General features: G+C 69.4%; 56 protein-coding genes and 2 pseudogenes (1 of these 58 running past the window's edge). 44 read left to right on the top strand and 14 right to left on the bottom strand.

The window, feature by feature from the left end:
• The 11 genes from ACF1BE_RS29555 to ACF1BE_RS29505 form a co-directional block, all read left to right on the top strand.
• Positions 1–700, top strand: partial view of an ATP/GTP-binding protein gene (locus ACF1BE_RS29555; RefSeq protein ID WP_392202058.1) — the 3' end only. The gene continues 1,328 nt to the left of window position 1, outside the view; 700 of the gene's 2,028 nt are visible here — the last part of the coding sequence; its start codon lies off the left edge, out of view; the stop codon is at positions 698–700.
• Between the two features lie 15 nt (positions 701–715).
• Entirely contained in the window at positions 716–1,132 is a 417-nt protein-coding gene (locus tag ACF1BE_RS29550; RefSeq protein WP_392202057.1) for a conjugal transfer protein TraB, read from the top strand.
• 81 nt (positions 1,133–1,213) lie between these two features.
• Positions 1,214–3,331 carry a chromosome segregation protein ParM gene (locus ACF1BE_RS29545; RefSeq protein ID WP_392202056.1) on the top strand — a complete coding sequence of 706 codons (2,118 nt, stop codon included), beginning with the start codon at positions 1,214–1,216 and terminating at the stop codon, positions 3,329–3,331.
• A 79-nt stretch (positions 3,332–3,410) separates the two neighbouring features.
• A complete protein-coding gene (locus tag ACF1BE_RS29540) occupies positions 3,411–3,599 on the top strand; it encodes a hypothetical protein (protein ID WP_392202055.1) in 189 nt (62 codons plus the stop codon).
• A 70-nt stretch (positions 3,600–3,669) separates the two neighbouring features.
• Positions 3,670–4,215, top strand: coding sequence for a hypothetical protein (locus tag ACF1BE_RS29535; protein ID WP_392202054.1), 546 nt, complete (start codon positions 3,670–3,672; stop codon positions 4,213–4,215).
• A gap of 120 nt (positions 4,216–4,335) precedes the next feature.
• Positions 4,336–5,133 carry a hypothetical protein gene (locus ACF1BE_RS29530; protein ID WP_392202053.1) on the top strand — a complete coding sequence of 266 codons (798 nt, stop codon included), beginning with the start codon at positions 4,336–4,338 and terminating at the stop codon, positions 5,131–5,133.
• Between the two features lie 74 nt (positions 5,134–5,207).
• Positions 5,208–5,459 carry a hypothetical protein gene (locus tag ACF1BE_RS29525; RefSeq protein ID WP_319246173.1) on the top strand — a complete coding sequence of 84 codons (252 nt, stop codon included), beginning with the start codon at positions 5,208–5,210 and terminating at the stop codon, positions 5,457–5,459.
• Positions 5,460–5,716: 257 nt separating this feature from the next.
• Positions 5,717–6,142, top strand: a complete 426-nt coding sequence (locus ACF1BE_RS29520) for an RRQRL motif-containing zinc-binding protein (RefSeq protein WP_319246175.1) — start codon at positions 5,717–5,719, stop codon at positions 6,140–6,142.
• Positions 6,143–6,161: 19 nt separating this feature from the next.
• Entirely contained in the window at positions 6,162–6,587 is a 426-nt protein-coding gene (locus tag ACF1BE_RS29515; RefSeq protein ID WP_392202052.1) for an NUDIX domain-containing protein, read from the top strand.
• Position 6,588: 1 nt separating this feature from the next.
• Positions 6,589–6,879, top strand: a complete 291-nt coding sequence (locus tag ACF1BE_RS29510; protein WP_392202051.1) for a hypothetical protein — start codon at positions 6,589–6,591, stop codon at positions 6,877–6,879.
• 122 nt (positions 6,880–7,001) lie between these two features.
• Positions 7,002–7,625 (top strand): hypothetical protein, encoded by a 624-nt coding sequence (locus tag ACF1BE_RS29505; protein WP_392202050.1) that lies wholly within the window; start codon positions 7,002–7,004, stop codon positions 7,623–7,625.
• 1,043 nt (positions 7,626–8,668) lie between these two features.
• On the opposite strand, the gene ACF1BE_RS29500 is transcribed toward ACF1BE_RS29505, so the two are convergent.
• Together ACF1BE_RS29500 and ACF1BE_RS29495 are read right to left on the bottom strand one after the other, a co-directional pair.
• Positions 8,669–11,110, bottom strand: a complete 2,442-nt coding sequence (locus ACF1BE_RS29500; RefSeq protein ID WP_392202049.1) for a tyrosine-type recombinase/integrase — start codon at positions 11,108–11,110, stop codon at positions 8,669–8,671.
• 25 nt (positions 11,111–11,135) lie between these two features.
• Positions 11,136–12,338: a tyrosine-type recombinase/integrase gene (locus ACF1BE_RS29495; RefSeq protein WP_392202048.1), complete on the bottom strand. Its 1,203-nt coding sequence runs from the start codon at positions 12,336–12,338 to the stop codon at positions 11,136–11,138.
• Between the two features lie 3 nt (positions 12,339–12,341).
• On the opposite strand from ACF1BE_RS29495, the gene ACF1BE_RS29490 reads away from it, so the two are divergent.
• The 15 genes from ACF1BE_RS29490 (at position 12,342) to ACF1BE_RS29420 (ending at position 19,914) form a co-directional block, all read left to right on the top strand.
• The gene (locus ACF1BE_RS29490; RefSeq protein WP_392202047.1) at positions 12,342–12,503 is read left to right on the top strand and encodes a hypothetical protein; all 162 of its coding nucleotides are present in this window, start codon (positions 12,342–12,344) and stop codon (positions 12,501–12,503) included.
• Positions 12,500–12,757: a hypothetical protein gene (locus ACF1BE_RS29485; RefSeq protein ID WP_392202046.1), complete on the top strand. Its 258-nt coding sequence runs from the start codon at positions 12,500–12,502 to the stop codon at positions 12,755–12,757. Before ACF1BE_RS29490 ends, ACF1BE_RS29485 begins: the two co-directional genes overlap by 4 nt.
• Complete coding sequence (locus ACF1BE_RS29480; RefSeq protein WP_319246185.1) at positions 12,754–12,885, top strand: hypothetical protein; 132 nt, start codon at positions 12,754–12,756, stop codon at positions 12,883–12,885. The genes ACF1BE_RS29485 and ACF1BE_RS29480 overlap by 4 nt, the downstream gene beginning before the upstream one ends.
• Positions 12,886–13,033: 148 nt before the next feature.
• The gene (locus ACF1BE_RS29475) at positions 13,034–13,414 is read left to right on the top strand and encodes a hypothetical protein (RefSeq protein WP_392202045.1); all 381 of its coding nucleotides are present in this window, start codon (positions 13,034–13,036) and stop codon (positions 13,412–13,414) included.
• A 45-nt stretch (positions 13,415–13,459) separates the two neighbouring features.
• Positions 13,460–13,756 carry a hypothetical protein gene (locus ACF1BE_RS29470; protein ID WP_392202044.1) on the top strand — a complete coding sequence of 99 codons (297 nt, stop codon included), beginning with the start codon at positions 13,460–13,462 and terminating at the stop codon, positions 13,754–13,756.
• A gap of 88 nt (positions 13,757–13,844) precedes the next feature.
• On the top strand, positions 13,845–14,525 hold the full coding sequence (locus ACF1BE_RS29465; protein ID WP_392202043.1) for a GGDEF domain-containing protein: 681 nt from the start codon (positions 13,845–13,847) through the stop codon (positions 14,523–14,525).
• Positions 14,522–14,977: a hypothetical protein gene (locus ACF1BE_RS29460; RefSeq protein WP_319245890.1), complete on the top strand. Its 456-nt coding sequence runs from the start codon at positions 14,522–14,524 to the stop codon at positions 14,975–14,977. The genes ACF1BE_RS29465 and ACF1BE_RS29460 overlap by 4 nt, the downstream gene beginning before the upstream one ends.
• Complete coding sequence (locus tag ACF1BE_RS29455) at positions 14,974–15,522, top strand: WhiB family transcriptional regulator (protein WP_392202042.1); 549 nt, start codon at positions 14,974–14,976, stop codon at positions 15,520–15,522. Before ACF1BE_RS29460 ends, ACF1BE_RS29455 begins: the two co-directional genes overlap by 4 nt.
• Positions 15,522–16,352 carry a histone-like nucleoid-structuring protein Lsr2 gene (locus ACF1BE_RS29450; RefSeq protein WP_392202041.1) on the top strand — a complete coding sequence of 277 codons (831 nt, stop codon included), beginning with the start codon at positions 15,522–15,524 and terminating at the stop codon, positions 16,350–16,352. The genes ACF1BE_RS29455 and ACF1BE_RS29450 overlap by 1 nt, the downstream gene beginning before the upstream one ends.
• Before the next feature lie 2 nt (positions 16,353–16,354).
• Entirely contained in the window at positions 16,355–16,846 is a 492-nt protein-coding gene (locus ACF1BE_RS29445; RefSeq protein ID WP_392202040.1) for a hypothetical protein, read from the top strand.
• A gap of 10 nt (positions 16,847–16,856) precedes the next feature.
• Positions 16,857–17,318, top strand: coding sequence for a hypothetical protein (locus ACF1BE_RS29440; protein ID WP_392202039.1), 462 nt, complete (start codon positions 16,857–16,859; stop codon positions 17,316–17,318).
• Positions 17,318–17,494: a hypothetical protein gene (locus ACF1BE_RS29435; protein ID WP_392202038.1), complete on the top strand. Its 177-nt coding sequence runs from the start codon at positions 17,318–17,320 to the stop codon at positions 17,492–17,494. The genes ACF1BE_RS29440 and ACF1BE_RS29435 overlap by 1 nt, the downstream gene beginning before the upstream one ends.
• Before the next feature lie 109 nt (positions 17,495–17,603).
• Entirely contained in the window at positions 17,604–17,864 is a 261-nt protein-coding gene (locus tag ACF1BE_RS29430; protein ID WP_392202037.1) for a hypothetical protein, read from the top strand.
• 212 nt (positions 17,865–18,076) lie between these two features.
• Entirely contained in the window at positions 18,077–18,838 is a 762-nt protein-coding gene (locus ACF1BE_RS29425; RefSeq protein ID WP_229900739.1) for a ParA family protein, read from the top strand.
• On the top strand, positions 18,838–19,914 hold the full coding sequence (locus tag ACF1BE_RS29420) for a ParB/RepB/Spo0J family partition protein (protein WP_392202036.1): 1,077 nt from the start codon (positions 18,838–18,840) through the stop codon (positions 19,912–19,914). Before ACF1BE_RS29425 ends, ACF1BE_RS29420 begins: the two co-directional genes overlap by 1 nt.
• Positions 19,915–20,029: 115 nt before the next feature.
• Here ACF1BE_RS29420 and ACF1BE_RS29415 read toward each other — a convergent pair whose 3' ends face one another.
• On the bottom strand, positions 20,030–20,251 hold the full coding sequence (locus tag ACF1BE_RS29415) for a hypothetical protein (protein ID WP_392202035.1): 222 nt from the start codon (positions 20,249–20,251) through the stop codon (positions 20,030–20,032).
• Between the two features lie 325 nt (positions 20,252–20,576).
• On the bottom strand, positions 20,577–20,711 hold the full coding sequence (locus ACF1BE_RS29410; RefSeq protein ID WP_392202034.1) for a hypothetical protein: 135 nt from the start codon (positions 20,709–20,711) through the stop codon (positions 20,577–20,579).
• Between the two features lie 276 nt (positions 20,712–20,987).
• Here ACF1BE_RS29410 and ACF1BE_RS29405 point away from each other — a divergent pair, with 276 nt between their 5' ends.
• The gene (locus tag ACF1BE_RS29405) at positions 20,988–21,149 is read left to right on the top strand and encodes a hypothetical protein (RefSeq protein WP_392202033.1); all 162 of its coding nucleotides are present in this window, start codon (positions 20,988–20,990) and stop codon (positions 21,147–21,149) included.
• Positions 21,150–21,358: 209 nt separating this feature from the next.
• On the opposite strand, the gene ACF1BE_RS29400 is transcribed toward ACF1BE_RS29405, so the two are convergent.
• Together ACF1BE_RS29400 and ACF1BE_RS29395 are read right to left on the bottom strand one after the other, a co-directional pair.
• Positions 21,359–23,044, bottom strand: a complete 1,686-nt coding sequence (locus ACF1BE_RS29400; protein ID WP_392202032.1) for an MFS transporter — start codon at positions 23,042–23,044, stop codon at positions 21,359–21,361.
• Positions 23,007–23,291: a twin-arginine translocase TatA/TatE family subunit gene (locus tag ACF1BE_RS29395; protein WP_392202104.1), complete on the bottom strand. Its 285-nt coding sequence runs from the start codon at positions 23,289–23,291 to the stop codon at positions 23,007–23,009. Before ACF1BE_RS29395 ends, ACF1BE_RS29400 begins: the two co-directional genes overlap by 38 nt.
• Positions 23,292–23,553: 262 nt before the next feature.
• Between ACF1BE_RS29395 and ACF1BE_RS29390 the strand changes: the two genes are divergently transcribed.
• The 7 genes and pseudogenes from ACF1BE_RS29390 to ACF1BE_RS29360 all read left to right on the top strand — a co-directional run bounded on the left by ACF1BE_RS29390 (position 23,554) and on the right by ACF1BE_RS29360 (position 35,434).
• Positions 23,554–24,636: a DUF1702 family protein gene (locus tag ACF1BE_RS29390; protein WP_392202031.1), complete on the top strand. Its 1,083-nt coding sequence runs from the start codon at positions 23,554–23,556 to the stop codon at positions 24,634–24,636.
• A gap of 92 nt (positions 24,637–24,728) precedes the next feature.
• Positions 24,729–26,567 carry an FG-GAP repeat domain-containing protein gene (locus ACF1BE_RS29385; protein WP_392202030.1) on the top strand — a complete coding sequence of 613 codons (1,839 nt, stop codon included), beginning with the start codon at positions 24,729–24,731 and terminating at the stop codon, positions 26,565–26,567.
• On the top strand, positions 26,564–27,589 hold the full coding sequence (locus ACF1BE_RS29380; protein ID WP_392202029.1) for an enediyne biosynthesis protein UnbU: 1,026 nt from the start codon (positions 26,564–26,566) through the stop codon (positions 27,587–27,589). The genes ACF1BE_RS29385 and ACF1BE_RS29380 overlap by 4 nt, the downstream gene beginning before the upstream one ends.
• A 48-nt stretch (positions 27,590–27,637) precedes the next feature.
• A complete protein-coding gene (locus tag ACF1BE_RS29375; RefSeq protein ID WP_392202028.1) occupies positions 27,638–33,529 on the top strand; it encodes an SDR family NAD(P)-dependent oxidoreductase in 5,892 nt (1,963 codons plus the stop codon).
• Positions 33,459–33,914 (top strand): acyl-CoA thioesterase, encoded by a 456-nt coding sequence (locus tag ACF1BE_RS29370; protein WP_392202027.1) that lies wholly within the window; start codon positions 33,459–33,461, stop codon positions 33,912–33,914. Before ACF1BE_RS29375 ends, ACF1BE_RS29370 begins: the two co-directional genes overlap by 71 nt.
• A gap of 61 nt (positions 33,915–33,975) precedes the next feature.
• A pseudogene (locus ACF1BE_RS29365) lies at positions 33,976–34,697 on the top strand (IS5 family transposase); the annotation flags it as partial.
• Positions 34,698–35,293: 596 nt separating this feature from the next.
• The gene (locus ACF1BE_RS29360) at positions 35,294–35,434 is read left to right on the top strand and encodes a hypothetical protein (RefSeq protein WP_392202106.1); all 141 of its coding nucleotides are present in this window, start codon (positions 35,294–35,296) and stop codon (positions 35,432–35,434) included.
• 409 nt (positions 35,435–35,843) lie between these two features.
• Here ACF1BE_RS29360 and ACF1BE_RS29355 read toward each other — a convergent pair whose 3' ends face one another.
• Positions 35,844–36,923, bottom strand: a complete 1,080-nt coding sequence (locus tag ACF1BE_RS29355; RefSeq protein ID WP_392202026.1) for a cobalamin-independent methionine synthase II family protein — start codon at positions 36,921–36,923, stop codon at positions 35,844–35,846.
• Between the two features lie 922 nt (positions 36,924–37,845).
• Between ACF1BE_RS29355 and ACF1BE_RS29350 the strand changes: the two genes are divergently transcribed.
• Both ACF1BE_RS29350 and ACF1BE_RS29345 read left to right on the top strand, forming a co-directional pair.
• On the top strand, positions 37,846–39,159 hold the full coding sequence (locus ACF1BE_RS29350; RefSeq protein ID WP_392202025.1) for an ABC1 kinase family protein: 1,314 nt from the start codon (positions 37,846–37,848) through the stop codon (positions 39,157–39,159).
• A gap of 48 nt (positions 39,160–39,207) precedes the next feature.
• Entirely contained in the window at positions 39,208–39,645 is a 438-nt protein-coding gene (locus ACF1BE_RS29345) for a DUF2750 domain-containing protein (protein WP_392202024.1), read from the top strand.
• Here ACF1BE_RS29345 and ACF1BE_RS29340 read toward each other — a convergent pair.
• The 4 genes and pseudogenes from ACF1BE_RS29340 to ACF1BE_RS29325 all read right to left on the bottom strand — a co-directional run bounded on the left by ACF1BE_RS29340 (position 39,611) and on the right by ACF1BE_RS29325 (position 42,549).
• A pseudogene (locus ACF1BE_RS29340) lies at positions 39,611–40,032 on the bottom strand (IS5 family transposase). The gene ACF1BE_RS29345 and the pseudogene ACF1BE_RS29340 sit on opposite strands and share 35 nt — an antisense overlap.
• Positions 40,032–40,418, bottom strand: a complete 387-nt coding sequence (locus ACF1BE_RS29335) for an IS5 family transposase (protein ID WP_392202023.1) — start codon at positions 40,416–40,418, stop codon at positions 40,032–40,034. Before ACF1BE_RS29335 ends, ACF1BE_RS29340 begins: the two are co-directional and overlap by 1 nt.
• A 390-nt stretch (positions 40,419–40,808) precedes the next feature.
• Positions 40,809–41,504: a hypothetical protein gene (locus tag ACF1BE_RS29330; RefSeq protein ID WP_392202022.1), complete on the bottom strand. Its 696-nt coding sequence runs from the start codon at positions 41,502–41,504 to the stop codon at positions 40,809–40,811.
• 340 nt (positions 41,505–41,844) lie between these two features.
• On the bottom strand, positions 41,845–42,549 hold the full coding sequence (locus ACF1BE_RS29325) for a hypothetical protein (RefSeq protein ID WP_392202021.1): 705 nt from the start codon (positions 42,547–42,549) through the stop codon (positions 41,845–41,847).
• 350 nt (positions 42,550–42,899) lie between these two features.
• On the opposite strand from ACF1BE_RS29325, the gene mobF reads away from it, so the two are divergent.
• Entirely contained in the window at positions 42,900–44,849 is a 1,950-nt protein-coding gene (mobF, locus tag ACF1BE_RS29320) for a MobF family relaxase (RefSeq protein WP_392202020.1), read from the top strand.
• A gap of 368 nt (positions 44,850–45,217) precedes the next feature.
• Here mobF and ACF1BE_RS29315 read toward each other — a convergent pair whose 3' ends face one another.
• Complete coding sequence (locus ACF1BE_RS29315) at positions 45,218–45,649, bottom strand: hypothetical protein (RefSeq protein WP_392202019.1); 432 nt, start codon at positions 45,647–45,649, stop codon at positions 45,218–45,220.
• A 485-nt stretch (positions 45,650–46,134) separates the two neighbouring features.
• Between ACF1BE_RS29315 and ACF1BE_RS29310 the strand changes: the two genes are divergently transcribed.
• From ACF1BE_RS29310 to ACF1BE_RS29290, 5 genes are all read left to right on the top strand, one after another.
• On the top strand, positions 46,135–46,983 hold the full coding sequence (locus tag ACF1BE_RS29310; RefSeq protein ID WP_392202018.1) for a replication-relaxation family protein: 849 nt from the start codon (positions 46,135–46,137) through the stop codon (positions 46,981–46,983).
• Between the two features lie 287 nt (positions 46,984–47,270).
• Positions 47,271–47,504 (top strand): hypothetical protein, encoded by a 234-nt coding sequence (locus tag ACF1BE_RS29305; protein WP_392202017.1) that lies wholly within the window; start codon positions 47,271–47,273, stop codon positions 47,502–47,504.
• A gap of 284 nt (positions 47,505–47,788) precedes the next feature.
• A complete protein-coding gene (locus ACF1BE_RS29300; RefSeq protein WP_392202016.1) occupies positions 47,789–49,003 on the top strand; it encodes an ABC-three component system protein in 1,215 nt (404 codons plus the stop codon).
• Positions 49,003–49,488 (top strand): three component ABC system middle component, encoded by a 486-nt coding sequence (locus ACF1BE_RS29295; RefSeq protein ID WP_392202015.1) that lies wholly within the window; start codon positions 49,003–49,005, stop codon positions 49,486–49,488. Before ACF1BE_RS29300 ends, ACF1BE_RS29295 begins: the two co-directional genes overlap by 1 nt.
• A complete protein-coding gene (locus tag ACF1BE_RS29290; protein ID WP_392202014.1) occupies positions 49,485–51,437 on the top strand; it encodes a DUF3732 domain-containing protein in 1,953 nt (650 codons plus the stop codon). The genes ACF1BE_RS29295 and ACF1BE_RS29290 overlap by 4 nt, the downstream gene beginning before the upstream one ends.
• A 32-nt stretch (positions 51,438–51,469) precedes the next feature.
• On the opposite strand, the gene ACF1BE_RS29285 is transcribed toward ACF1BE_RS29290, so the two are convergent.
• A complete protein-coding gene (locus tag ACF1BE_RS29285) occupies positions 51,470–52,441 on the bottom strand; it encodes an ATP-dependent DNA ligase (protein ID WP_392202013.1) in 972 nt (323 codons plus the stop codon).
• Positions 52,442–52,623: 182 nt separating this feature from the next.
• Here ACF1BE_RS29285 and ACF1BE_RS29280 point away from each other — a divergent pair, with 182 nt between their 5' ends.
• Positions 52,624–52,923: a hypothetical protein gene (locus tag ACF1BE_RS29280; protein WP_392202012.1), complete on the top strand. Its 300-nt coding sequence runs from the start codon at positions 52,624–52,626 to the stop codon at positions 52,921–52,923.
• A 284-nt stretch (positions 52,924–53,207) separates the two neighbouring features.
• Positions 53,208–53,654 (top strand): hypothetical protein, encoded by a 447-nt coding sequence (locus tag ACF1BE_RS29275; protein WP_392202011.1) that lies wholly within the window; start codon positions 53,208–53,210, stop codon positions 53,652–53,654.
• Between the two features lie 108 nt (positions 53,655–53,762).
• Here ACF1BE_RS29275 and ACF1BE_RS29270 read toward each other — a convergent pair whose 3' ends face one another.
• Entirely contained in the window at positions 53,763–56,285 is a 2,523-nt protein-coding gene (locus ACF1BE_RS29270; protein ID WP_392202010.1) for a Helicase associated domain protein, read from the bottom strand.
• Positions 56,286–56,981 lie beyond the last annotated feature (696 nt).

Raw genomic sequence — 56,981 nt, 5'->3', positions numbered from 1 at the left:
CAAGCCCGAAGAGGGCACCACGCCGCCCGAGGCGGAGGAGCCGTCAAGGCTTCGGCCTGAAGACCTGAAGGTCACGGTGGACCGTCCTGGCGGCCCGACCCGCTCCCCGAAGTCCGAAGAGGCTGAGGAGATCATCCCGGACGCGGTCATCGTCGAAGACGCGGCCGACCCCTTCGGGGCCACCGTCTCAAGCACGGCGAGCCTCCCCCGGGCCCCGGAGCCCCACACCCAGCGCCCTGGAACCAGCCGACCCACTGCACAGGAGGACCCCGTGGCATCGGAGGTCAGCAAGCCCACCTCGGGCAAGACCGGCATGGCGGCCAAACACCGGACCGACATCACCTTCGGCGAGTACCTGATGGAGATCGTGAACATCGCGATCGCCGCCGCACTCGACAAGGACCGCGCCCAGGACCTGGCCATCGCGCTCGGCAAGGTCGCCGACGCCCTGCGGGACATGGCGACAGACCTGATCGGCGACCACAACATCGCCACCGAGGTCGTCGACCAGATCACGGACCTGGCCGACGCCGCGGACCGTATGAAGCAGCTGGCCGAACGGTGCGCCACCGAGTGCGAGATCGCCTCGGAGGCCGCCCGGATCGCCGCCATGTCGGTCGGCCGCGTCTACGGCGAGGACATCCAGGCCATGGACGACGCGGGCCTGGCCCACGCCTCCGCCGCCGCCCACCACGACTAGGAAGGAGGTCTGCTGATGAGCGACCTCGCGCCCACCACCGGCGGCGGTGCCGCCGCCCGGACTGATGGCGACAACCGGTACAAGGCCGTGCAGCAGAAGCTCAAGACGTTGGGCCAGGCCATGGACCTGGCCAGCAACGAGCTCGAGGCGTTGCTGCGCGGCATGCGGTTGAACGCCCAGCGCTCCGAGGGCCTGGCCGTCGACATCGCCAACGCGGAGCTGGACCGCAAGTTCATCGAGATGACGAACCAGGTGTCTGTCGCCCTGGGCGGCGCCGCCGTCGAAGTGAAGAAGCTCCACGAGACGGCCCAGGAGGTGTCCGGCCTCGCCCACGACGCGCGCCGCAAGCACGCGCGGCTGTACGAGGGCCTGGACACCGTCCGCTCCGGCCGCAAGGAGCGCACCCCCAAGCCGGGCTTCTTCGCCCACTGACCCTGAACCACTGAAACCCCCTGATGGGCGGCCCGCCACCGACGGCGGGTCGCCCATCGCCATCTCGCGAAGGAGAACCTCGTGTCCGTGCCGCGCAGCGTCGCCCTGGAGCGCACCCTCTACACCCTGGCCGCCCCGGTCCTCGCCGCGGCCCCGAACCTCTACCCCGACAGCCCCGTCAACACGGTCGTGCAGCTGGCGGGCGCGGCCGGCGTCGGCGGCTGGGTCCTGGCCTACAAGAGCGATGAGTCCGGTGCGGGACGAAAGGCCCTGCGCTGGTCGCCGCTGGTGTTCGCGGCCGCCGTCGACATCGCCGCCCGGAACACGATCGGCTGGGGCCCGTGGTGCGTGGACGGTCTGCTCGCCGCCGGGTGGGCGGCGGCCGGCCTGCTGGTGATGCCGTTCTCCCGGCACACCCGCCGGGGTCACCGTCCTGCCCTCGCTGCCCCGGCCCCCGCACCGCAGCTCCAGCCCAGCCCCGAGCCCTCGCCGGTGCAGCTGGACGACGGGGCCGACCACTTCACCCGCCAGGTCCGCCAACTGTGGGAGAACCGCGGACTGCCCGGCCGCACCATCGTCATCAAGGCCACCCCGCACCCCGGCACGCGACACGACCTGTCGCTGCTGCTGCGCGCCTCCGAGGCTGGACGACCCATCACCGGCCTTAGGGAGGAGGACATCGCCGCCGCGTTCGAAGTCGACGTCACCGATGTGCGCATCGAGGACGTGGCACGGCAGCACGGCCGCGGAGGCGGGCCCGGCTGGAAGGAAGTCCACGTCACCCCCGATGCCGCAGAGCGGCGCCGCAAGGCCCCCACCGCTCACGAGTGGTGGGCCGACCGGATCGCGAGCGGCCCGGTGCCCGGCTCGGAGTTCGTCAGGGAAGTCCGCGACCACGCTCGCCGGGTCACCCACTACATCGCCCGGGTCCCCGACGAGATGGGCGAGCCGCGCGTCAACCAGCACGCCCTGGCGGCCGCGCTGAAGACCAAGTACGACGAAGGCCGGCTGTTCGTCACCGTTGACGGCAACCAGATCCTGGTCTCCCTGTGGGACAGCTCGCCGCTCGCGCAGGTCTTCCCCGCCACCCGGGAGCTGCTCACCCCGGACAAGGACGGACGGTGGGTGACCGGCTACCTCGGCAACGGCCAGCCCGCCCGAAACCGCGTCTACACCGACCGGGGCGCAGCCCACGGCCTGTTCGTCGCCCCGTCAGGCGGCGGCAAGACCCAGCTGATGGGTCTGCACGTCGCGGCCGACGCGCTGTTCGGTGCGGTGGTGTGGCTGGCGGCGGAGGCCCCGGACGAGAAGGCGGCCACGCTGGGCGGGTACACCGACCGCTACGGCGTCGGCGCGCTCTACATGATCCGGCTCCTGCGCGCCCTGGACGCCCTGATGGAGATCCGCGGCGAGATGCCGTGGGAGGACGGCAAGGTCTACGACTGGGACCCCAACCTGCCGGGCTGCCCCTACCGGATGCTGTCCGCCTACCTCGATGAGTTCCTCTCCGCCGCCCGCCACGGCGACTACGGAGCGGAGATCATGGACCTCGCGGAGAAGGTGTCCGTCAAGGGCCGCAAGTACGGCATCGGCATCAAGGTGGCCGGCCAGTCCATCTACGTACAGGACGGGTTCACGCAGCTGCTGTGCGAGAACCTCCGGGAGAACTGCATCCCGGTCGTGCTGAAGGTGGCGCCCAAGAAGGTCGGCGACATGTTCAAAGCCCTTGGCATCCCGCCCGAGCAGACGCCTGATCCCCTTCCCCGGTCCTTCTCTCCTGCTGAGGCGGGCCGGATCGAGCGGGTGATGCGCGGCGAGCCCGAGCCGCCCGCCAACTCCAACACCGGCGGCGCCGGATGGATCATCGAGAGCAAGCAGCCGGACGTCCTGCGCACGCTGTTCATGGACTTCAAGGCAGGCCTCGACGACTACTTCCCCGACACCATCGCCACTCTCACCGACTACGAGATCCGCGAGCTCGAAGCGCGGGACCTGTGGTTCGACTGGACGGAGCCGCCCCGGCCCGGCGAGTTCGGTGACGAGCCGGGCGACGGCGAGGACGGCGAAGACGACGGTGCGCCCAAGAAGGGCGGCGGCGGTGGCCCGCGCCGTGGCGGCGGGAAGTCCGCCACGCGCCGCGACGCGGTCACCTCGCCCCGCCAGGCACTGGAGGCCATCAAGAACCTCTCCGGCGTCTGACCACCTCCACACACCAACCCCGCAGGGCCCGGCCGTATCCCGGCCGGGCCCTGCTTGTACCTGGAAGGACACATCGCCCATGGCCGTATCGATCTCCGCCGTTGTCCTGCTCGGCATCGTCGTCTTCGTCCTCATCCGGGGCGGCTACGTACGCCTCGGGCCCGCCCTGGCCTGCGGCCTGTTCGGCTTCTTCCTCGCCTCCACCGGCGCCGCGCCCTTCATCACCGACGCGATCGGCACCGTTACCGGCTGGATCTCCAGCATCTGACAACCGCCCCGGCCGTCGGCGTCGAAGGCGCCACCCCGCCCCGTGCCTTCGACGCCTCCAGGGAGTCCCGATGCCTCAGACCCACCCCGCCATAGACCAGACCGCCCCGACCACCGCACCGCCCACGCCGCCGACGGCACTGTCCCTCGAGGAACGCATGGCGTTCATCAACGCGGCGATGAGCGTGCGGCTGGACGAAGCGAAGGTCGCCTACGAGGTCAACACGGCGCACATCGACACCGAGCCCGTGGACCTGGCCGACGTCGTCACCGTCCCGCTGACCCCGACGCTCCAGCCGCCGCCGCAGTCCTACCCGACCCCGGTCGCGGCCCTTCTGCAGCGCGCTCACCACCGGCTGCTCACCGGCGGCTGGTGCAAGGACGTCCTGGTCGACGAGGACGGAGCTCGCTGCATGCTCGGGGCCATCCGGATCGAGGCCCGCGGCGACAGCAGCCTGGAGGCCAGCGCGGCCTCCGTGCTCCTGGACGCGGTCCGCCGCAAGTTCGGCGACGACGTCGACTCCGTGCCGTCCTTCAACGACGCGCACGGCTCCGGCCGCGTCCCGATGCGAATGCTCGACCAGGCCGCCGGCCTCGCCGACGCCCGCGGCCTCTGACCCCCAGCTCTCCGGACCACCTGCCTCGCACCCGAACCCCTCGCGGTCGGGTGCGGGCCAGGCCGTCCGGCCTGCGCACCACCACCCACCACAGCCGCCCGAGCGAGGGAGACACCCCGCATGCAGTCCGACGACAAGCCCGTCAACGGCCACCCCAGCCCGAACAGCCCGAGCTTCTTCGACCTGTTCGGCCAGACGCCCGAGCCGCCGGTCACCGACCTGGACCCCGGCACCAAGCGCTTCGCCCGGCTGCGCGAGGCGTGGGACGCCTCCTGGGAGCAGGGCGGCTTCCTGTACGAGCGGTGGGAAGACGTCCGGCACGCGCAGTTCGCGGGCTGGCACGGGATGGCCAACTGGATCAAGGTGGCGCTCAGCCTGGCCAGCGTGTGCGCGTTCATCATCATGCTGGACACCGCCGGCGACATCCTCTCCGCCGTGGCCCACCAGATCGCGGTCGCGACCCCCGAGACCCAGCTGGCGTCCGAGACCTCCAACAGCTTCTGGGCAGTGATCGACACCCCGATCCGCACGTACATCGCCCAGCACACCGGCCACCTCGCCGTCAGCGGATCCGCCGTCTACGCCTTCTGGCAGGCGGTCGGCCTGTTCGGCCTGATCGGCGGCTTCTTCCACAGCACCGGCGCTCGCATCACCTACAGCCTCTGGGGAGCGGCAAGCGTCGGCATGGTGTGGTCCGCCTCCCCCGCCGACGGCCGCACCGTCGCCACCGGCATCGCCGTCCTCGCCTGGACCATCGCCTCCGTCGTCGCCCTGCGCGGCCTGAGCCTGCGCCCGGTCATCCACACCGCCTTCCAGCCCCACATCGACATCCGCCCCCAGGTCCACATCCCGCCGCAGCCCGCCCCCGTCCACGACGACCTGGACGAGCCGGACAACGTCCATCCGCTCCAGCGCTGACCCAGGCACCACTCCCGCCCGGCTGGGGTGCCGCACCGACCAGGGCGCGGCGCCCGGATCTGAACGGACATCTCATGCAGAACACGAACACGCTCTGGGTCGGCACCTACCACGGCCGCCACGACGGCCGCCCCGTCACGGTCACCGCCACCCGCGACGACACCCGCCCCGAGCCCTTCGCCTGGACGTGCACCTGCGGAGCCTCCCAGACCTTCCCCACCGAGGACGGCGTGGACCGCACCGCCTGGCGGCACACCCACCCGACCCTCTTCGACCAGCTGCGACAGAAGGCCGCCCGACTGCTCCGCACCCGCAGCACCCGCTGACCTGACGCCCTGCCTGGCCCTCGCCCGCCCCGCCCCCGGGGCCGGGCGAGGACCGGACAGGCCGCCCGGCCACCAACTCCCGCGCCCCGCCGACGCACCGACGTCAGCGGGGCGCGGTGAGACCCACCCAACCGCTGGAGGAGAACACTCGTGCTCATCCCCCGCCCGCGCCGCCGGATCGGCCGGCCCCGCCCGCAGCGTCCCGGCCCCCGCTACCCGGTCCCCCAGCATCGACTTCCCGGCTCCTGGAGCAGGTGATGGCCGACCAGGACGAGGACCTGGTCGACGTCGACCCGCACGACCCCGGTGACGGCTCCTTACCGGTCTTCCGGTGGAAGCAGGCCGGGCGCGAGAACCTCGCGACCCGCCGCCAGCTGCGGGAGATGGGACTGCGCCCCGGAGGCCAAGAGCCCGTCGCCCGGATCGAATGCCGCGGCGGGAAGCGGTGGGCGTGGCTGTACCGGATCGACCTGGCGAAGCCGAAGCTGCCGATGACGCTCGCGAAGGAAGCCGCGCTCGACAAGGCGATGGCTGCTCGCCAGACATGCGGCACCTGCCGCCGGCGCTACTTCCACTGCATCCCGCTCAAGACCTTGGGCTCGTGCTTGGAGTGCTTCGACGGCACGCCCGCCGACCCCGCCTCCTACATCGCTCCCCCGGCCAAGCACCTGCTGGCCGCCTGATCCGAGAGGACACCAGCTCATGACGACCGACACCACCGACACCACCGACGAGGCGATTCGCTACACCGCCGACGTCGTCCTGTTCGCCGCCGGCCACGTGCTGCTGATCGAGCGGGGCTGGGAGCCGTACGAGGGCTACTGGGCGCTGCCCGGCGGTCATGTGGACGTTGGAGAGACGAGCGTTGTCGCCGCTGCGCGCGAACTCGAGGAGGAGGCCGGTATCGCTGTTCCGGTCGCGGACCTTCGGCAGGTAGGTGCCTTCGACGACCCCGGCCGCGACCCGCGCGGTCGGTACGTCAGCGTCGCCTACACGGCCACCCTGCCCGCGCCCGTGCCGCCGACGGCCGGAGACGACGCCACGGCCGCCCGCTGGTGGCCCCTGGACGCGCTCCCCCACCTCGCGTTCGACCACGCCGACGTCCTCACGGCCGCAGCGGTCCGCTGAAGTGACCGCCCGCCACCTGCGCGCCGCCCTGTTGCTCGCCGCCGCCGTTCCGCTCGCCGCGGCGACGGCCGCCGTCGTGCTCAGGGCCAGCAACCTCAAGCTCTACGCCGACCGGCACCGCATCGAGATCACCGCCCGGCCCCGGCCGGACTGCCCTCGCTGCCACGGCGAGGGCGGCTGGTGGACCGGCGCCACCTTCCCCGAGATGGAGGCGTGCGGCTGCTGGTCCGACCGGCGAGAGCTGCGCATTCGGCTCCTGCCCATCCCGGCCTGGAACGAGCCGCCGTTCTGAACACCACCGCCCCCGGCCGGAGACCGGCCGGGGGCGAAGGCACCACGGGGCGTCCGCAGCATCGGCAAGAGGCCGGACCCCCCGCACCCCACCCCGAATCCGAGATGAGGAGCACACCCAGCATGACCGATCGCCTCCGCGCCATCGAGGGCCTCGCCCTGGTCGCCGCCCTGACCGCCGTCTTCGACGGAGTCCACGCACTGGGCGACCAGTTCGTGCAGAACTCGCACGACGCGACGACCAAAGGAATGCACGGCTGCCACCTGGTCTACAAGAACGACGGCTCCCCGGTGGAAGAGAACCCCTGGCGGCACGGCAAGGACGGCCGCACCTGCACCGCAAGCGCCTACGGCCGCCGCTCGGTGAGCCGACACGTCGCCAGCTACAGCGCCGTGCAGCTCGCTTCCACCCTCGCCGTCACCCGAACCCTCGGCTACCGCGTCCCCGCCAGCGCCCTGCTCACCGGCGCCGCGATCAACGCGATCACCCACGGAATCCTGGACCGGCGCGAACCGCTGCTCTGGCTCGCGGAGAAGGCCGGCAAGTCCGGCTACATCAAGCACGCCACCGTCGTCCGCAAGGCCGGCGGCGAGGGCACCGAGTACCCCCAGGCCGTCCAGGACGTCTCCGGTCCCGGGACCGCGCTGATGGAGCTGGACCTTCTCTGCACCATCAAGGCCAGGGAGACTCCATCACGCTTCTACGTTGATCCGCCACACTCGGAAGATTCCCGATCTGTTCCTTAGTGTTTATCATGGCTGAACGCCAGGCTGGTATGAGCCACCGCTCAATAGTCTGCTGCAATTCATCTTCATTGCGATCTTGGATACTCCATGTTTCGGAACTAGGTGTCCTACTCCACGTCGCTTGACTGTCTCCGGGAATCCATGCCTTTGCGCGGACTGCGATAGAGACAACTGTCGCTTCTTCCTCGTTGCCCATCGGGAGGTCGGCAAAGGGGCGCAATTCTACCCTGGTCTCCCAATACACCTCTTCGCCGTCGACCTTGTCGGTGCAGAAGAGTATCCAGTTATGCCCCTCGTCCCAAAGGTGGGCAGGCGGAGAGGCTTCACCAAACTCTTTTGCCGTCAGTTCAGCGCTGTGCTCAATGGCGCGCACCGCACTTGCAAACAACGAGACCGCCACCGCTTGCTCCTCCCTTGGCGAGCCTGCCGCTGACCGTGTCCCCGCACGTCTCCAGAGGGACCACGTGCAGGATGCTGCTGACAGGCACTCCCGCCGCCCCTATTTGAAACTCTATGCCACCGCCAGCCCAAACAGCCGGAAATACTCCGGGTGGGGCGACGGAAGGGCCCCATAGTTCGGGAATTTGAATCGTGTCGATGACTACCGCGAGATCCTTGGGATCATAGAGTCCCAGGCTGTAAGGAGCTGCGCAGGCCGAATATGTTGTCGGGGAAACCCATGTGTCAGGCCGAAGCCCATCACGCCTAATTCGAGCAAGTGCATCGATTCCCGTGTAGTGGCACATCATGGGATACCTGTCAGCCCAATCTTGGCCTGTGTTTGACGGGTTCCCCCAGGCTCTCAGTGTGGAAGCAGGGACGCCGTAGACTTGCACGTTCTCGCGATCGCGCAATTCAGAAAAGGAGTCGATTCGTGCCACGACTAAGCCCCCTTGAGTCGACTCGGTAGCATGCAGTAGCGGATGAACCAGGAGCTTCCCGTACCAGCCTCTCGCCGATGAGTGAGGGGTGCAATCCGGGGTGGGATCGTGTTCGCGGTTTGAGTGCTCGGTTGCGCCCCGACGACGCAGATTGGCTGCTGGTCATTCGGCTGTGGATCGGCTGTGAGGGACAGAGGGGATGCCCAGGTTCACCGGGGGCAACTGCTGCGACCGGTGAACTTGGGCCCGCTTGGAACGCAGGAATGTCAGGGTCAGCTCGATGCCTTCGACCTCGCCCTTCCAACCTTGGGCGATCGCGTGCTGGTGGCGGGCGACCAGGTCGTCCTCCAGCTCGTCCAGCCGGGGCAACATCGTCGGGTTGACCGAGAGCATCGGGCATCTGATGCAGGCGTGCTCATGCGCGCACGGCGTTCCGTAGGGACGTCCGCAGGAGCCCAGCTCGACCTTCCGCTTGTCGAAGTGCTCCTGGAACTCCGACCACTCCTCCGATGTGGGATCCCGGTACTCCTCCTCCGGCCGCAGCTGCCGGCGCTGGTCAAGAAACTGCTGGTAGTGCCGCACGATGTCGTCGTTGAAGACCGCGACGTAGCCACGAGTGGTCTGGATATTCAGGTGGCCGAGCAACGCGGCACCGATGTGGATGGGCAGCCCGGAGTTGACCAGGTCGGTGGCGAAGATCCTGCGGAAGTCGTGGGCGGAGAACGACGTCCCGACGAACTCGGGGTGGGTCTTGGCCAGCTCGGTGCAGCACTTGCGCAGGCGGCGCCAGATCGTGCTGGTGCTCATCGCCTGTCGCTCCAGGCCGGTCTGGGTCTGGAACAGGTAGGGCAGGGGCGGGCACCACACCTTCTCGTGGACGTCGTACCGGCTCGCGATCGGCACCGTGCCGTAGGTGCCGCGGTGCCGGCGGATGACCTGAGCGATGACGTGGAACAGCTCGGCGGACATCGGGATCACCCGCTCGCGGTCCGTCTTGGAGGGAGTGACGACCAAGAGCGCGACGACCTCGCCGTTGGGGCGCTGGTAGTTGCGGACGCTCAGGTGGGTCAGCTCTGTCAGCTCCTCGATTCGCAGGCCGGCGTGCCGGAGCGTTTCGACGACGGCCCAGTCCCAGAAGGCCGCGGTCTCGTCCCGGGTGACGGCGACCAGTTCGCCGGTGTCCCGGTTGACCGCCCGGACAGGGAAGGACTTCTCCGTCTTTGCCCGCTTGAGGTCGTACTCGCTGGCGGTGCGCTGCCACTGTGCGCCGACGGCAGTGAACCGCTCACCGGGTTCAACAGCCTGGGCGGCGGTGAGGATCTCGCGCAGCCGCATCCACCGGTTGGTGACGTGGTCGACCAGCAGAGGCAGCAGGGGCTGGCGGACGCGGGTGCGTTCGGCCATCCGTGCGTTGATCTCGCGGCGGCGGACGTTGAACCAGCGCAGTTCGGCATCCCGGACGGGGCAGGGCACCGACCACGCCGCCCAGCGCTCGGGTTCGGCGACCGCCCAGCTCTGCAAGTCCAGGTAGAAGGTGCGGACCTTGAGCAGCACGCCGTCCATGTCGAGCCGGGGTCGGCCGCCAGGCAGGACGGAGATGGTCTCCTTCCACTGCTGGTAGGTCTCCTCGCTCAGCCGCAGGTCGGCCTGGTCGGGGTTGACCTTCTCGACGTTGCTCCAGAACGTGCCGGGCAGGACCCGGGCCAGCTGCCGCAGCGAGGAGTGGTCCAGGTCGGCGGCGCGGCGGCGAAGGTAGTCCACCAGCAGGTTGCGAACGTTGGTGTTGCACAGATGCTGCCGGTCGACGAGTTCCTCGACGCTCTTCTGCCCGCCGACGAGTGCGGCCCGCAGCACGTGCGGAGCCGACGGCGGGAAGTGCCCCGACTCGTAGAGGATGTGCCAGGCCGCGATCGCCGCGTAGTTGTACTCCTGGCCGCGCTTGGTGGCCCCGCGGGTGAGCTGCTTGCGCCGCGACTCCAGCGAGTAGTGCAGCAGCACCTCCGGCGTCAGGTCGGCCAGGGAGATCCCGAACACGGTCAGGGCGCAGGCGACGTCGAACAGCGCGGTGCGCTGGGCCGCCGGGGTCGCATCGGAGGCTTCGACCGCGGCGTGGAACTTGTCCAGCAACGGGTCCTTGGCCACCAGGCGGAAGTCGAGGGCGTAGTTCGGGTAGGTGTGGCCGCGGAAGGCGTCCAGGCTCGGGCGGATCACTCGCAGGCAGAACAACTGGCGGGTGCCCGAGATAAACAGCTTGCGCAGCTTCTTGTCCTCGCCGCCCAGGTCGCCGGGATTTGTGCCGTACTCGTCCAGTCCGGCCGCCACCCATCGCTGCTGCCAGGTCGTGCCGGGGAACCGTTGGAGGTGTTCGAGGATCGTCACCGTGCTGAGGCGGCGCAGCCGGCGCCGCTCAGAGCCCTCGTCGTCCCAGGCTGCCACGACCGCGTCGGCCACCTTGGTCAGCGAGGCCCGGGAGAGGTCACCGGCCGGCCAGGGTGGGTTCTCCGGCTCGGGCGGCGGCGCGGGCTGGATGACCTTGGTGTTCACCCGGTCCGCCGGCGCCTCCCGCAGGGGGTTGCGCTGGATGCGTCCGGTCGTCGGGCCCATGGCCCGTGCGTTGTAGCCAGCGGTACTACCGGGCACCGAACACCGCCTCGATGTCGGCCGCGTCGTAGGTCTGCGACCAGCGGACTTCCTGTCGGGGGCGCTGGTAGTGCTCGGCGAGCTTGTCCATCAGGTCCTCCAGGCCGACTGCGGTGTAGCGGGCGGTGGTGCTGAGATGGGCGTGCCGCAGGATCGTCTGCACCTCCACCAGCGTCAGCGAGGGGTCCCGCGCCATTCTGGTGGCCGCCGTGTGCCGGGTGTCGTGCAGGGTGTAGTTCGTGCCGAGCACGGCGTTCGCCCGTTGGATCACGCGGCGCATCGCCCAGTAGGTCAGCTGCCTGGACTCGCCCCGGCGGGTCCGCCAGAGCGGTCCGCCCGGCTCGGGCAGCCCGGCCTGGTCCAGGTAGGCCGCCGTGTAGGCGAACGCCTGCGGGGACGCGGGCACCGGGTCCCGCTGGCCTGTGCCCTTGGTGATCACCCACAAGCGCCCGGCCGACCAGTCGACGTCTTCCAGGCGCACCCCGAGCAGTTCGCTGGCGCGGGCGCCGGAGCTGACGTAGCAGGCCAGCAGGGCGCGGTCCCGGTCGCATCCCATCTGCGCGAAGAGCTCGTCCCACAGCCGGTCCGGAATCGCCCGGGGCTGGCGGTCGCGCACCTTCGGCCGCAGGCGAGCCCGCCTGGTGAGCGACGGCGCCTCCAGCGGGGAGCGGTGAGCAAGCCGGGCTCTGCGGTCCCGGCTCTCCGGCACCGGATTGACCACCGGCCCCCGGCTGTAGTGCTGGTGGAAGGCGTAGAAGCCGTGCACCACGGTCAACGCGTGGGCGATCGTCCGCGGAGCGTATCCGTCCCGCAACGTGGCTTTGCCGGTCTTCGGATTGACCACGCCTGCGGGCATCGAGTCCGGCCGCGATCGGCTCCGCTGAGGGTTCGGAGCTGTCCGGAGCCAGCCGACCATCGCGGTCGTCTCCGCCTCGGTCGCCTGCTCCCAGCCGACATCTACCGCCCACAGCACCCGGAACCAGCGCAGCAGGTCGTACCCGTAGCTGCGGCCGGTTAGAGCGCTCGCGTCGCCGAGCGCCAGATCGCGCAGGTACCGGCTCACCGGCTCGATCTCCCGGCCGGCCGCATCGACCACGACATACGGCAGCGAGGGTCTCGACCCCTTCAGTACCGCACCGACCGACGGCAACCGGCCGCGGCCATCCATCAGGTCCCGATGTACGGAGGACATTCCATGAAACGAGGACATGCCGAGATCCTCGACACCCACCAGCTGGAACACCAGCGGATCACCAACTTGGTGCAGTCAACAGACCAGGCGGCGCACCGCGCGATCGGCGTGGCCGCCGCCCTGGTCACCACCTGGATCACCTTGCGCAAGGGCGACCGCCGGTGACTCCCGCGTGCGGCTGGGACCAGGCCGTTTTCCGGTGCGGACGGTGCGGCACCGAGCACACCGCCACCACCGAGGACGACTACCTCAAGGCCGTCGGTGCTCACAGTGACGCCCACGCCGTGTGGGACCGGCTCGACCCCATCGAACGCGACGGCTTCGCCTCGATCCTGCGCACCATCCTGTCCGCGCCGGACCTCGCCGTGGAGTTCTTGGCCCTCGCCGACCGGCAGGCGACGGGAGGCGACAGCCGGTGAGCACCCCCGACATCTTCTTCGTCACCTACGCCAGCCTCGCCGGCGCGCTCGCCACCCCGTTCGTGATCGCCGCCGCCCGCCGGACCATCGCCCGCATCCACGCCCAGGCCGACCAGAAGGAGCAGTAATCCCATGGCACTCACCCTCCGTCCCAAGCGCTGACCGGACGCTCTCCGTACGGCCCCGCCGCACCGCTCCCGAGGGGGCGACGGCGGGGCCGTGCGGTGTCCGTCCGGTCAGCCGAGACCGGACGCCCGGCCCTCCCCGGAGGTCACCGTGCCCCTCGCCCGTCGCTCCCTCATGGAAGCCGCCGCCGCCCGTTTCGGTTGGCGCCGCGCCTACGGCGACACCACACAGGTCGACGCACTGCTCACCGAGCAGACCGAGACCGCCTACACCGAAGCCGCCGACCACGCGCAGATGGCGACGGCCAAGAACGTCGACGTCCTCACCGTGCAGCCCTGCGTCCTGGATGTCCGCGGCCGCGTCCTGGCCGACGTCCTCTACCTGGAGGGTGTCCTGACCGGCGCCCGCAACCGCGGCCTGCCCCTGGAGCTCATCGAGCGCCTGGAGGACGCCGTGGACCACGGCCACGAGCTGACCGTGCTGCTTGCGGACACCGTCCGCATCACCGCCGACCACGCGGCCGGCCACTGACGCCGGGTGTCCCGCCACGACAGCGATGGAAGGAGATGGGTCGTCATGCCGCTTCGCTACTTCGAGGTTGACGTCCCGACCAAGCACAACGATCAGCCGGGGCAGCGCATCCACATCTTCGTCGGCCTGGCCGACGATCCTCTCGCTGCCCGCACCGCCGCGCACGACGCATACGACAAGGCGCGGCTGCTGCACGAGGCCGGGCAGGAGATCCCGCACGAGTTCGTCAGCGGTTGGGGTGCCCGGGGGCTGCGGCCCGACTGGGACCTCGACTGGAACAAGGCGACGGCCGCTCCCTGGGTGAACCCCCACGGCCTGTTCGGCACGCGCCGCACGTTCTGAATCCGCCCCGGGACGGCCGCCAAGGCCGGAAAACCAGTCGGCCGCCCCGGGCCACCCATCCCGTACATGACGAGAGGGAGAGACCAGTATGGCCTCCACCGTGCGCGTACAGGCCCCGATCGGGCAACGCGCCCTGTTCATCACCACGCTCGCCGTGCCGCTGACCGGCTGGACCGTGCACGCGGTCAGCCTGCACCGGAAGCTGTCCGCCGCCCGGCGCGACCCGCTCACGGGTCTGCTCGGACGCGACGGCTTCACCGCCAAGGCCCGGCAGATCACCGACCGGTACAGCGACCACGCCCTGGTGGGGATCGTGGACCTGGACCACTTCAAGCAGATCAATGACGGACCTGGCGGGCACGCCGCCGGCGACCGCGTCCTGGCCGCCACCGCCACCCGCCTCACCGCCTGGGCGGGCAGCCGCGGGGCGGTCGGCCGGCTCGGAGGGGACGAGTTCGCCTTCGCCGTGCGGATCGGCCCGGCCCGCCGCGAGCTCCGTCTCACCCAGCTCGCCGCGCTGCTCGCACAGCCGGTGGAGGTCGACGACGGCGCCCTGGTCGACGTCGCCGCGTCGATCGGCGCCGCCTGCCCCGACGTCCTCGGCACCCGCGACCTGTCGCTGCTTCAGAGGGCCGCCGACGCCGCGATGTACGCGGGCAAGCACACCGGCCGCGCCGTCCTCGCCGGACCTCAGCACGCCACGGTGCCCTCCATCAATGGCCGCCGCGCAGGACGGCCGGGCACCGACACCCTCGGGGCCGCCGCGTGAAGAAACCGACGCTCTACGCCCCGGACCACATCCGCGGCATCACCATCAAGCAGCCCTGGGCGGCCTGCATCCTCCACGGCGACAAGCGCGTGGAGAACCGGCCCCGGGCCTGGGCGCCGGGCTGGCGCCTGCTGCACGCCGGAGCCGAGATCGACCGGACCGCGCTGCGCAATCCGCTCGTGGCCCGCACGATCCACGGGCACGAGCTGCCCACCCGCGCGGTCCTCGGCATCGTCCGCATCACCGGCTCCCACACCGACCCCGGCGCGGTGTGCGGCCCCTGGGCGCAGCCCGACCGCTTCCACCTGGACCTGGACGACGTCCACCCGCTGGCCTTGCCGGTGCCCTGCGACGGCCAGCTCGGACCGTGGCGCGTCCCGCTCGCCGTCTTCGAGCAGGTCCTCGTCCAGCTACCCCACCTCGCCCCACAGCTCACGGAGGTCCCGTCATGACCGGTGCACGTACCGGCATCCCGAACGCCCCGGCCGTGGTGGCCGACGACCGGATCCCCTCCCCCCACACCGACACCCCGACCCGCTGCCAGAACGACCCGAAGCTGTTCGCTATCGAGGACATCGCCGACCGCATGGAGCGGGAGAGGGCCCTCGCCAAGGCCAAGCTCGCCTGCTCCGGCTGCCCGATCGTCACCGGCTGTCTCAAGTGGGCCCTGGCCAACAGGCAGCTGACACCGACCGGCGTGTGGGCGGCGACCACCCCCCGGCAGCGGGCCACGCTCCGCAAGGGCCTCAAACGGCGTCTCGGGGACGACTGGATCGGCGTTGTCGCCGAACAGGACCGTCAGCGGCGGGAGAAGCAGCAGGCGGCCCGCCTCGCCCCGCCGCTCGTCCGCGACCAGGTGATGGCCCGCCTGGAGCTGGAGCTCATCCCCACCCGGCCCGCCCCGTACGAGCCGTGGAAGGAGCCGATGACCCCGGCCCGGCAGGCGCAGAACATGGCGATCCTCAAGGCCGCCCTGACCACCAAGGCGGCCGCCTGATGTTCGGCGACTGGCAGGAGGCCCTCCAAGCCGAGGGCCTGCCCCTCAACCCCACCAGCACCGAGCAGGAAGCCGCCGCGGCCCGGGTCACCGCCCGCCACGCCGACAGCAAGGAGGACCTGGTCCTCCTCCTGGACGCCATCGGCCTGCCCGGCGGCGACGACACCCTCACCGCCCTGCTCCCCCTCGTGAACAGCTCCGAAGGAGACCCCGACATGCCCGAGCAGACCCCCCAGACCTCCAACGCGTTCGAGGCGATGGCGCTGTCCATGTTCTACGCCGACCACTCCATGGAGGAGATCACCGAGGCGACCGGCCTGTCCGAGGACGAGATCACCGCCCTCGTGGCCGCCCAGCAGCGCAAGGCCGACGCGGGCGAGACCGACGACACCATCACGGCGGACCCGTCCGTCGACGACTCGGTGGAGCAGCTGCTCGCGTGGGCCGAGGCCCACCCCACTGCCGGCATCCGCAACAAGGCCGCCCGGGTCCGCGGCGACCTGTCCGAGCTGACCGCCCGCCGCGCCGCCGACGACGCGCAGCGCGAGGCCGAAGAGCGCGTTGCCAAGCTCACGGCCGAGCTGGAGAAGGCGAAGGAGGACCTGCGCGCCGCGAAGGCCGGCACCCATTCCGCCCCCGCCGCCGCGACGGCCGCGCCGACGCCCATCCGGCCCGGCATCGGCAGCGGACGCAGCCGTGAGGAGCTCGCCCGGATCCGCACCTGGGCGCGCGCCAACGGCCACCAGGTCGCCGACGCGGGCATGATCCGCAAGGTGGTCCTCGAGGCGTACGACGCCGCCCACCAGGCGCCGACCGCGAAGGCCAGCTGACCATGGCAGCCACCGACCCGATCGTCCTGGACGGCTTCCTGGACGAAGAGACCGTGCCCGGCGACCTCCACGGCTCCACGGCCCGCTTCCGCCTCACCGTCTCGCCCACGGACGAGCGCACGGACGAGATGCTCCTGCCGTGCGGCGTCGACGACCCGGCGCTGGCGCACAAGGTGCTGCACGAGATGGTGCCCGGCGACCAGCTGCGCGTCACCGGCTACCTCCGGCTGCCCCGCACGCCGGACGAGCCGATGGGGCTGGTCGTCACCGAACTGGAGCTGCTGCAGCCCGCGCCGCAGATGTCCGACCCGGCCGTCGCCGCCACGGCGGTCATCGAGCGGTACGGCCCGTACCTCTGCTGGTTCGACGCCGACACCACCGAGGTGGAGGTGTTCACCGAAGGCGGCAAGTGGGTCGGCGCCGCGCCCGATCCGAACGAACTGGGCGAGCTGCTCGAAGCCTTCGAGCACCGCCAGGCCGCCGGCGGCGAGTAGCGGAGCCGCCGTGCCCATCCGTCCCGAGAACCTGCACCGGTACCCGCGCGACTGGAACGAGATCAGCGCCCGGATCCGGTTCGAGCGGGCCGGCGGCCGCTGCGAGTGCACGGGCCACTGCGGCCTGGCGCACCCGGGCGGCCGCTGCCTGGCCGTCCACGAGCAACTCCATCCCGACACCGGCTCCGTGGTCGGCCTCACCACCGCCCACCTCAACCACACGCCCGAAGACGTGCGAGACGAGAACCTGCTCGCCGCCTGCCAGCTGTGCCACCTGCGCATCGACCACGGGCACCACCGGATCACCCGCTCGATCACGCTCGCCGCCCGCGCGGCCGCCGCCGGACAGCTCGGCTTCCTCGCCGACGCCGACCTCGAGCGCATCGAGCCGCCGGCACCGCCCCGGCCGTCCGCGCCCCGCACAGCACGCCCCGCACTCCAGCTCTCCTTCACCGACCAGGAGGCTTCCTGATGCCCGACCAGTCCACGCGCACCGTTCTGGAGCGCTTCCCTGCCGGAGGCCCCCGCGGCTCCTGGCCCGCTGACGAGTACGCCGCCCAGCAGCAGGCCCAGGGACAGCCCGCCCGGGTCGTCATGGACCTGCGCTCTGACAGCTTCCTCGTCATCGCCGACGCCCCCGCCGCGTGAGCGCCTGCTTCCGACGCTGCGGCCACGGCACCGGTCCGCTCCACCCCGGCGACCACAAGGCCGTCGCAGAGTTCACCGCCATGCTCACCGCCCGGCAGAGGCCGGCCCCGTGGACCGGCCACGGCGACGTCGCCGTGCAGATCGCCCCGACGCCCGCGCCCTGGAGCGTGGCCGTCCCACCGAAGGGCAGCAGCCGGACGCCGACCCCGTCGCCCTGGTCCTCATCCACCCCGACACCGAGACCGCCCTCACCAGCACACTCCTCTGCGCCAGAGCACGAATCCACGGCGCGTGGACCGATCCCTACCGACTCCTCACCCACGCCCTCGCCGGGCGCGCCCTCCCACCCGACATCGACCTGAGTACCTGAGCACGCGAAGCGGCCCCCGCCGTCCGGACCTTCGCGGTCCGAGCGGCGGGGGCCGCTTTCGTGTTTCTGGAGCAGTCAACTCTGCGGCAGTTTTACGGCCGTAAAACTGCCGCGCCCCGCATGGCCTCGCAGGACGCCTTTTGATCTTCTGAGAGGATGCTTCCCGTCCATCCGAAGTACCGGGTTCCCGGGAAGTAGTCGGAGAGCAGTACATGCCCTACATCACCGTGCTCTTGAACCGTAAGGGCGGGGTCGGCAAGTCCCTCTTGTCGGTCAACCTCGCTGCGGTCTACGCCGAAATCCTTGGCTGCGATGCTGCCGAAGCCGAGACCGCAGGCGACGGCCCGTCCGTAGCGGTCGTCTCAATAGACCCACAGGGCACCAGCATCGAACACGCTGAGAAGGTCAAGAAGGCCGGCAGGCCAGTCCCCTTCCGCGTGGTCGACGCGAGCCAGAGCATCGACAAGCTGCGTCGTCTGCGCAGCGCCAAGGCCGACATCATCATCGTCGACACCCCAGGCTTTATGCCCCTGAAGGCCGAAGACGACGAAGACGAGTCCATCGACCCCCTGGGCGACGGAACCACCGGAGACGCGCTGCGCGCCGTCCTCGACGTTGCTGACGACGTCATCGTCCCCCTCGAAGCAGAGGGATCGGCCTTCACCCCGACCAGGGTCACCGTGGAGCGGGTCCTCATCCCCCGCCAGATTCCCTACGGCGTCGTCGTCAACAACTGGGACCCCCGCGACGGCACTGCAGACCGCGACCGCACCATCAGCCTCGTCCAGCGCAGAGGCTGGGAGCTGTACAACGCCACTGTCCGTCACTACAAGCCGCACACCCGCGGCATCACCAACGGACGGTTCTGCACCCAGTACGAGTCCAACCACATCGCCACCAAGGCCAAGCAGGACTTCGTGTCCCTGGCCCTGGAGCACCAGCTCCGCCGCCAGAAGCACGCGGGAGCTCGATGATGGCCAAGCACGACGAGTTCGACGACTTCTTCGGCGATGACGATGACACCCCAGTCGTCGACACCCGAGCCGACGGCCGCCTGCTCCGCGTTCCTCTTGGTCGGCTCGCCCCCAACGACGTCAACCCGCGTACCGACTTCGGCACCGAGGACGAGCTGATCGACCTTGGGAAGAGCCTGCGACGCCGCCAGATCCAGGCGTGCCCTGCCGTCAGCCGTAGCGCCTACCTGAAACTGTGGCCCGACCACGCGAAGCAGATCGGTGACGTCGACTACGTCCTCGTCACCGGTGAGCGTCGGTACCGTGGCGCCAAAGCCGCCGGCAATCCAACCCTGAACTGTGTCGTCGACGACGGCTTGGCCAAAGACCGCAAGACGTTCATGGAAGCCGTGGTCTCCGAGAACGTCGACCGCCAGAACTTCAACCCCGTTGAAGAGGCGTACGCGGTCCAAGCACTCGTTGCCGAGTTCGGCTCCAACCGCGCCGTCGCCCAGCACTTCGAGCGGGTCGACGGATGGGTCACCCAGCGCATCCTCCTCACCCACCTGGCCCCGGAGGTTCAGGACCTGGTGCGGAAGAAGACCATGCCGCTCGAGGTCGCCCGGTCGCTGGGCAAGCTGGCCCGGGATAACGAGTGGGACCGCAAGGAGCAGCTGGCATGGTGGCAGGACGAACAGAAGCAGCGAGCGGCAGCATCTGCTGAGCGAGCGGCAGCCAAGAAGGTCGCCAAGAAGGCCGCCGCTCCCAAACGGCTGACCGCCGAGCCGCCGACTGGTTCTGGGCAGCAGGGGGGCGATCCGTTTTACGGCCGTAAAACGGATCCGGCCGACCCGGCCGCTGCGGAACAAGACGCGCCCGCCGACGCAGCGCAGGAGGGCGCGCCAGCCGTTCCTGGACAAGCCAGCCCGCCCGAAGCGACTGCTGTAGGAGTGAGCCAGCAGCCCAAGCGGTTCCCCTACGAAGACGGTGTCGACGCGGCACAACACCTGATCCATAAGATGCCGACGGACGAGTTCAACAAGATGCTGGACCTGCTCAACAAGCACCGAGAACGTCAGGCCGTACCTGCCGGTTGACCTGACCCACCGGCCTGATCGCATCCGCTGGAAAAGGCTGTGGCCCCACCAAACAGAGGTGGGGCCACAGCCACTTTCGGGGGCGCCGCGGGTAGATCGGCGCAGCAGCGCTCGGTCAGTCCTGGAACTCCCTGCTCTTCACACCGTAGAACGAGGGCTTCGCGGGGCGGACCGTGGACTGTTCCAGTGTGTCGGCGAGCGGGGCGAACGTCTCGCTGCGCCGGACGACGTTGAGGAACTTGCCCAGCGCCTCCTTGTCCTCCCACAGCTCAGACACAGTGCTGAAGATCAACGACTTCAGCTGCTCCAGCTCGGTCCCGGCCTCGTTTGCTGCCACGCTGTGTCCCCTCCTGGTCATCGGAGCGATCAGCCAGCCAACCGGTGACCCTGCCCCGCAAGATGGCCTTCGGCCAGGGGCCGGTCCAGGATGCTGTGGGTCCCGATCCGGTGCCACACGATGTGACGGTCCCCGGCGACTACCTCCCGGCCGTACGACCACGTCGCGCGCCCGTCCGGCGCCCAGGTGAGTTCGTAGATGCTCGGCGCGCAGCGGACGCCTTTGATGCGTAACCCGGGGCGGAACTGGCGGCCTGGGCGCAGGTCGCCAAGAAGGCGTCCAGGACGACGCGGCGGAAGCGCCGGCGCTGGGCGGGGGTGAGGTGCTAGAGGTCGGCGGTGAAGCGGGGGAGGGTCTCGAAGGTGGGCACGGTGGTCTCCTCCGGGCAGCACGACGGAGCCCCCGGCGGGTGCCGGGGGCTGCTGTAGCGGTGCCGGGGGGCGTTGCGCAGGATTTGCATGGCCTCGTGGTGCGCGACGTTGTCGTCGGCGCCCGCCGTGCGGGATTGGCCGTGAAGTTCCGGTGAACCCTCCCCCCACGGGATCACGCTTTTGTGCAGGTCAGAGCCAGTGTTCGTTGCCGGGATGATCAGTGTTGCGAAGGTTCAGCGGCGGAATGCCTGGCGGTACTACGTGCTCGGAGTCGCGTTCGGGGACGGCCGTTGCCCCGCAGGCCAGGCGTTGAAGGACGCTCAGGAGATGGCCGGGTTGCCGCCCGGCGTGTGGATGGGGCGCGCGTGCAGGCCGCCGCCGCGCACGCGGACTCCTTCGCCGACGCCTGGGGCCTCAGCCCCCGGCCGCCGACCCCGGTCGACGACGACCAAGCGGTGGGACTCCGCCGGGCCCACGAACGCCACCTGCCGGACATCACCGTCGCCGCGCTGCGCCCGTGCCAATGACCGCACCTTCCCCAAGCCGGTCGACAAGCGCGGCGCCGAACTCCTCTACCGCGTCGGCGACCTCAAGAAGTGGGCACACGTCACGGCCGGCGAGGCGATCGTGAGCACGTGGCCGGCGATACGGGCTCCCCCCGGCCACTATCCGCACGGTCCGCGCTGGCAGCCCAGATCGCCAGCAACGACCGGACGGCACCGAACCCATGATCTGCTTACTCGAGAACGGGCTCAGTCAGCCCTCGGCTCTCCAAGGCCGAGGTAGAGATCTCCTCCAGTGATCGTGAACGGGTCTCCACTCCCCAGAGGGCGATTGCAACCGTGGCGAGGGCGACCGGCACCGCGCCGAGCAGGGCGGTGGTGCGAAGAGACGGCGGGGCCACGGCTGCCACGACCACCGTGATCATCAGCAGGCCGCCGGCCTTGGTGGCTGCGGCCGTGAGCCCCGAAGCCTGCGAGCGAATCGCTGTCGGGTATACCTCGGCGGTATAGGCACTTAGCACGGCGACGGCCGTACCGGCTGACCAAATAGGCACGGCAAGCAGCAGGTGCAGCGACAGCGGGTGCACGGCGATCCGGTCACCCACCGCTGCCAGTGTCACCATAGAGGCCGCGGTGCAGGTGCCGAGGAGCACGAGTGTGGCCTTGCTGCTCCACCGTCCGTACAGCCAGGCGATGGCGAGGGTGAAGGGCAGCCCCAACAGCGCCGAGTTCCGCAGGGTGGTGTCGGCGGTCAGCTCAGAGAGGCCCAGGCGCTGGAGGTCGGACGGGATCCATAGCTGGAAGCCATGGGTCACCAGGCCGATCCCGAGGGCGAATAACACCAAAGGGAGACTGACTCTGGCGTAGGGCGCCAGCAGCAGGTAGCCGTCGTGGGTCGAGGCCGCGGGGGCGTATAACGGAGGTGGTGCGGAGGCCAACCGGGCGCCGTAGCGTGCCAGCACGGCCTCGGCGTCGGCGGGGCGTCCGCAGGCGGCAAGAAAACGTGCGGATTCCGGGATCCAGCGGTTGAGCAGCAGCAGGAGGACGCCCGTCGGGAGTCCGAGCAGCCACAGCACTCGCCAGCCGAAGTGCGGCACCAGCAGTGACGCCGCCCAACTGGTGAGCACGTAGCCGCTGGCGGTCCCGACGCCGCCGACGAGAACGACAAGCCAGCCACGCTGACGGGTTGGCACGGTCTCCGTCAGCAGGGTGAAGAGGAGCGGAAGCATGCCGCCCGCACCCAGCCCCATCAGGAAGCACATGACGAGGTTCATCCAGAACTGCGGCATGGCCCCACACACGGAGGTCGCGAGAAAGAAGACAGCGGCCAGGAGAATGGCAGGGCGGCGGCCGATGCGGTCGCCGAATCGGCCCCACAGGAAGGAGCCGATGACGGTTCCGCTGATTCCGGAGAGCGGCAGCAGCGCGACGGGAAGGCCGCCGTGTGGATGGACCGGCGAACGCAACCCGTATTCCTGGGCCATGCCCGGTACGACAAAGCTCAGCGACAGGGGCTTCATGACGTCGATGGCCATGGCGAGCACCATCACGGCCGTCAGCCCCCAGTGTGCTCGAGTCAGCGGCACGTCGTTGGCGAAACTCACCTGAAGCGGCCCTGGCGCGTAGTCGCCGGGCGTCCGACGTGGGCCGACGATCCCGTAGGCGCACGCCGCCACCCCGGCCAGGATGAACACCATCCCGACCATCATGGTGATCGTCATGGGCGAGCCCCAGGCACTGCCCGCGATGGTGTCCGGATACCCCGAGGGGTGGGCGAGGTGCTCGTACATCGGCAGATGGCCCAGCGCGCCCGCAAGGCACAGCAGCACGCCGCACCAGAACCAATTCGGACGAGCAAAGGCGATGCGTCCTCCCGCCCCTTCACCGCCGTGCGCCGCGCTGCCTCCGCTGCGGCTCATCGGGCACCCCCACCGTGCATGCCCACGTCTGTGAGTGGAGCGCTCCTCGCCCCTTCTTGGTGGGCTCCGCGGCGACCGTGCCCGGCCGCGAGGGCCCCTGGGCTTTCGTGAGCTCGGGGGGCTCTGCCGACGTGGAGGACGCCTCCTGCGCCGCCTTCTCGCGGTTGGCGCGGGTCTTGACCTTGGGGATACGCAGCGACCTTCCGAGTGTGCGCGCGGTGTCCGGGAGCCGCTTCGCCTCGAACAGAGCTAGGCCGACCAGAGCGATGAGGAAGACGGTTTTCCAACATCACGACCTTCTTCGGCTGGTGCGGGCGGAACGTTCTCGCGCCGCGATGGCATGGTCATCGTCGTTATTGTCTGGGGTTCTCCGCGATCGACCGGCGACCGTCGGGTGCGGTTCACCTGTTGGATGCAGCGCCGGTCAGTTGCACACTTTCGGCGGATCAAGGAAAGGCCGATTTTCCCCGAAGCTTTGATCTGGATGAAGTGCTGGAGGGGAATCAATCGTGCCGTTCTGGGTCCCAGGGACTGGAACATTGCCAGTCACCTGTGGCGATCTGCGTTCACGTGCTGTCCGGTTGCTGCGGCAGGACATGCGACAAGTCGATTTCGGACTTCGCCGGTTCAGACTCCGCTCGGGTCCGGCCCGTAAGCGGCTGGAAGATTCTGGAAGAGCATTTCTCGAAGGATTCAACCACTCGGTGGATGCCCGGAACACGGACGCACTCGGAACAGCACTGGGCAGTATCACAGAGGAACTCCGGGGTTTCGCCGTCGAAGGCGCGGGCATGGGAAGCGCGCTGCTCGATCTGCTCACCTGGTCCCACGGACGCCGAATGCGGGAACTCCTTGAGGGACCCGGCGCCGACTATCCGCATCTGGTCCATGTGGGTGCCGGCTGGGCATTCGGCAGACTGCGCCTGCGCCCCTGGCTCGGACTGCGTGCCGGTGATCCCCTGCTCCACTGGCTCGCCTGGGACGGATTCGGCTTCTACCAAGGGTTCTTCGACTCGGACCGGGTCGTGGCGGGGCAGCGGGTCGAGCGGGGCCTCGCCCCAGGACAGCGTGCGGTTCGGGACCAAGGGCTCGGGCGGTGCCTGTGGTTCCACGAGTGCGCCGAACCCGAAGCGTTGGGCCTGCGGGTGGTCGAGTTCCCACCGTGGCGGCGGGCGGACCTATGGAGCGGTATCGGTCTTGCTGCGGTGTACGCGGGAGGCGCCAACCAGGACGAACTGCGCGCGCTGGTCGAGGCGGCGGGTGACCATCGGGCCCACCTCGCTCAGGGAGCCGCCTTCGCCTGCGCGGCCCGGCTGCGTGCCCGTACGCCCCTTCCCGAGCACTGCGGCACCGCCGCGCTGGCCCTCACCGGGGTGCCCGCCCAGACCGCGGCCGACTGGACTCACACCGCACTCTTGGACCTTGGCCCCGCCCCCCACAGGGAAGAGCGCTACCGCCAGTGGCGGGCCGGGATCAGGCGGCTGTGGGCGGATCACCACGCCTTTGACCCGGCCGGCGCCCCGCAGCCCGTGGAGGGCTCCCCGACCACTGACACCGAAACGGCAACGCCCCGCTTCCGGAGGAGCCGATGAACTCGCTCGCCCGCTTTCTGAGGGCGCATGCCGCCAAGGCTGCGGCGCTCTGCTGCTGTCTTACGGCCTTCTGTTTGGCGGCCCCGGACGCGGTGCCCGCAACCGACCGGGCAGAGACGGCCGCGCAGTTCCACTTCACCGCCCACCCGCTGAACGCCCCCGACCGGCCGGGCGACCGCCGGGTGCGCCCGGTGGCGCCAGCCTTAAGCCACATCCGCTCGTGGATCTCCTCGGTGGGAGCGGGCGCGGGGCTCTTCGCTGCGGACAGCGGCACGGTCTCCCACGACGTGTGCCTGGTCGACCCCCGCACGGACACCGTCACCGTCGAGCCCGCGCCCAGTACCGGGAAGCGGTACCGACCCTTCATCCTCGAGGCGAGGGGCCTGTCCATGCCGTCGTACGCGGCCCCGATGGGCTGCCTGCCGGCTGATCTGAACCAGGACGGCCGGCAGGACCTGGTGGTCTACTACTGGGGCCGCTCGCCCGTGCTCTTCATGCGCGACCTCGGTGTCACGCCCTCCCCGGCCGCCTTCGTGCCGCAGGAGCTTGTTCCCGGCCACCCGGTGTGGAACACCAACGCCATGACCCTGGGCGACTTCGACGGTGACGGTCACCCCGACCTGGTGGTGGGGAACTACTTCCCCGACGGGGCACGGGTCCTCGACCCCACCGCTCGGCAGTCCTTGCTGCAGATGCCGTCCTCGATGTCCGACGCGCACAACGCGGGCACACTGCGCTTCTTCCGGCTCACCGACTCACGATCGGGCAGCAGGCCCTACGCCCGCTTCACCGAAGTCCCTGACGCCTTCGGTGCAAAGCCGCTGCACGGCTGGACTCTGGCCTTGGGCACCCAGGATCTCGACGGCGATGGCCAGCCCGACCTCTACCAGGCCAACGACTTCGCCCCGGACCGGCTGCTGGTCAACGAATCCCGCGCTGGTGCCCCCAAGTTCCGTCTCGCCACAGGTACGCGCCACTTCACCACGCCCAAGTCCAAGGTCCTGGGCAAGGACTCGTTCAAGGGCATGGGGGTCGCCTTCGCCGACATGGAACGCAGCGGCGCCCCGTCGATCCTGGTCGGCAACATCACCGAGCCCTACGCGCTGCAGGAGAGTAACTTCGTCTTCCGGCCCACCGCCTCCGGTGAACGACTAGGGCGGCTGCTGCACCGCGGGGAGGCCCCCTACGACGACCACAGCGAGGGCATGGGCCTCGCCCGTTCCGGCTGGACCTGGGACCTGGTCGCCGCCGACTTCAACAACTCCGGCTATCCGCAGGTGATGCATGCCACCGGGTTCGTCGCGGGCCGGACCGACCGGTGGGCGCAGCTGCAGGAGGCGGCCATGTCCAACGACCTGATCCTGCGCCACCCCGAGCTGTGGCCTGACGTGAAGCCGGGGGACGCCCTGTCCGGCCATGACCCCAACACGTTCTTCGCACGTACCCCGCAGGGCCGCTATGTGGATGTGGCCAGGCAGGCCGGGGTGGCTTCCACTGCTGTCACCCGCGGTTTCGCCGTCGGTGACGTCGACAGCGACGGGCGGCTCGACTTCGTCGCCGCCAACCAGTGGGGACAGTCAGTCCTGTACCGCAACCGGTCCCAGGCCGCTCCGTTCCTCGGCCTGCGTCTGAGGCTGCCGGTGGGCCGGGCCAGGACGACCACGCCGGCCATCGGTGCCGTCGCCAGGTTGCGGCTGCCCGACGGCCGGGTCACGCAGCAGCAGGTGTACCCCGCCAACGGGCACGGCGGAGTGGCCGCCCCTGATGTGCTGTTCGGCCTAGGCGGTGAGAAGGTGGCCGGCTCGCTGCGGGTGGACATCTCCTGGCGGGACACGGCCGGCGTCCGGCACGAGCGCTCCGAAACCCTGCGGCCGGGCTGGCACGACCTCGTGCTCGCCGCCGACGACAAGCACGCGGAGGTCCCCGCATGACGACGGATCGCAACCACACCGCCGACTCCGCCCCGTGCGGCACTGCGCCCCACGTGGTATCTGCCTCGGGGGTCGATCTCAAGGCCGAGGCCGCTGACCGCCGCAGCAAGGCGCTGCGCCGTTTCGCCGCATCCATCACCGCAGCGACCGTGCTCGGCCACACCGTACTGGGTTTCGAACAGGCATACGCCATGCCGTTCTTCGCGGTCCTGGCCGCGGTGGCCACCGAACTGCTGCTGGAGGCGATCGATGCTTGGGGGAAGCAGCGCACCCCCCGCTTTCGCGGATCCGCAGGCGAGGTGGTCGACTTCCTGCTGCCCGCCTACATCGGCGGCCTGGCCTGCGCGATGCTGCTGTACTCCAACAGCCGTATCTGGCCGACCCTGCTGGCCGCTGTCGTGGCCGTCGCCAGCAAGTACCTGGTCCGGGTGAGGGTCAGCGGCGCCGCGCGGCACGTGCTCAACCCCAGTAACACCGGCATCGTCGTGGTGCTGCTGCTATTCCCCTGGGTGAGTATCGCGCCGCCGTACCAGTTCAGCGAGTGGCTGGCGGGCTGGATCGACGCGGTGCCGACGATTGTCGTCCTGATCCTGGGGACCCTGCTGAACGGGAAACTGACCGGCAAACTGCCTCTGATCCTCGGCTGGCTGGGCGGCTTCACGGCGCAGGCACTGCTCCGGGGCGCGTTCACCGATATCTCCACCATCAGTGCTCTTCTGCCGATGACCGGCGCGGCTTTCGTGCTGTTCACCAACTACATGATTACCGATCCGGGCACCTCACCGTGGCGGGCACGCAACCAGGTTGCCTTCGGCGTGACTATCGCCGCCGCGTACGGCGTGCTCATGCAGTTGCACGTCGTCTTCGGCCTGTTCTTCGCGCTGGTCATCGCCTGTGTGCTTCGCGCGGCACTGTTGGCCCTCCTTGCGGCTCGCGGCGACCGAAGCATCTCGGCCTCCCGCCAGGAGGCCGTGCGGAGCGAAGCCCAGAGGGCTCGTGCCACTGTCACCGACGTGTCCTGAGCCTGTCCCCGAGTGGCTTGTCCTAAGTGGTGTTAAGGAGCGTTGCCGTTGTCCCCGTACGAGTGCGCGGCGTCCCACGACGGCATCGTCATCGTGGGAATGGCCTGCCGCTACCCCGATGCCGCCGATCCCACGCAACTGTGGGACCTCGTCCTGCGCAAGCGGCGCGCCTTCCGGCGGCTGCCCGCGGAACGCTTCGCCGTCGAGGACTACGCCGACCCGACACGCCGCACCCCGGACGGCATCTACGGGACCAGGGCCGCCGTGCTGGAGGGCTGGCACTTCGACCGGGCCGCCTTCCGCGTCCCCGGCGCCGCGCACCGGGCCACGGACCCTGTGCACTGGCTGGCGCTGGAGACCGCGGCCCGCGCGCTGGAGGACGCGGGGGCCCCCGGCGGCGTCGGCCTCGACCGCGACCGTGTCGCGGTGGTCATGGGTAACACCCTCACCGGCGAGGTCACGCGCGCCCGCACCATGCGGTTGCGCTGGCCGTATGTGCGGGACGTGCTCGACGGTGTCCTGGCGGAGGAGGGACTCGACCCGGCGCGGCGCGAGAAGGTGCTGGCCCGCGCCGCGGAGCGCTACCTGGAGCCGTTCCCAGCACCTGACGACGAGTTCCTGGCCGGCGGCCTCGCCAACACCATCGCGGGTCGGATCTGCAACCAGTTCGACTTCCACGGCGGCGGGTTCACCGTGGACGGTGCCTGCGCCTCCTCGCTGCTCGCCGTGACCACCGCCTGCGGGCGGCTACGCGAGGGCAGCGCCGACCTTGTGCTGGCCGGCGGCGTGGACATCAGCCTCGACCCCTTCGAACTCGTCGGGTTCGCACGGCTCGGCGCGCTGGCCGAAGAGCGGATGAGGATCTACGACAAGGAAGCCACCGGCTTCTTGCCCGGCGAAGGATGCGGGGTCGTCGCCCTGATGCGCAGCCGGGACGCGGCCGCCGCCGGGATGCCGGTCTACGCGGAGATCCGAGGATGGGGGATCTCCTCGGACGGCGCGGGCGGCATCACCCGCCCCGACCAGCGGGGTCAGCTCCTGGCGCTGCGCCGGGCCTACGCGCACGCGGACGTCGACCCGGCCGTCACCGGGCTGCTGGAGGGCCACGGAACCGGTACGGCGGTGGGCGACGCGGTCGAGTTGCAGGCGTTGTGCGCCCTGCGCGCTGGGGCCCCGCGGCCAGCGGCGCTCGGATCGATTAAGGCCAACATCGGCCACACCAAGGCCGCGGCTGGGCTCGCCGGGCTGATCAAGGCATGCCTGAGCGTGCACGGCGGCATGCTGCCGCCGACCACGGGATGCGACAGCCCGCGTGACGAACTCACCGGCGAGGACGCGGTGCTACGCATCCTCGCCGACGTGACCGAGTGGCCGCCCGGGCCGCGCGTCGCCGGGGTGAGCGCCTTCGGGTTTGGCGGCATCAACACGCACCTGGTGCTGAGCGAGCCGCGGCACCGGGGACCGCGGCGACAGGCCACCATCCCCTACGCCCCGCCCCGAGCCCTTCGGGCCGACCCGGAGCAGGAGCTGATCGTGCTCAGCTCGGACAACTCCCAAGAGTTGTCGGACCGGCTGCGGCGCCTGTCACGGCTGGCCCCGCGGCTGAGCGACGCGGAACTGCACGACCTCGCCTGCGCGTGGGGCCGCGCACCCCACCCTGGCCCCGTGCGCGCCGCCCTGGTCGCTGGGTCCCCCGAGCAACTCGCCCTGCGCGCCGAGGCCGCTGCGGCTGCCCTCACCGAGGCCGCGCCGGGCACGCTGGCCCGGAGCCCCGGCGTGTGGACCGCGAACGCCTGTTCGGGCCGGGTCACCCTGCTGTTCCCAGGCCAAGGGGCGCCGCTGCCTGCTGACCCGGGCGCGATCGACGCCGACCTGGACGAGGACGGGGAGAACGGGTTTCTCACGGCTGACGGACCCGGTCCGGCCGATGGCACGGCCGCCGCCCAGATGGTCGTCCACCGGGCCTCGCTGACAGGTCTGCGCTGGCTCCGGAAGCTGGGCGTACAGGCCGAGGCGGCGCTGGGGCACAGCCTGGGCGAGTACGCCGCACTCGTCTGGGCGGGCTGCCTCAGCACGCAGGAGAGCCTGGAACTGGTCGACCGGCGCGGTCGGACGATGGCAGAGCTGTGCGCTCCCGGTACGGGGATGCTGGCGCTCACTGTCGACGCTGCCGGCGCCGAGGAGCTGTGCCTGGGCACCTCGGTGGTAGTCGCCGCGTACAACGGGCCAATGGCCCATGTGGTCGCCGGACCCGAGGACGAACTGGCCGTGCTGACCCGGCGCGCGGCCGAGCGCGGGATCGACGCGCTGCCGCTGCCCGTAGCACACGCCTTCCACTCGCCCACCGTCGCCACCGCCGCGGAGAAGTTCGCGCCCCTGCTCCGCGCCACCACATTCGCGACGCCTCGCGGCACGCTGCTGTCCGGCGTGAGTGGCGGCGTCTGCCGCGTCGGGGGCACGGAGCTGCAGGAGCTGCTGGTCGCCCAGATGGCCGCGCCGGTACGGTTCTGGGAGGCGGTCTGCACGGCCTCCGCCTGGACAGACCTGTTCTGCGAGACCGGCCCCGGCCACGCCCTCGCGACGCTGGCCGCCTCCACCGGCGTGCCCACTGTGTCCCTGGACGTGGGTGCGCGGGGAGAGGGACCTCGCGCCGAGACGGCGGCCGCGCTCTTCGCGTGCGGTGCGCTCGCTTCGGCCGAGGCGCTGTTCAAGGGCCGCGAGTGCCGCCCCATGGACCCTTGGCGTCAGCGGGTGTTCATCAGCAACCCCTGCGCCCGGCCCGCGTCCGGGACCGCCACCCAACCGGCCGGTCCGGCCGCCCCGGTCGCGTCTGCTGAGCGGGCTGAGGCAGACGGGTCGACGTCCACCGAGCGGCCCATAGGTGTCGAACGGCGCGACGGGCACCCGCCCCAGGAGGACGTCGCCGGCGTGGTTCTGCGCCTGGTGGCCCTGGCCACGGAACTCGACCCGGAGGCACTCACGCCGGACCAGCGTCTGCTCAGCGACCTCCACCTGTCGTCACTGAAGGTCACCCAACTGGTCGCCGAGGTCGCCCGTGAGGCTGGCCGCGAGCCCCCGGCCGCCCCCTTGACCATGGCGGACGCGTCGCTCGCGGAAATTGTGGAGGTGGTGCGCGGGCTTTCCGCAGCCAGCAGCAGCGACCAGTTGGAGACGCTCGTCCCGGGTGTCTCGCCCTGGATCCGTTGCTTCTCCGAGGAACTGCGTCCCGTCGCAGCGCCTGAGTGGCACCCCCCCGACCGACCGGGCCGAGTCACCGTCGCGGCACCACATGGAGCGGCGCCCGGCGCCGACGCTCTCCGGCCGTCGGGCGGCCAGCCGACTGGCCGGGCCGAACTGCTGTACCTCCCCGACGCGGAGGCGCGGCAAGGGCTCGCCGCGCTCCTCGGCGCGGCACGCTCGGCCGTCGCCGGTGACCGTCGCCTCGTCCTAGTCACGCACGGTTCGGGCCTGTCCGGTTTTGCGGGAAGTCTGCACCAGGAACACCCGGGCCTCGGTATCACCCTGCTCCGAGTTCCGCCGACCGAGGCGGGCCTGGCGACGGCCGCCGCCATCGCGGGCGCCGAGCCGGGGATCCTGCGGGAACTGGTGGTGAGCGACGACGGCACCTGCGCCGAGCCGGTGGCCGTGCCGCTGCCTGAACCGGCAGCCGCCGAAACAGTGTTCGACCTCGGGGACGTGCTGCTCGTCAGCGGCGGCGGCAAGGGCCTGGGCTTCGAGGCCGCTGCCGCCTTCGCCCGTACGACGGGTGTCTCGCTCGCCCTGCTCGGCCGGAGTGATCCGGCCCGGGACACGGCGCTGCGGCAGAACCTGAAGCGGCTCGCCGAACTCGGCGCCAACGTCCGCTACCAGCAGACGGACATCACCGACCCGCACACCACGGCGCATGCAGTCGCCGAGGTTGAGCGCCAACTGGGCCCGATCACAGCCGTGCTGCACGCCTCCGCAATCAACCAGCCGCAGCGCTTCGACGACCTGACCGAAGCCGACGTACGGGCGCACCTGGCACCGAAGACATCAGGGCTCGCCCACCTGCTGGCGGCGGTGGACCGCAGTCGGCTGCGCCTGCTGATCGGATTCGGCTCGGTGATCGGCCGCTACGGACTGGCGGGCGAGTGCCACTATGCCCTCGCCAACGGCCTGCTGCGCCAGATGCTCCAGGAGGAGGCCCGCGACCTGCCCGGATGCCACACGCTTGCGCTCGACTGGTCGGTGTGGGCTGGCGTGGGCATGGGTGAACGGCTCGGTGTGCTGGATCGGTTGACTCGCAACGACGTCACGCCCATCCCCGTTGAGCACGGACTGGACCTGCTGGTTCGGCTGGCCGCAGCACGGGACCTGCCCGCCGCGGTGGCCGTGCACGGGCGCATGGGACTTCCGCCACGCACGCTGCCCACAGTCGCCTCTGGCAATGCCGCCAGATTCCTTACGCATCCGCGCATCCACTACCCGGGCGTGGAACTCGTCGTGGACACCGAGCTGACCGAGGCCACCGACCCGTATCTGAGCGACCACCGCGTCGACGGGCTGCCCGTACTGCCCGCCGTCGTCGGGCTGGAGGCGATGGCCCAGGCAGCCTCCGTACTGGCAGGCCGACCGCTGCGCCGCTGCCGTGAGGTGACGTTCGACCAGCCCGTCACGGTGGCAGCCGGCGCCACCCGGACCGTGCGGCTATGCGCGCTCGTCGAGGACGGCGCCGTAACCGTAGCCCTGCGCAGCGATGAGACAGCGTTCCGGGCGGACCACTTCCGAGCCGTGTTCCCGCTGGCGGACAGCGAAGGCGAGGCGGAGCCCACGGACAGCGAAACGTTGCTGCCGCCGGTGACCGGCGACGACTCCGAGGTCCCGGAATCGGACCTCTACGGACCGCTCTACTTCCACTCCGGTCGCTTCCGGCGGGTCGAGAAGCTCCACGGCCTGCGGGCCCGGCAGGTCAGGGCCCGGCTGCGCGCGGCCGCCGAGGCGGACTGGTTCGCCGACGGACTGTCCCAGGGTCTGCTCCTGGGCAGCCCCGGGCGCAACGACGCGACCATTCACGCGTTGCAGGCCTGTGTCCCGGGCCGGCGGCTGCTGCCCGTGGCCTGTGAGGAGTTCCAGCTCGCGGAACAGGACTCTGCAGCTGCGGACGGCGACGTCACGGTGCATGCCCGGGAGCGCTGGTCCGCAGGCGGCGCCTACGAATGGGACGTCGACGCCCTGGATACGGACGGGCGAATCCTGGTCCGTTGGCGCCGGCTGCGGCTGCTGGACGTGGGTCAGCTGCCGCGCCGGGAGCGCTGGACCCGACCGCTGCTCGCAGTGCACCTGGAACGGGGTGCGCTCGCGCTCGGCCTGGACCCCGCCCTGACCCTCGGCATCGAGCCAGTCGCATCGAACGAGCGCACTGCCCCCCCGGTGCGACCACCGTGCGGAACCTCGCGCAGCCACTGCGGTCCGCTAACCCTGACCGCCACGGCCCCGGCCGGTGTCGCTGTGGACTGGCAGCGGATCGCCCCAGACGAAGCGGACGGGGTGCGCTCGGCGCTGGGCGCCCCTTACGCGGGCCTATGGACGCAGCTGCGTCTGGTGCTGGACGAACCAGACCACGCCATCGCGGCACGGTTGTGGACGGTGGCCGAGTGCAGCGGCAAGTCGGGGTGCGGCCCCACGGCGCCGATGACGGTGGACGGAGTCTTCGAGGACGGCTGGGTCCGCTTCCGGAGCGGGCCTTCGCTCATCGCGACCACGGTGCTCCCAGCCCATCTCGCACCCGAGGGCGCCGAGGAACCAGAGGCGGACACCCACGACGAGTCGGGCACGGTCATCGCCGTGGCCGTGATGACAAGAGCGGGAGGCACAAATGTGGCAGCGCATGACGTACGACCATCGTCACCTGGTGATGCTGGAAGAGACGAACCTCGTCGGCAACGTGTACTTCAGTAACTACTTCCGGTGGCAGGGGCACTGCCGCGAGCGCTTCCTGGCCGAGCGGGCGCCAGGAGTGCTCAAGGCCCTGCATGAGGACTTCGCCATGGTCACGGTCTCCAGCCGCTGTGACTTCCTGGCCGAGCTCTATGGCGGCGACCAGGTGGAGGTGCGGATGTCGCTCGGCGCACGCCAGGCGAACAAGGTCACCATGCTCTTCGACTACTACCGGCTCCAGGGCCCGGGCGGGACCGCTCAACTAATGGCCCGGGGGGAACAGACCATCGCCTGTATGCGGCGGACAGCCGACGGAATGGAGCCAGTGGACATGCCCGAGGAACTCGCCGAGGCGCTGCGCCCTTACGAGCGGGAAACCGTCCCGGCGGTAGCCAAGAGTGTCTAACTGGGTCTAACAAAAGCGGTTGATCATGTAACTGTCGGCTTGACCGCTCGTTGGTGAGGGCATGGGGAAGCGTCAGTCGCGGCCGTGGATCGTGTCGGACGAGCTGTGGTCGCTGATCGAGCCGTTGCTGCCCGAGCCGCCGCCCAAGCAGGTGGAAGGGCGACCGCGGGTGCCCGATCGGCAGGCCTTGTGCGGCATTCTGTTCGTCCTGCACACCGGCATCCAGTGGGAGTACCTGCCCCAAGAGCTGGGCTTCGGCTCGGGCATGACCTGCTGGCGGCGTCTTGCCGCCTGGAACGAGGCCGGTGTCTGGGACCAGCTGCTGCTGAACAAGCTGCGCTCCAAGAACCAGCTGGACTGGTCCCGGGCGGTGATCGACTCCTCCCACGTCCGGGCCGCCCGCCGGGGCCCAAAAGCGGGCCCAGCCCGGTCGACCGCGCACGACCGGGCAGCAAACACCACGTCATCACCGACGGCCAGGGCATCCCGCTCGCAGTGTCGCTGACCGGTGGCAACCGCAACGACGTCACCCAACTCCTGCCCCTGCTCGACAAGATCCCAGCAGTGGCCGGAGTCGTCGGCCGGCCGCGCAGACGGCCCGACATGCTCTTCGCCGACCGCGGTTACGACCACGACAAGTACCGCCGGCTCCTGCGGCAGCGCGGCATCCAGCCCGCGATCGCCGAACGCGGCCAGCCCCACGGCACCGGCCTGGGCACCTTTCGCTGGGTCGTCGAGCGGACCATCTCCTGGCTGCACGGCTTCCGCCGACTGCGAATCCGGTGGGAACGACGCGACGACATCCACGAGGCATTCCTCGGACTCGCCGTCTGCCTGATCACCCACCGCCACGTCCAAGGCTTTGTTAGGGCCAGTAAAGCGGACTGCCGCTCCGGACGCGACACCGTTCCGGCCTCGCCGCTACCCGCGCGCACCGCCGTGGTGGGGTGCGGACGTATGGGATCCACCCTGGTGCACGCCGCGGAGCGGCAGGGCCTTCACGTCCTGGCCGGCGTGCGCGAGCACCGTCGCAGACGGTCCGGTGTACCGCCGCAGGTGGTGCAGATGGCGCCCCGGGATGCCGCGGCGGCGGCCGACCTCGCGGTGCCGGCGGGCGAGCCGCTGCGGCAAGTGGCGGAGCAGCTGGAACCGGTGCTGGATGGCAAAGTGGTGCTGGAGCTCTCCAACCCCGCGATGCGACGGCGGGACATGCCGGCCCCGCGCAGGTCCCGGGCGCCGAGCGAGGCGGAGTTGCTGGCCCGGCGCCTTCGCCGGGCGCGTGGCGGAAGCGCTGAACACGGTCTCGGCCAAAGCCCTCAGAGGTGCTCGGGGCGGACACGCGCCGACCGAGCGTACCCGTCGCCGTGGACGATCCGTCGGTGCAGCGATTGGTCTGCGCGTGGGTGGAGGCGTTGGGCTTCGAGGGGGTGCCAGCGGGACCGCTCGCGCATGCCCACTGGCTGGAGCACCTGGCCCATCTCCTGTGCTACATCGACGCGCAGTCGGGCCGTACGGGCTAGGTGGGATGCCGGATTCTGCGCCCCTGAGCCGCCGCCAATCGTCCCCGGTACTAACGAGGGCGCCCATGTGTTCAGCACCGGTGCCGTAGGCGGCGGCGTCGAAGCCGGGGGTCTCGTTCTGGCCGCTCCCAGGTCCACGGCGAAGAGCTGGTGTTCCGGACCGGATCTTGTCTTCGGGCTGTGAGTAGGTGGCCTCCGGACGCTGGCGGTGGGCGGCACGGAGGATCCGCCGGTCCGGGTGGACCTACACGCGTGAACTGGCCCGGCAACTGGTGCACGCCGCAGTGTCGTTGCCGGGGCCGCTCATCTGCCGCACCACGCCAACCCCGACGCCCTCGCCGGAACACTACGGCGTTATGGGGCGGAGCAGGCGTGTGCCCGCCTCACGAGTAACGCATGTAAAGGCTTCCTACTGCCCGTCCAGCGCGAAGCCCAGCGCCTGGGAGGCCAGGGCGGTTCCCCGTACGCGTGCTTCGATCTTGGCGAAGGCCAGGTCACGCGAGGTGGACGTATCGTCGGCGAACGGCGAGAAGCCGCAGTCGTCGCAGGTGCCCAGCTTCTCCACCGGGATATAGCGGGCCGCGAGCAGCACCCGGTCGCGTACCTCCTCCGGGGTTTCCACCGTGGGATCGATGGGATCGGTGACCCCAACGAACACCCGGATGCCGTGGCTCAGTTGGTCAGCGATGACGCGAAGGACCCGCTCGGGGTCCGCCTCGCTGGCCAGCTGGACGTAGAAGTTGCCCACCTTCAGCTGGAAGAGCTTGGGCAGCAGTTCGGCGTAATCGACATCCAGGCTATGGGTGGAGTCGAGGTCGCCGCCGGGGCAGGTATGCACCCCGATGCGGGCCTGCTCCGCCTCGCTGAACCGGGCGAGCACCTCGTTGTTGAGGGCGATGAAGTCGTCGAGAAGTGCGCCGCTCGGGTCAAGCTTGAGTGAGAGGCGTCCCTCGGTGAAGTCGAGCTGGACCACGTGCGCGCCCGCCTCCAGGCAGCCGCGGATATCAGCCTCCGCCTCGTCGGCCAGGTCACTCAGGAACGCCTCACGCGAATATCCCACGATGGGCTCGGCCGGGTAGAGCAGACTGAGCGCCGAGGGCGCGATGACCGCTTGCTTGATGGGGCGGTCGGTGTACCGCCGGGCGTCGCGCAGATACGACTCCGCGCGGACCTGGTAGCGGAACGGCCCCTCAGTCAGGCACGGAAGCTGCCGGACGTGGCCGTCGGCGAACGGGATGGTGACGCCGTTCGGAGCGAGGCTCGCCAAGCCTGCGATCGGGTAGGTGGCGAAGCTGGGCTTGGCCTGCTCGCCATCGACCAGGACTGGGCAGTCCAGCGCCGCAAGTCGGGTGAGCGTGTCCGCCGCCGCCTGCTGTTGGAGCCCAGCCAGCTCCTTGTCGCTCAGCCGGCCTTGTGTGTACTCACCGAGAGCCTGTTGCAGGGCGCGAGGGCGGGGGATGCTGCCAATCGGCTCAGTGGGGATGGTCATGATCCGGACCATAGGAATCCACACGTGTCGAGACAAGCAGGCACCAGCAGGCCACCACGACCGCGCTGCCGACAGGAAACAGGATGGACTCACGGCCGGTATCCGCGTTGCTGCAGGTCACCGGCAACCCAGGGAAGTCCGGAAGCCGATTTCCACGACCGGACCAGCAGGCTGCGTGGGGGGGTGGCCCCCCCCGAGTTCACCGGATCGGGACGCCCGTTCGGGCGTTGGGTTGACCCGGCGACGCGGTGGGCGACGACGTCACGGGTGGGTAAGCGGGCCACTGCCCGGTGCTCAGGAGGGTCCGCGAGCTGATGGCCTGAACGAGTGAATCCCCGGCTGCGTGATGCGCCTGCAACGACATAGAGCGATATATGGCGTGAAAACTTGTCATGATTGGTGCTCGCTGGATCCAGCGACCTCGCCGCACCTCTGGGAGTGATGGTGTTCGACCTGAGCCCGTCCACCGGGGCGTCTCCACAGGGGCGGAAATTCCTCGTCGGCGCTGGGGGCCCTTTGGCCCGGCGCCGCGAAGGCCCCCAGCTGGCAAGATCAGAACGCGTTGGAGACCGCCACTCCGTCGGCGAGGGCCACCTTGAAGGTGAAGGTCAGGCGGTCGCAGCCTGGTGGCCCGCTAGCGGACCTTCGTCATGCTGCTCTTTGTCTTCCCGGCTCTTGCCACCCCCACGGGCGACCCTCGCGCCATGATGGTCCTTGCGGCGCCGATCACTGTCCTGTTCGCCCTGTCGCTGGCCGTGATCGTCTGGCGCGACCGAGTGCGCACGCGCCAGGCAGGGCCGGTGGCGCTCTTGCCCGACGAGGCGTCGTCGCTCGACTTCCCGCCGTGGTGGATCGAGGTTCGGGCGGGAAGCGGGGGAGCGACACGCTGTCGTCCCGCCAGGAAGTCGACTCGGAGGCATCGATGACCGCCGACAGCAGGCCGCACGCTATCCCCGCCGCTACCGTCTCGCGCCGCGTTCTCACGGGGCGCGCGGCGGTTCTCCTGCTTCACGTGCTGCGGGGCGGCGCGGCAGTCGTGAGCCACACCACGGTCGGCGTCCTGCGCGGCGACCTGGATACGCGCCGGGACCGCTGGTTGGTGGACTTGGTCACCCGGCTCGGACCCGCGTTCATCAAAGCCGCCCAGATGCTGGCCACCAGGGTGGACGTGCTATCGCCCCGCGTGTGCGCCGCGCTCGGCCGGCTACACGACGGTGTACGGCCAGCGGCGTTGGCGGTCGCGGCCGACGAACTGTGGGGCACCGGCCTCGTGCTGGACCGGGGGGCTGACGGTGTCGCCCGGCCGGTCGCCACCGGCAGCATCGCCTCCGTCTACCGTGCCACCGCCCCCGACGGCCGGAGGGTCGCAGTGAAGCTACTGCGGCCCGGAGTCGCCCGGCAGCTGACGGTGGACCTGGAACTCCTGCGCAGGTGCGCCCGGCTGATGGCCCGGCTGCCACAGATGCGTGGTATTCCGGTCGTTGCCGTCGTCGACCAGATGGCGCAGGCGGTCCACAGCCAGTTGGACCTCCTGCGGGAGGCGCGCTTTCTGGAGGAATTCCGGGACAACATGGCGCAGGAGTCCGGTATCCGGGTGCCCGTTGTGCATCGGGAACTGAGCGACGAGGGCCTTCTGGTCATGGAGTTCATCGAGGGCCTTCGGCGCCGTGCGCCCCACGAGTTCCCAGAGACGGCCCGAGAGCAGGTGGTGCTGGCGACGCTGCGTGGTATTTACCGGATGCTTTTCATCGACGGGCTGGTCCACTGCGACCTGCACCCCGGCAACCTCTACTTCCTGCCGGACGGTGAGGTGGTGGTGGTGGACGCCGGCTTCACGGTGCGTCTGGACGAGCGGACACGGGCCACGTTCGCCTCGTTCTTCCTGCAGATGTCCGTGGGGGGTGGTGAGGCATGTGCCGAGATCCTCCTGTCCACGGCGACCGCCGGGCCGGATGCTGACACAAAGGGCTTTAGGCGCGAAATCGCTAGTCTGGTACGGCGGAACAGTGGGATGTCCGCAGCGAACTTCAACCTGGTGACGTTCGCGGGCTCGCTGTTCGATATCCAGCGCCGCCATGGCCTATACGCGGCACCGGAGTTCGTGTTCCCTCTGTTGTCCCTACTGGTGCTGGAGGGCACCGTGCGCGCTTTCGCCCCGCAGGTGGATTTCCAGAAGGTGGCCGGCCCTTATCTGATGAAGGCCCTGTTCGGCGACGCTTCTAAGACAGCGGACTGAAAGCGGCTGCTCATCGCCTCGGGGAAGCGTCAGCGGCTCGCTGCCGAGATGCCGCACCCCGCCATCTGGGTGACGCTGTCGATAAGAAGTCCTAAACGAAATGAGTGTTGGAGAACGGTAGGCTCGGTGGCCATGAGTCAGAGCGGTTCGCAAGCGGCGGCATTCTTCCGAGACGTCCGCCAGAGCAGCGTGGTCTGGCTTGTCCGAGATGACGACGGAAGCCCGACTCACCTCTCAGCGGACGGCACGCGAAGTCTTCCCTTCTGGTCGACCTCACCCCGCGCCCAGAGAGCAGCAAAGATCTGGGGGCACGGGCTCCGCGTTGAGTCCATGCCCTTGGACACCTGGTGCGATCGCGTACTGCCCGATGCCGCCCGGGATGGACTCGTGATCGGCATCAACTGGAGCGGGCCGCGCCTGGTCGGCTGGAGCTTCACCCCCAACGAAGTTCTTAACCGGCTACAGGCGGCTCACACAGTGACCTGAGTTGTCGGTGGGTGATGAGGCAGCAGGCAAGTTTGAGGAACGCTTCGTGGATGTCGGCTCGCCGTTCCCAGCAGATCCGTAGGCGCCGGAAGCCGTGCAGCCACGCGACGCTTCTTTCGATCACCCAGCGGTAGTGCCCAGTCCGGTGCCGTGTCGTGTTCCGCGGCGCGCGATGGCCGGCACGATGCCGCGTTCGCGGACCTGGTCACGGTAGACGTCGTGGTCGTAGCCGCGGTCGGCGAAGAGCGAGTCGGGTCTGCGGCGCGGTCGTCCGACCCGGCCGCGGACCGCCGGGATCGCGTCGAGCAAGGGCAGGAGCTGGGTGACGTCGTTGCGGTTGCCGCCGGTCAGCAGGACCGCGAGCGGGGTGCCGTGTCCGTCGGTGATCAGGTGGTGCTTCGAGCCGGCCCGGCCCCGGTCAACTGGCGACGGACCCGTGTGGAGCCCCCTTTTAACGCCCGGACGTGCGAGGAGTCGACCACGCAGCGGGACCAGTCCAGCCGCGACGCCGCGTTCAGTTCGGCCAGCAAGACTTCGTGCAGCCGTTGCCAGACGCCGGCCTCGTTCCAGTCCCGCAAGCGGCGCCAGCACGTCATGCCCGAACCGAAGCCCAGCTCCTTCGGTAGGTACTCCCACTGGATCCCGGTGTGCAGCACGTAGAGGATCCCGCATAGAACGTCCCGGTCCGGTAGCGCCTTGCGGCCCGGGTACCGGAAGCGCCGTTCGCGCTGCGGCAGCAGCGGCTCAAGGCGATCCCACAGCTCATCCGACACGATCCACGGCGATGTCCCCATACGGGGCCGAACGCTCAACTTCCGCCGCGGACACGGCCATCAGTGCCGAATCCACCTCATTGTGTTAGCTGCTGTAAGTCCGGGTCGGCGTCAGTCCCCAAGAGTGTGAAAGCGGGCTGGGCTGACCGGCCGACGGGCCGCAGAGGCAGTGACGGTCATCCAACGCTGGACGGACGCCCGAACAGTCGCCCATGATCTCACGCCTATCTGCGCATGAAGGGTTGGAGGATCTTGCGTCGGGAGGAACGCCCGTACACGGCCCTACTGCTGTTACTACTGGCGGAGATCACGCCCCGGTGACGAATGATCGCCTCGCCGAACGGCCCCCCCCAGGCCGCCTTCAAGGCCAGTTACCCCAGGGCCCGGCACTCAGTGCGGTGTGGATAGCACGCAACCGCCCACGACGGTCAGTGTCCAGCCCCCGATCAAGGCGGCTAGCACGTACATATGCAGCGGCCAGGCAGCCCATCCCGGTGCGGTGCTGCCTGCAGCGGCGCTGGCCATCAGAGTCACGGCGAAGGCGGCCCACCATCCGAGGTTGCGGTGGACCAGGTCGACGACAGTGCGTAGATGCGCGGGACTGCCGGTGTGGTCAGGGTGCAGCAGGTACGTGATGCGAGCGGGCAGTACCTGGGGATCGATCAGTTCGGGTTCGAGGCTGGGGTAGAGGGTGTGGACCGCGTCGATCACGTGCCCCATGTGGGGGGTGTCGGCCAGGGGCACAGTGAACGTGGCAGTAGGGGTGGGGTCGAAGACGGGAACTCGGCCCGCCAGGTTGAACCAATCCAACCTGGGATGGTCCTGGTCAGTGAGTCGATGGCCGGGCAGGCGCGTGAGTTCGGCCAGAAGACGGTCGGTGGCCTGGTCCCCGATGGTGGCTCGTGTGAGGTTCCGCAGGGAGGGCACATGCACGAGTGGTTCGTCGTGGCCGCTGTCGCGTCCGATCTGCTCCAGCGTGTGGCAGAAAGCGTCGAAGCTGGTGCGCTGTACCTGGGTGAGCAAGTGAAGCGGAGCACCGCTGAGGATGGTGCCCAGCGGGCGGTTCGGAGTGTGTAGTTGGCTCATGAGTGGGAGCTCCAGGAATTCGTAGACGCTGCCGGAGGGGGCGCCGAAGGCAATGAACGGCCTTCGGACAGCAGCGCCCCTGTTGGCGCCGGGGGACCGGAGAATCGGGACTGATTAGACCCCGCGTGTGATTGTGCATCACCGGCCGTTTTGCACGCGGTGGGTGGCGAGGTAGAGCAGGACCCTCGGCCCTTAACCGAGGAGTAGCTTGAGAGGGCGGTGTGAGCCCAGGTCGTGGCGACCGGGCAGTCCGCAGGGTGCGCGGGCCGAAGCCCTAGCCAGTTCCAAATCGGTGACATTGATCTGGATGATGCCCACACGGCCCTCACCAGAAATGCAGTCAGGCTTGGCCACGTAGCGCGCGGGCAGCGGCGGCGCCTGCCTCGAACTCCTCGCGAGGGATGGTTCTCATCCCCTCGCAGCACCCCGCAGAGAACGAGAACTGGTCGGACTCGAAGGGCTTTTCAAAGGCGACGGTGACGTTACGGGGCGGGATCTCCCACACCGGGGACGCGTACGCCACACCAGGCTGGTTCTCCACGATCCGCGTCGTACCCAGGTAGACGTCGTAGATTGCGCTGTAGACAATCAGCGCCGGGTAGTCGCGCTCGCGCTGCGAGGCGATGCAGATGCTCCGTGGCTGCACGGTATCGGAGAGTGTGAACGTCACATTCGCGTTCAGGCCTTGGCTGAAGGTGTTGGTCAACTCCCAGGCGTCGATCGTGAACTCGAACTGACGAAAGCCCAGCCCGTTGGTGACCGGTGGTAGGCGGATCAGCCGCATGTACGCGTCGAACACCATCACGTCGACCTTGCGGTTGGCTCCGGGTGCCGCGTCCTTGAGATGGAAGGGAATCCGGATGACCGACCGCTCGTACTCGATCTCCCCATCGGGTGGGAACCGCTCAGGCCGCTGGGGTGCTTGTGGGGGACCTCCGGCTCCGGTGCGTTCGGGCGTCCCGCCCCGATGCTGAGGTCCGGCCGCGCTACTCGGGTTGGGCCACGCGACCGGTTCGGGTGAATCAGGCAGGTTCTCATCAGGCACGCTTGGCACCCCTTCCGTGATCAACGATTACAAACAGTCACAATACGTAACAGTATGTGCTTGGCAAGACTCCACGCCGACCTCTCGGGAGTCGGGCGGCGGATCAACCGCGCTCGTGGTCCGCAAGACCGCCTTCGGCGAGGGACCGCTCGGGGGTCGTGGGTGCCGGGTTGGTGTGTGTGCGGGGGTGGTGTGGAGCAGGACCGGAGAGCGTTGACACTGGCCGGCCGTCCCGAGCCGCTGCCCGTCTGACGGGCACATGAGAAGAAAGTTCGGCTGCTGCTCCCGCCTGGCGGGACGCAACGCGGATCGGGCTTTTCTTGCAGGTCAGGGCCGTGTGGCGTGTCTGCATGACGATGGATATCGCGCTGATCACCGCCGGACAGATGTACCGCTACTACTTGCGCCAGGTCGTCTTCGGCGACAGCCTGCGCCCGGCGCGCACGCCGCTTGCCAAGGCTCAGGAGGAGGCCGGTGTCCCGGTCGGCCGATGGATGGGCCGTGGGCTCGCGGCCCTCGGGCTGGCCGCGGGGGACGTCGTCACCGAGGCGCAGCTGCGGAACCTGTTCGGGGAGAGAGGCCGGCACCCGCACGCGGATCTGATCGAGGCCGACCTGCTGGCCGCGGGCAAGCCGCCGAAGGCCGCGTGGAAGGCCGGTGCCCTCGGTCGCCGGGTGAAGGTCACGGGCTTCGACCTCGTCTTCCGGACGCAGCCGACGATCTACCTGCTGTGGGCGCTGGGTGATGACGAGACCCGGCGGGTGATCGAGGCCGGGCACGAGCGGGCGATCGAGAAGGTGCTGGAGTGGATCGAGGACCACGTGGCGGTGATCCGCTTCGGCAAGGACGGCGTCTACCAGGTTCGGCCGCCCGGCGGTCTGGTCGCCGCCCGCTTCCGCCACTACGAGGCCCGGTCGGGAATGCCGCTGCTCCATGACCATCTGCTGCTGTCGGTGAAGGGGCAGCGTCTGGACGGGACGTGGGGATCGGTCCACTCGGAGGTCATGTTCGAGAACACCGTCGCTGCGTCCGCGCTCTACAACGAGATCGTGATGGCTGAGGTGTGTGAGGCGCTGGGGCTGGCCTCCGAGCCGCGCACCGTCACCGCCGGGCGCCGCCCGGTGATGGAGATTGCCGGGGTGCCGCACGAGCTGATCCGCTGGACCTCGCGGCGCAGCGACCAGATAGCCGCGTGCCGGGCCGACCTGGAGCACGAGTACGTCACCGCCGTCGACGACGACGGCAACCTGAAGTTCGCGCCCGAGGTCTCCGAGAAGGCCCGCGCCAAGTTGAACCGGATGGCGGCGAAGATGACCCGCCCGCCCAAGCCGCAGACCCGGCCGCTCGCGCAGCTGCGCGAGGACTGGCAGGCGAGTGCCCGCGCGTTCCTCGCCGACGCCGCCTACCTCATCGACTCCCTCCTCGAGCGCGCCCGCGCCGCAGCGGCGGCGATCCGGGCCCGGGTCGCCGCGGTGGTCGACGTCGCCCTGGCGGCCGTCGACGTCACCGCGATGGTGTTCGTGATGAACAAGGACGGCTATTTCCACCGGCGACAGCTGCTCGCCGAAGCCCGCCGTCACCTCGCCCTCGTCCTGCGCGGCCGCCGCCGCGCACCGGGCCTGGACGAGAAGATGGTGGACGCGGCCATCGCCACGCACTGTCTGGACATCAGCGAGCCGAAGACACTGCGCGGCCGCATGCCGGCCTACCGCTTCTACACTGCCCGCTGGTCTTTGGCCGACCCGCCCGCCCGCCGCTCACCGGGTGCCGAACCTGAGGCCGATCACCGGCCCCCGGCCGGTCCCGGCGACCTGGACACGCCGCGCCTGCCCTTGGAGCCGGGGGAGTGGGACATCCCGCGCGTCCCGTTGCTCTACCAGCGTGCGGTCATCGCCTCCACCGTTCTCAACGCCCGGCTGCGCGCCGCGCGCCGCACCGGCCGTTCCCTGTACGACGACGTCGTGGCGCACCAGCAGGCGGCGATGCCCGAGCAACTCCTCATCCCGTTCCCGGACGCTAGCAAAGACGCCGACTCCGAGCCCCGGCCGGCACTCGACATGACGGCGCTGCGGGCCCTGAAGAAGTCCGGCACGGACGTGGAAGCCCTCGATCTCACTGCCGAGCGGCTGCGCCACCTCCAGGATGCCTTCACCGCGGCGGCCGACCGGGCCCGCGTCACCATGGACCGCTACGCGCACCGGGACGATGCCGATGGCGCGCATCCGGTGCGCGAGGGCGACCAGCAGGCGCACCGCCCGCAGGAGCCCGGACCGCACCGCGGCCGGGAGGCCGGCCACTGAGTGCGCCCGATGTCGCGCACCCGATGCTGTGGTGCGCACCGGCGATGCCCAGCATCCAAAACCTGCGCACCAGGACCCGGGCGGCGCGCCGCGCGCGCACCAACAGGGCGGGAAGACTGCGCAGCTTCCGCACCAGACGTGCAGTCAGGGCCCTGGCGGGTCAGTGCGCACCGACGATTCGCCGTATCGCGCCGGGAGTTCGGCGTATCGGTGCGGAGGATAGGTGCGTGGTGGCGCTGGCAGAACGAGGCGATGCGCACCTGCGCACCGCGCCACGCGCGCGTGGGTGCGGTCATCCGCACCGGCTGGCGCGCATCGACCGCACCGAATGCGCAGACGGTGCGCACCCGCGCGGTGCGCAGGCGCGGTTACCAGCGCGCGCCGTCTGCGCAGTGCGCAGCGCGGGCCCGCTCCACCTGCTCATCGCGCAGCTCCTGCAGAGCCCGGACGACGTCCTTCGGCGCGTCGGCGAGGACCTGGCCGACGAAGTGCGCGATTGTGCGGGCGATCCCCGGCGCGGCAGCCGCAGGAGCGTGCGTGGCCCACGCGCGGATCGCCATCAGGTAGATGACGCCGACCTCGTCCAGGACGAAGGAGTCGGCGCAGGGGTCGGCGTCGTCGGACAGTGCGGTCACGGGGAAGACGATCAGTTCCGCGATGCCCGGCAGCAGCCCCGACAACTGCTCCACCTCGGGTGCGAGCCGCGCGGCCTGGACGTCGTCTCCGCTCTCCACCGCCAGGATGTAGTCGAAGCCCAGCTGGACCAGGTGCGGGGGCAGCGCGGGAGCGAGGGGGGACATGGGCAGCTCCTGACATACGGTCGCCGTGCCGATCACGACGACGTCTCCAGCAGGGTCCGCCCGTCAGCCTGTGGACAGAGGCCGGAGATCTCTCCCCTCTCCAAACGGAAATGGACTAGGACTGTATGGGTTGAACCGGGCCCCTTGTCGAGTCTGGTCGGGCCGACCACGACAGGGCTGGTCGGCTGGGCAAGCCGCCGCAGCCTCCTGCCGCCGGCGCTTGCGATCCCACTGCTGTACCCACTTCCGTGCCCGGCACGAGCACAGACCGCACTTCCCCAGGCCACCACGACCTTTCGGGACTGTCGCGTCTCGTCACAACCCTCTTCTCTCCTCCTCTCACTGACCAAGCCCTGGGAAATAGGTGGGGGTGGGGTGTCAGTGGTGGAGGCGATCATCGGGTTCAGGGCGCGTCGGGTGCCCTCTGCGGCCGGGGGCCGGCGCCCGGCCGGTGGCCGGTCGCGACGTACGGGAGGGCGGGGCTGATGGCGGGCAAGCGCAAGACGAACGAGGCGGGATCGACGAACAAGCTGCGCGCCGATGTGCTGTGCGTGCTCGGGGTGCTCAAGGCCGCGACGGCGGATCAGATCCAGCGCCTGTCCTCACCGCACCTGACCTTCCGGCACACCACGAAGAAGACGCCAGCCGCGCGGAAGGAGGCCCGCACTGCCTCCCACCGTGGCGCGCTCAACGACCTGCGCAGGCACGGCCTGGCCGTCGACGGCGGCCGCACCCGAGGGGGAGAGGAGGTGCGCCTGCTCACCAAGGACGGGCTGGCCGCCGCCGGACTCGAGGTGGACCGGGGGCCGGAGGAGATGGGCGGCATGCCCAAGAGCGCGGGCCGCTCCGGTGCCTCGCACGCGATGACGGTGAACGAGACGGTCATCGCGATGATCCGTCCGAAGCCCGACCTGCACCTGGTGGCCGGTGAGCCAGCCGAAGCCATCGCGGCCGCCCAGGCCTGGGTCGACGCGTCCGACGGGATCGGAAGCCTCACCTCCTACGCCACCGAGGTCGCCCTCCCGTCGACGGGCACGTGGAAGAACCCCGACGTGGGATGCGCGTGGGCCGACATCGTCCTCACCGCCCCGGAGGCCGGGCTGCCGGTGCTGTTCGTCGAGGCCGACAACTGCACCGAGGACGCCGCGAGGATCGCGGGGAAGTTCGACAAGTACATGCGCCACTTCCACCGCACGGTGAAGGACACCGACGGCCAGGACAAGCCGATGTGGCGCACCCGCTGGTCCGCGCCCGATCCCCAGTGGGGCGACGCAACGCACCCGCCGGTCCTGCTCGTCTTCAACCAGGTCGGTCCGCGGCCCGCGCTGAAGTAGATGGAGCTGGTCGCCGCCCTCACCCGCGAGCACTGGCAGGGTGACTGGAACAGCTCGGGCGGCTTCCACCTCTACAGAGGGAAGATGCCGATCGTGGCGACCACGCTGGAGCTGCTGCGCGAGCACGGCCCGGCCGGGCCCGCGTTCTGGCGCTTCGCCGCAAGGACCGACAGAACCTCTGGGACGCGATCGGCAACCCCCGCCGGGACGCCGCCCTCGCCCGCCGTGACGAAGAGGCGCGGCGCCGTCTCGCGCAGGAAGCAGCCGAACGCGAGGCTCAGCGCCCGGTGTGCGCCGAATGCGGGCAGAAGTTCACCGACGACCGATGGAAGGCCAGCATCGCGGTCGACTGGGGCCGCGGGGACAGCCACCCGCACCTGTGCGACGACTGCAAGGCCCGGGCGCTCGAGGCGGAGCGGCAGGCGGAACAGGCCGAACGCGAGCGCCAGGAGCAGGAGCGCCAGGAGGAGGCGGCGCAGGCCTCGAAGGCCGGCGGCTGGCTCGGACGCTGGCGCAGCTGACCAGGGCAAGCCACCTGGCAGCGCGAGGGCTTGCCCAGGACCACCTGGGAAAGCCCTCGTTCTGCACCTGTGCCAGCCCATTGGCCCGGCCACGGTGCCAGCTGACGCTTTGGCGAAGGTCAGTGCAGCCGCGCCACGATGACGACCGCGTGCTGGCTCCTGCCCGTTGCGGACCAATCACGCTGGTGGCCTGGGAAGCGTCACGATTCCGGTACCGCCTATGTGCCCAGCGTCACATGCATGCGAAGATCGCTGGCAGCTCGACAGGAGGGGTGGAAGGGGCTATGGCGGTCAAGGACGATCAGTTCGAAGCATCTGCTTCAGCGCTCGGCTATCTCTACCAGTTCGCCAAGGCGCTGCAGCTCTGCATCGAGCAGTGGGTGGGCGGACTGGAGTGGAGCGTTGCTGTTGAGGCCGCCGACGACATCGAGAAGCATGCCGGTTCGCTGACAGAGCTACTTCAGCTCAAGCAACGAGCAGACGGCACGCGGCTGACCGACTCGGCCCCCGATCTGTGGAAGACGCTTCGGATCTGGTGCGAGGCAGCTACGGCCGGGCGGATCGAGCTCGCTGAAACGAACCTCTTCCTGATGACGACGGCCGAGCTTCCGCCAGGCAGTGCCGGCTATCACCTGCAGCCCAAAGCCAGCGGACATCGTGACGAAGGCAAGGCCCTCACCTTGCTGCGGGCGGCCCGTGAAGCATCCTCGAGCGACAAGCTGCAGAAGGCATTTGCGGCTTTCGACGGGCTGGAAGCCGATGGGGCTGTCGGACACAGCGCCCTGCTTGCCCGGATCGACGTCATCGGTGACGCTCCGCGGATTGACGAGGTCCGCGAGACGATGCTCGGCCATGCGGCCCTCGTGGTGGGGCACGACCTCGCCAAGTCCTTCCTCACCCGCCTCGAGGGCTGGTTCTACGACCGGGTGATCGAGCAGATGCGCACACCTGGCGGCGCGCCCATCACCGGCGAGGAGTTCGACCAGATCCTCAGCGATCTACGCCACCAGTTCGGTCCCAACAATCTCCCCATCGACCCTGATATCGCCGACCTGAACCCTGAGCCTGCCGAGTCTGCAGACAAGATGTTCGTCCGCCAGCTCGACCTGATCGGCGTCGGATCCGAACGCATTCGTCTCGCCGTGCGGGACTACGTGCGGGCCTTCAACCAACGATCGCGCTGGTCGGAGGAGAAGCTGCTCCGCGTAGGAGAGCTCGGCAGATACGAGCGCAGGCTGGTTGAGGAGTGGCAGGCGCGCTTCGCGGACATGCGGGAGGACCTCGGAGACGACGCAACCGAGGAGGAGATGAAGCGTGAGGCCAAACTGATCTATCGCTGGGTTGACCGTGAGGCCCGCGCCCAGATCCGCACCGGCCTTGAAGAGGTGTTCATTCCCAAGGGCTCGTACCACATGCTCGCCGACGAACTACGGGTCGGCTGGCATCCGGACTTCACCGCTCGGCTGATGGCCCTCCTTGAGCCGACCGGAGCACGCTGATGGCGGCAGTCGAACTGAGCCGCGAGGAGCGGGCCTTGTACAACCCGGCGTTCACAGCGGTGCTGTGTACGCGGGCAGTCCAGGGCTATGACAAGGAGTACGCGGCTCCGTGCCCGTTGCCGGTGGCCGTGACAGCTGCCGTCATGGCCTTGCAACCGTCCATCCGGGCGGTCCTGCCGGCCACCACAGGAACCGGCCTGATGGGGTGGCTGGACGAGAACGACGCCGTGCGAGTCGCCATGACACGCAACGCGCCCTCTTTGGCTGCTGTCGTGCGCCCCGGCCTGCTGTTCGCGTTGCAGAGCCACATCCTGCACTGGGACAGCGACGGCCTGACTCTCGTTCCCCGCGCACTCACCAAAACGATCAAGGGCGACACGGAACAGAGCGTCGCCATCCAGAAGGCTGCCGTCCACCTCGGGCGCTGGCTGCCCAGCACCGGAAGCCTCAGCACCGTTCTGACCCTCCTTGGAGTCAAGCCGTGACCTTTCAGATCCAAGCGGTCACCATCTACGGCAAGAAGCCCGGTCAGATGCGCACCGTGCCCTTTGATCCCGGCACCCTCAACATCGTCACCGGCGACTCCCGACGCGGCAAAAGCGCCCTGCTGACCATCATCGACTACTGCCTCGCCAGCAACGGCTACCCCGTCAAGGCCGGCAAGGTCCGCGACTACGTCAGCGCCTACGCCCTCACCTTGGTCAAGCCCGACCAGCAACTCTTCGTCGCCCGCCGCGCCCCCGAAGGCAAAGCCGCTGTCAGCACCGTCCTGTGCATCCTCTCGCAAGCCCCCGGCACCCCGCCTCCACCGCTGCAAGAGCTCAAATTCGCTACCCCACTGGACGCGGCAAAGGACATGCTCAGCGATTTCTGCGGCATCGACCGCACAGTCCGCGTACCGGCCGTTGGCCGAGCCCAGACCATCGCCCCGTCCATCCGCCACGCTCTGTTCTTCTGCCTCCAAGCGCAGAACGAGGTCGCCAACCCCGACCTGCTCTTCCACTCCCAAGGCGAGGAATGGCGACCCAACACCATCCGCGGTGTCATCCCGTACTTCCTTGGCGCCGTGGACCCGGAGCAGGCACTGCGCCGTAACCGGCTTCGCCTCCTGCGCCGCGACCTCGCTGACCTCGAAACCGCGCTCGCCCCCTCACGGAATCTCGACCCCGCCGCCGGCCAGGCCCGCGCTCTGCTCACCGAGGCTGTCGAAGCCCACCTGCTGCCACCACTGACCAATCCAGAGCCATCAGCCGACGAAGTGCCGACCCTTCTACGCCAGGCCATGAACCACACAGGCCCCCAGCCTGAGCAGGACAGTGACGAAGATCCCCTCAGCGCACTCACCACGCGACGCAACGAGCTACGCGGCCTCCACGGACAGACCCGTGTAAAGATCGCCGATCTCAAGCGAGCATTTGCCGAGAACACGGACTTCACCACCCAAGCCACCGAGCAGCGTGCCCGTTTGGTCTCCCTCGGCCTGCTCCGCCGAGACCCCGAGGCCTCCAATGCCTCGCACTGCCCCGTGTGCGACAGCAGCCTTCCCTCCGCCAACGACACAGTCACCGCTCTCACTCGCGACCTCGCACATCTGGACGGCGATCTCCAGGTAATCGGTAGCGACACCCCAGCGATTCAACGCCTGATCAGCCAGGAAGAAGAGCGCCTGCAGGAACTGCGCTCTGCACTCGCCCGGAATCAGGAAGAGATCAACGAAGTCACCGCAGGGATACGGGCCCTACAACAGGAACCCGACGACGCTCGCCGCGCCGCCATGGTCCAGGGACGCATCAGTCTCTACCTGGACACCGCCGCTCGCCGCGCAGTAACCCCGCAAGTGGAAGACCGGCGAGAAGAACTCCGTCAGCAGATCGCCGACCTGGAAGAACTGCTCAGCGACGACACACAAGGCGAGCGCCTCGCCAGCTACCTTTCACTGATCAGCCAGAAGATCACCAGTAAGTCCGCGGGGCTCAGCCTCGAGCACTCGGAGAACCCCATCCGGCTCGACGTCAACCGCCTCACCGTCATCGCCGACAAGGCCAATGGCCCGCTGCCTCTACCCGAGATGGGCAGCGGCGAGAACCACCTTGGCTACCACGTAGCCACCATGCTCAGCCTTCACGAATGGTTCACGGAGCACCGTGCACCAGTGCCTCGTCTCCTGGTGCTCGACCAGCCGTCGCAGGTCTTCTTCCCGCCCGACCACACAGGCGAAGCCATCCTGGGAGCCAACGACCGCCACAAGCTGCTGAACATCTTCCAGACAATCCATCAGACGCTGCGCCTACTGGAAGGCAAGTTCCAGGTCATCGTCATGGAACACGCCGACTTGGACCACCCGGACTTCAGCCCATACGTAACCCAGCGATGGCGCTACGCCACGGATCAAGCACTCGTACCTGCTGACTGGATTGAGGAAGAGGCTGGCTGAACGCCTGGTCTGCAACCTGATTGTGTCGTGGCTCACTCGCCGAACAGCGGCACCTGCTGGACGTCGACGTCCGTGCGGACGCGATGCGGCCGGGCCGGGTGCCGCCACCGGCCGGCCGCATCGCGGGCGACGTCGACGGCGACCTCCATCACGACGTCGGGCTGCACCAGATGGACATCGAGTGTGCGCTGCGTGCCCCACTCCGTACTGAAAGACCATCCGGTCCATGGGTGTGCGCCCGTCTGCGGGGCCAGCTGGTCGGCCAAGGCGCGGCCGGCGGCCTGGGACAGCGTGGTGCTGCGCCCGACGTACTGCAGGCGGCCCGCGGCGTCGTAGCGACCCAGCAGCAGCGTGCGGGGAGCGGCGTGAGAGCCGGTGACCGCACCGATCACGGCCTCGGTGGTGACCCGCACCTTGTACTTCCTCCACGACCGCACACCTCCGCGATAGGACTCCTCCAGCCGCTTGAAGCACAGTCCCTCCACCCCGGCCGCCGTCCACGACAGCCACTCCCGCGCCAGGGCCGGGTCGGTCGTCGACGGGCACAGCACCCATGGCGTCGTCAGGCCGCGCTCCGCGAACAGCGTCTCCAACGCCGCACGGCGCCGGGCGTACGGCCAGTCAGTCAGGTCGTCGCCTCGGTGGACCAGGTCGAAGGCCACGAAGTGCGCCGGCCACTCCTGTGCCGCCTGAGCGGCAGCCGTCCCGCGCCGGGCAAGCCGCTGCTGCAGCCGTTCGAACGCCAGCCTGTTCCGCTCCCACGCCACCAGCTCTCCATCCAGCCCAGTGCCCTCCGGCAGCTGCGCCAGGGCCGCCGCCCGGATCTCGGGGAACGAGGCCGTCATGTCCGTGCCGCGCCGTGAGCGCAGCAGCACCGGCCCGCCCGCGAACACGGCGAGCTGGGCACGGTAGCCATCCCACTTCGGCTCCCCGGCCGACTTCTCGGGCAGGTCAGAGATGGCTACTGCCGTGGCCAGCATCGGTTCCGGCAGGGCCCAGGTCACGTTCTTGGTGCCTTCCGCAGTGATTGTCCCAGCTACCCGAATTGGGCATTATCGGCAAGTTGCCTAAATAGTACAAGGTCTATCTTTATGTGAAAAAGTTCACGTAGCCTTGTGGTCCAGGCGTTCAGTCCGGCCTATGGCCAGCAGGTTGTAGGAACAGCGAGTTAGAAGGAAGTGACTCCTTGAGTACGCACCACCGCTACGGCCCCAACGGGGAGAACCTGGGTAGTTCCGTCCACAAGGGCGACCGGATCGAGAACTTTGACGAACTTGGTCGTCAGGTCAGCACCTCATGGATCTACGAGGACCGAGTCGATACCTACGGAGTCGGCGAAGGACTGACCCAGCGCGAATGGAAGATCAGCGACCGGGAGACCGATGTGCGCGATGCCGCGGGAGAGTACCTGGGCAGCTCTTGGGATGCCGGGACTCACACGGACTACTACGACGCGGACGGCGGATACGCCGGATCCGACTGGTAAGAAAGGAGACTGCTATGCCACGACCGCCGCGCATCCCAGGAAGTGGGGGAGGACGCCGAGGAATCGGCGGGGGACCCTACACATGGCGGAATGCCGCCTTCGATGATCCGAGGTCCTTCGGGAGAACGGTTTATAAGCCAGGTGACCGCTTCGGCAGCGATCCGATAAGGCTCGTTGACAAGTATGGGATACCTGTCTACAAGCCCAGCTCCGGTGGGCGGCCTCGCAGGCCCCAGAGTTCCCCAGCCCGGGCTCCGGACCCTGAGGTGGCGCGCAACCGCGTCTTGGACAAGATCGCAAAGAAGGCTGAGCAACAGGCGAAGGAACATGACCGACGGTACTGGATCGGTGCACAGGAGTGGCACATCCGGCGAGCTCACGAGGACGCTCTAAAGGCGGCTCGCGAGGCCGCGCATAAAACGTACGTCGATGCTGATCATTATCCGGCAGGGATTCAAGCTTCGCAGGATGCGCAAGACAGAGATCGCAAGATCTATGGAAAGGCCCGCAGCGCAGCCGTAGCAGCGTACGACCGCTTCCTGAACCAAAAGGAAGCCTATTACGAGGAATGCTACGACGCAGACGTGGAGGAATACAAATATCTTCACAGCGAGGAATTTGGTTACGAGGAAGGCAAGGACAAGTGCTGGTGCGAAAGCGGCTTCATTGCTGAGGATATGGGGCTGACAATGGAACAGCTCCGCCAAACCTGCGACAAACACAGACGCTGAGGTTCAGGCGCCGCCACCCGAGAGGTTCGCCCTTCGGCTGAACTGTGACCGGGACAGTGGGGCTGGACGGGATCACCCTGTCCGGCCCCACTGTTCGTCCGTACGCCGCTACGCCCACCGCATGCCGATCACGGACAACTGCTCCACCCGCTCCGGCGTCAGCGTCGCGGCCCTGCTCCGCTGATTCCCGATCCATGCACCGAGCCGGTGCTCCCGCTCCTCCTGGTCCCCGCCGACGATCCGCTCGATGTGTTTCCTCGGGACCTGAAGGTGCCCCTCGCGCTCGTAGAACTGTTTGGCGGCCTCGTAGTTCATCGCCCACTTGTCGGCCTGCGTACGGCGCGGCGGCGGCTTCTCGTCCTCGCTGGCGGGCTCGATCCCGAGGACCTGCTCGCACATCCACTGCTGCACGGTCGTGAGCTGATCCCACCCGAGCCGCACCGACTGCACCCATCGCCCGAGATCCTCGCCCTGGCGCAGGACCTCGCTCGCCTCGGTGGGCAGCGCCTCACCGGCGTCCAGGTGCATCCGCACCAGGTGGAAGCACCGCTGCCATGTCACCGGCCAGCTCGGGCACCAGGACGCGTCGATTTCCTCCAGCTGCTCGCGCCGTTCGTCCGACAGCGCCCCGGCCGACGACTGGACCGGCAGCCCCTTGGCACGACGCTGCTCGTTCTCGGCAGCCTTCCGGGCGGCGGCCCGCGCGTTCTTCAGGAAGATGCCCACCTTCGCGCCCTGGTAGGTGGCGTCCAGCGGGGCCAGGAGGTGGCCGTGTTCGGCGGCCCACCCGCGCGCGGCGGACAGACCCTCCTCCCACGCGACGTCGAAGTGCGACCAGACCATGCCCAGCTTTTCCAGCTGCGCGACGCGATCCTCGTCCATGTCCCCGCGGGCATAGAAGCGGCGAGCGTCGGCGGTCCACTGCCCAAGGGGGAACCCGGCGAGCGAGGCCGGCCACCTTTCGGCTTCCGCCTCCTGGTCGTCGACGGCAGGCACACGGAACGTGAACGGCACCTTCAAATCGCCGTGCACACGGGCGTAGATGACGGCCGCCTCCACACCGCGCCGCCAGTGCTCGTGCTCCGGGTTGAGGACCCGCAAGTTGATGAACGCCGCGAGCGCGGCCGGGTCGCGGGGCGTGGAGAACTTCAGCAGGGCCTTGGCGGGGCCGCTGACGCCCCCGGAGCCCTCACCGCTCCCGCCTGTGCTCTTCCCGCTCTCGTCCTTGCTGACGGGCTTGTAGCGGCTCGGGGCCTGCTGCTCCGCGAGGCTCTCCACGATCCGCGCGTCGTGCGCCCGCAGCGCCTCCAACAGCTTGGCCAGCCCGCCGAACGCCCGGGACGTGAGCATGTTGTCCGCCGTCTCGCCCGGCCCGAGCAGCACCGGCACCACCAGGCTTGCCACCTTGCCCTCGCCCGGCTGCATCCGCAGCGCCCGGCCCACCGCCTGGACCAGGTCCGGCATCGACCCGCGCACATCCGCCCAGTACACGGAGTCACATTTTTTGGTATCGACCCCCTCACCCAAGACCTTCACCGAGCACAAGAAGCACTTCTCCACGACCGTGCCGTCCGTGGCGATCCCTTCGGCGAACTCGCCCAGCAGACGCCGCCGGTGCAGCGGCTTGTGGTCGCCACAGAGCCAGTCCGCCCAAATCGTTGCCGGGTACAGCTCGGGGTCGGATGCGTGCAGCTGAGCGGCGACGTCGGGAAGGCCAGCCGCGAACGCCTCGGCCTCGCGAACCTGGTGGTGGAAGACCAGCGTGCGGCGGAAGCCCTCCTCCGCAGACGCCTTCACCAGAGCGGTCTGCAGCGCCGCGAGCCGCGCCCCGCGCACCTCTGCCGAGCGGCCTTCGGCGCCCAGGAGCTGCGCGGCCTGGAGCGCGGTGTCGGTGACATCCACGCATACGACCTGGTAGGGGGCACAGATTCCCCGGTCGATGGCCTCCGAGAGCGTCAAAGTGAACGCTCTGCTGCCGAACGGCCCGTTGGGGTCGTCTTCCATGCTCGCGACCAGCTCGCCGGGTGCGCCGGCCTCGTCCTCGTCCCCGAGCTGCCACAGCCGGGGCGTGGCCGTCATGTACAACCGGCGCAGAGACGGGATCTTCTGGTTGTCGTGCACGACCGCCCACGGCTTCCCGATCCGGCCAGAAACCCGGTGGGCCTCGTCCACGACGATCAGGTCCCAACCCGAAAGGCCGGCGGCGTGCGCACGCTCCAGCGTGCCCAGACCGAGCGAGGCGTACGTGGCGTACACGGTCACCTTGTCCAAGCCGCGCGTCCACTCCACCAGCTCGTCCACGTCCGTGGTGTTCGGGAAGGACACCTCTTCCCCACGCAGCGAGGACACCCCGATCATCGGCCCCCGAGGGCCCCCTTCGCGCCACGCGGCCTCCGTCTGCGCGAGCAGGTCCAGCGAGGGCACGAGCACCAGCACACGGCCCGCATGGAGCTCCTCCGCGCTGCGGACCGCCACCCGGGTCTTCCCGGACCCCGTTGCCATGATCACCTGTGTCCGAAGCCCTCGCTCCGGCACAAGCGATCTTGCAGGCAATTCGAGGGCACGCAGGACCGCGTCAATGGCTTCTCGCTGGGCTGCCTCTCGCTGGTCAGCGCGGTCTGTGCTCGACATATTCGCCTGCCTTCTCCTGGGGTGCCGCCCGGTCGATTCGAGCGGCGGGAAACGAAACCTGCACGTAGATGAGCCGCAAGGGCTACGGTTGGACTGACGCGATCGGCTGGTTGCTCTCCCTCACCGGAACATCGGCAAGGCCGCGTGGTGGATCTCGATAACCCTCCTGATCGGTCCGAGGTGGTGTGCTCTGAGTCCAGAGTCTATCTCGTCTCCAAAAATGAAGCACACGGAACACCGAGATTCCCTCTAACGTGGCTGAAAGCTGTTAGTCTTGCCTTATCAGAAGCCAATCCAAAGCCTTGACGCCCCCTCAGTCCATTCCCCCTTTGCGGGTGGCCGGGCCTCCGACCTCCGTCACTCCCCCTGACTGCCCGTCACCTCCCCTCCTATTGCTGCTGCTTGTGCGTGAGCCCTGTGGGTGGGCCGCGCGGAGCGTGGCACGCCTTGCCCGCACGGGGGTTGGCGGGTCTGCTGTGGGTGGCTGGAGCGCAGCGGAGGCCACCGGCTGGCCGGAGGCCGGCCGTGCCTCGCAACGCGAGGCGCCTGCCCTACGGTTGGCGGTCGCGTGGAGCGCGTGCCGCCTGGCGGTGAGCGGAGCGAACCGCATCCGCTCACGCGGAGCGGGAGCGGCCGGGGAGCGCAGCGACCCGGCTCGCTTCTTCGGGCGAAGCCCGAAGGGACCCGCTCCGCGGG

The sequence above is a fragment of the Streptomyces sp. NPDC014991 genome, from assembly GCF_043080665.1.
Taxonomy (GTDB): Bacteria; Actinomycetota; Actinomycetes; order Streptomycetales; family Streptomycetaceae; genus Streptomyces.
The sequence above is the reverse complement of the archived record's forward strand: the minus strand, read 5'-3'. Positions and strand labels throughout refer to the sequence as shown.

Coding starts and splice junctions, on each gene's coding strand:
- ACF1BE_RS29550 (WP_392202057.1), top strand. CDS start 716: ATGAGCGACCTCGCGCCCACCACCGGCGGCGGTGCCGCCGCCCGGACT.
- ACF1BE_RS29540 (WP_392202055.1), top strand. CDS start 3,411: ATGGCCGTATCGATCTCCGCCGTTGTCCTGCTCGGCATCGTCGTCTTC.
- ACF1BE_RS29535 (WP_392202054.1), top strand. CDS start 3,670: ATGCCTCAGACCCACCCCGCCATAGACCAGACCGCCCCGACCACCGCA.
- ACF1BE_RS29530 (WP_392202053.1), top strand. CDS start 4,336: ATGCAGTCCGACGACAAGCCCGTCAACGGCCACCCCAGCCCGAACAGC.
- ACF1BE_RS29525 (WP_319246173.1), top strand. CDS start 5,208: ATGCAGAACACGAACACGCTCTGGGTCGGCACCTACCACGGCCGCCAC.
- ACF1BE_RS29520 (WP_319246175.1), top strand. CDS start 5,717: ATGGCCGACCAGGACGAGGACCTGGTCGACGTCGACCCGCACGACCCC.
- ACF1BE_RS29515 (WP_392202052.1), top strand. CDS start 6,162: ATGACGACCGACACCACCGACACCACCGACGAGGCGATTCGCTACACC.
- ACF1BE_RS29505 (WP_392202050.1), top strand. CDS start 7,002: ATGACCGATCGCCTCCGCGCCATCGAGGGCCTCGCCCTGGTCGCCGCC.
- ACF1BE_RS29500 (WP_392202049.1), bottom strand. CDS start 11,110: ATGGGCCCGACGACCGGACGCATCCAGCGCAACCCCCTGCGGGAGGCG.
- ACF1BE_RS29495 (WP_392202048.1), bottom strand. CDS start 12,338: ATGTCCTCCGTACATCGGGACCTGATGGATGGCCGCGGCCGGTTGCCG.
- ACF1BE_RS29490 (WP_392202047.1), top strand. CDS start 12,342: ATGAAACGAGGACATGCCGAGATCCTCGACACCCACCAGCTGGAACAC.
- ACF1BE_RS29470 (WP_392202044.1), top strand. CDS start 13,460: ATGCCGCTTCGCTACTTCGAGGTTGACGTCCCGACCAAGCACAACGAT.
- ACF1BE_RS29465 (WP_392202043.1), top strand. CDS start 13,845: ATGGCCTCCACCGTGCGCGTACAGGCCCCGATCGGGCAACGCGCCCTG.
- ACF1BE_RS29455 (WP_392202042.1), top strand. CDS start 14,974: ATGACCGGTGCACGTACCGGCATCCCGAACGCCCCGGCCGTGGTGGCC.
- ACF1BE_RS29450 (WP_392202041.1), top strand. CDS start 15,522: ATGTTCGGCGACTGGCAGGAGGCCCTCCAAGCCGAGGGCCTGCCCCTC.
- ACF1BE_RS29445 (WP_392202040.1), top strand. CDS start 16,355: ATGGCAGCCACCGACCCGATCGTCCTGGACGGCTTCCTGGACGAAGAG.
- ACF1BE_RS29435 (WP_392202038.1), top strand. CDS start 17,318: ATGCCCGACCAGTCCACGCGCACCGTTCTGGAGCGCTTCCCTGCCGGA.
- ACF1BE_RS29425 (WP_229900739.1), top strand. CDS start 18,077: ATGCCCTACATCACCGTGCTCTTGAACCGTAAGGGCGGGGTCGGCAAG.
- ACF1BE_RS29420 (WP_392202036.1), top strand. CDS start 18,838: ATGGCCAAGCACGACGAGTTCGACGACTTCTTCGGCGATGACGATGAC.
- ACF1BE_RS29410 (WP_392202034.1), bottom strand. CDS start 20,711: ATGCAAATCCTGCGCAACGCCCCCCGGCACCGCTACAGCAGCCCCCGG.
- ACF1BE_RS29400 (WP_392202032.1), bottom strand. CDS start 23,044: ATGAGCCGCAGCGGAGGCAGCGCGGCGCACGGCGGTGAAGGGGCGGGA.
- ACF1BE_RS29380 (WP_392202029.1), top strand. CDS start 26,564: ATGACGACGGATCGCAACCACACCGCCGACTCCGCCCCGTGCGGCACT.
- ACF1BE_RS29370 (WP_392202027.1), top strand. CDS start 33,459: ATGACGTACGACCATCGTCACCTGGTGATGCTGGAAGAGACGAACCTC.
- ACF1BE_RS29355 (WP_392202026.1), bottom strand. CDS start 36,923: ATGACCATCCCCACTGAGCCGATTGGCAGCATCCCCCGCCCTCGCGCC.
- ACF1BE_RS29350 (WP_392202025.1), top strand. CDS start 37,846: ATGACCGCCGACAGCAGGCCGCACGCTATCCCCGCCGCTACCGTCTCG.
- ACF1BE_RS29345 (WP_392202024.1), top strand. CDS start 39,208: ATGCCGCACCCCGCCATCTGGGTGACGCTGTCGATAAGAAGTCCTAAA.
- ACF1BE_RS29330 (WP_392202022.1), bottom strand. CDS start 41,504: ATGAGCCAACTACACACTCCGAACCGCCCGCTGGGCACCATCCTCAGC.
- mobF (WP_392202020.1), top strand. CDS start 42,900: ATGACGATGGATATCGCGCTGATCACCGCCGGACAGATGTACCGCTAC.
- ACF1BE_RS29315 (WP_392202019.1), bottom strand. CDS start 45,649: ATGTCCCCCCTCGCTCCCGCGCTGCCCCCGCACCTGGTCCAGCTGGGC.
- ACF1BE_RS29310 (WP_392202018.1), top strand. CDS start 46,135: ATGGCGGGCAAGCGCAAGACGAACGAGGCGGGATCGACGAACAAGCTG.
- ACF1BE_RS29300 (WP_392202016.1), top strand. CDS start 47,789: ATGGCGGTCAAGGACGATCAGTTCGAAGCATCTGCTTCAGCGCTCGGC.
- ACF1BE_RS29295 (WP_392202015.1), top strand. CDS start 49,003: ATGGCGGCAGTCGAACTGAGCCGCGAGGAGCGGGCCTTGTACAACCCG.
- ACF1BE_RS29270 (WP_392202010.1), bottom strand. CDS start 56,285: ATGTCGAGCACAGACCGCGCTGACCAGCGAGAGGCAGCCCAGCGAGAA.